Source organism: Roseivirga echinicomitans, from assembly GCF_001592935.1.
Lineage (GTDB): Bacteria > Bacteroidota > Bacteroidia > Cytophagales > Cyclobacteriaceae > Roseivirga > Roseivirga echinicomitans.
This window is the reverse complement of sequence record NZ_LRDB01000014.1, coordinates 1-57,252: the sequence shown is the minus strand read 5'-3', so window position 1 is coordinate 57,252 and position 57,252 is coordinate 1. Positions and strand designations below refer to the sequence as shown.

Below are 57,252 nucleotides of genomic sequence, written 5' to 3'. Positions count from 1 at the left end.
AATGCAGGTAATATTGGAGCAAGTACTACTGATTCTGGAAACTTCACAATCGATACCAAAAGACCTACTGTTGCTATCACTATTGCAGATGCAGCTTTGAAGGTAGGGGAAACAACATTGGTAACCTTCACTTTCTCAGAAGTAGTGACCGGCTTTGCCAATGCTGATATTACCATTCCAAACGGGACGATGACCGCGGTAAGCTCAGCCGATGGAGGAACGACTTACACAGCTACCTTTACCCCAACCGCTGACTTGGAGGCTGCGACCAATGTGTTCACTGTAGCGAATACCGGAGTAACAGACAATGCAGGTAATATTGGAGCAGGTACTACTGATTCTGGAAACTTCACGATTGACACCAAGCGTCCAACGGTGGTTATTAGCACTATTGCTACAAGCCCAAACCCTGGAGCGTTTACAGCTACCTTTACCTTCTCTGATGCTGTTACAAATTTTGTGATCGGAGATATTACGGTGAGCAATGGTGCCGTTAGTAACTTTAATGCAGCCAGCGCCACAGTTTATACCGCTACTATCACGCCAGTAGGAGATGGTATAACTACAGTCGATGTAGCAGCGGGAAAAGCTACTGATGCATCGAGTAATAGTAACACAGCGGCAACTCAGTTAAGCATAACGAATGATGAGACCAAGCCAACAATCAATATTTCTATAATTGCTATTGATGATGTGGTAGATCTTTTAGAGCGATCAGCTGATCAAATTATTTCAGGCACGACAACAGGAATAGAGGATGGTCAAATAGCGACCATAGGCTTGAACAACAAAACATATACCACTACTGTAGTAAATAATGAATGGAGTCTGACGGTACCAAAGACAGATATAGCTGTTATTAATACCACAGAAACCGTTACAGCAGATGTTAGCGATTTGGCTAATAATGCAGCAATTCAAGCAACTAGAATAATTACAAGGCTTGATGCAAGTATTGTAACAGCAGTAGCTGTGCCTTTAAACAAGGTTTATAACATAGGAGATCGATTAGACTTAACCGTAACTTTTAATTTGGCCATTAGTACTACAGGCACGCCAAGCATTCCAATTACGATTGGGGCAAGTATGAAGACAGCGAATCTAAAAGCTGCTGTAAGCAATAGTAACACGGCAATATTCAGCTATACAATTACGGAGGGAGATTTAGACAATGATGGGATAGCATTAGGGACAAGTATTGACCTTAATGGAGGAACAATCCAAGATTCATTTGGCACAGATGCTTTGTTAAACCTAAACCAAGTGGCCTCAACCGCTGCGGTATTGGTTGATGGTGTATCACCAACAGCAACTTTGACTACCGCTGTAGGCCCATTGACGAACATCAAATTTGAGGTGAATATTAGCTTTGAGGAAATAGTCACAGGCTTTGCAATTAGTGATATTCAAGTGACCAATGGTACGGCTAGTAATTTGGTGGAAACAATTTCAGGAAAAGCATGGACGGTGGAAATTACTCCAGGAGCAGATGGTACAGTGACGGTGGGTCTTCCAGCCAATAATGTCACTGATGCCCCTGGGAATGCCAATAAAGCAAGTAGTGTTTTAACTACAGCATTTGATGCTACAGCGCCAACAGGAGTTTCCATTACAAGGAAAGATAGCAATCCAGTACTAGGTGCATTGGTCAGTTTTAGAGCAACCTTCTCAGAAGATGTGACGGGTGTAGACCTCACTGACTTTGAAGTGATATTGACTGGCACCGCTACAGGAACATTAAACACCGTTACACAGGTAGATGCCAAAACCTATGACATAAGCCTCAATGGAATTTCTGGAGAAGGCACCATTGGCCTGAACCTGAAGAATGATCAATCTATTGTAGATACCGCCAATAATCCATTGTCAGCAACATTTACAGGTGAGGTGTACATGACGAACTTACCACCAACAGACATCACCATTAGTTCATCCAGTATTACGGAGAATAATCAAGTAGCAGCAGTGATTGGAAGTTTCACTACAATAGATGCAGATCAATCTACTGGGCATATTTATAGCTTGGTTACGGGAACGGGCAGTACGGACAATGCACAGTTCATCATTGATGGCCCAAGCTTAAAAACAGCATCAGTCTTCGATTTCGAAACCAAAACAAGTTATAGCATCCGAGTTAAAACTGACGATGGTAGAGGAGGTGCTTTCGAAAAAGTGTTTACCATTACGATTACCAATGTGGAAGAGCCAGAACTTCGAATTACTTCAAATATTGATATTCCAGTAACCGATTTAGGCCTAACAAGCAAATTTGATATTACCATCCATAATGATGGAGAAGCAGCATTAGTCGTCAACAGTGTGTTGTTTCCAGAAGGCTTTATTGGAACCGTTACAGGGATCATAATAAATCCAAGTGAAAGCAGAACCATCGACTTCGGCTTTAAACCAATGGAAGTGAAAATCTATGCAGGAACAATCCAGTTTATCACCAATGCAGGCACCATTTCGGTAGATGTATCTGGTGAAGGGGCGATAATCACGGGAGTAGATGATGGTGAAATCAAACCAGAATCGATCAACGTATTCCCTAACCCGGCAAATAGAATAATCAATATTGACTTATCAGAACTAGGAGCAATAAAGCTTGATGTCGAAGTGGTAGATATATCGGGTACACCAATGTTTAGTAGGAAAGCATTTACAGAGAGAAATTTGCAATTGGATGTTTCTGAGTATAACAGCGGTATTTATGTTGTTCAGTTTAGCGATGGTAGGTCAGTTGTAAGGAAAAAGGTCATGATCAAAAAATGAGAGTTATGAAAATTAATAGAACCAAAACCCTGAGTGCCTTAGTATTAATCGTTATGATCATTATAGGATGTGGAACAGTAGACCCTAATGGGCTAATAAATCAAGAATTGGCTTTTGAGAAATTAGCTGGGGACTGGATCTATGGTGTCAATGGGCAAATCACTTTGGATGGTCAAGATGTGAGCTTGAATTATCCAGACTTTTCAATTTCATTCGCTGATGGTACCTATACTACAATCAATGGGGGTAATCTATTCAGAGCTACAGGCACCTGGACTTGGGTAAGTGAGGTTGCTGGGAGTATTAATTTAGACACAGGTGAGGAAGTGACTATTCTAGATTTGAGTGTGACTAGGTTTAAATTCAGTTTTACACATTCTGGCGGTGGAGTGGTAGCTGGAACTTCCGGGAACTATACGGTGAGCCTAGAGAAATAACAAGGAAATTAATTTATAAAAGACACTTTGTGTTGAGGGGAGGACTTGGAAACTTTTTGTTTTCAAGTCTTATAAAGAGCCTATGGGGATAGGCTCTTTTATTCTTCTTTCCCTTATATGTTCCTAATGGGACGATAGAAATCGATAAAAGTTTCATTGTGACACTATCGAACAAATGTGTACGGTTGTGAACGGAAATGAGTCTGTTTCCTTAAGTAAAACACAATATAAATAGCTGATAATCAATTGTATATATTATTTGGCATAAGCGTTGTCATAAGGAGGTAGGTCAGCTGCTTTGGTCGGCAGCAATGTTAAACTCAAAAACAACAAGGTCATGAACTCAATAAACAACACAATCGACAATTTAAGGAGAAGAATTCCTTTAATGATTTGCCTTTTGATAGGCATAAGTACAATCTCAATGGCATCAGAAATTGCTGATGAAAAATTAACAAGAGCAGAAGCTATTGAATTGATTTCAGAAGTAAAACACGATTTGAATCTGAAAAATGATTGCGAATTGGATTTCGTAATTGATGACGAAGGTAACATTAAGCCTTCTCCGATTAAGGTCATCAAGATTTACGACAAGGATAACGAGTTGCTTTTAGAAGCTCCAATCCACACCGTAGAACAAATGAGCAACAAGGAGTTAAGAAGGTTAGTAAACTCAAGTGATTTCTTAATCGAATCATATAACACCTTCTATTATAGATTAGATTTATAGTCAGTAGAATTAGTAGTAAACAAAAGAGGCCACTTCATATGAAGTGGCCTCTTTTGTTTTTTATGAATTTCATGAAGAGTCATTGTGTACGTTATTGAACATAATTTAAGTTGATTTCCTAATAAATGTTAAATCAAGCAATTGTTAATCAGTAAGTTAAACTAGTTGATGTATGGGTTGTCAAAAAGGGGTAGGTCAACTGCTTTTGTTAGCAGTAATGTTAAACTTAAAAACACAAGGTCATGAACTCAATAAACAACACAATCGACAATTTAGGGAGAAGAATCCCTTTAATGATTTGCCTTTTTTTAGGCATAAGTACAATGTCAATGGCACAAAATATTGACAATGAAAGATTAACGAAAGAAGAAGCCTTTCAATTAATCTCTGAAGTAAAACATGAGTTGAACTTGATGGATTACGAATTAGATTTCGTTGTTGATGATCAGGGTAACGTCAAGCCTGAGCTGATCAAAATGATCATGATTTATGACGGAAGTAATAATTTACTTTTGGAGGCGCCAATTCACACTTTGGAACAAATGGCAAATAAGCAATTGAGAACGATTGTAAATGCTTGCGATTTCTTAGCAGAGTTAAACAATGTTTTCATTTATCGATTGGATCTATAACCCAACTGATACAACAACAAAAAGGGTCGATTTCGTAAGAAATCGACCCTTTTTTATGGAATATAAAGTACTAGCAGTACTCTTCGAAAACGTCAGCCAAATGGCCACCAATCATATCTGCTGTTCTGCCTTCAATGTGATGCCTTTCAACAAAATGCACCAATACACCATCTTTGAAAAGAGCAACTGATGGAGAAGAAGGAGGATAAGGCATATGGAACTCTCTTACTTTAGCAGTTGCCTCGATGTCGCCACCAGCAAAAACAGTAGTAAGATGGTCAGGCTTTTTGTCTGATAGCTTTAAAGCCATCTTAACACCTGGTCTTGCTGTTCCAGCAGCGCAACCACAAACCGAGTTGATCACTACCAAAGAAGTGCCTTTTTGATTTTTCAAATGATCTTCAACAGCCTCAGCTGTTTTCAGCTCTGTAAAACCCGCTTCAGTTAATTCTTGTCTGAATGGGACGAGTAAATGTTCAGGATACATATTTCTTAATTTTATTTCGTTTCTAAATCTTAAAAGCCGTTTTGGCTATTCTTACATAAAACCAAGTTCTAGCTTGGCTGCTTCCGACATCATGTCTTGTGTAAATGGTGGGTCGAAAGTCAATTCAACTTCTACATCATTTACACTTTCAAGTGCCATGATTTTTTGTTTTACCTCTTCTGGTATCACTTCTGCCGCAGGGCAAGAAGGAGATGTCAATGTCATCAGAACATAAACGTTGTTTACTGGGAAAACATTGATTTCATAAATCAAACCCAATTCATAAACATCTACAGGTATTTCGGGGTCGTACACTGTCTTAATTGCAGCTACAACTTGGTCTCTTAAGTTATCTTCCATAATTCAACTTCAAAATCTCAAATAACAAGAACTAAATCTAATGTCAATGATCTTATAAATTTCCTAACGTCTTTGGCGAACTGTTCTGTTCTTTGCTCAAGGTCATAATTGCTCGCCACCGTTTTGAATTTTGAGTTTTGTTTTTATTGTTATTTATTCCGCCTTAGCAGAATAAGCTAACCCGTATATTTTTATTTGCTTCATCATAGCGCCCAATCCGTTTGATCTTTGCGTTCCGATGAATCTATTTAAACCAATTTTGTCTACAAAGTAAAGGTCTGCATTAAGGATTTCTTGAGGTGTGTGTCCATTAAGGATTCTCACTAGAATACTTACCAAGCCTTTGGTAATCGCAGTATTGCTGTCAGCTTCGAGGTACATTTTACCATCTTTCGTTTCGGCATTTAGCCAAACTTTAGATTGACAGCCTTTAACAATGTTATCTTCGTTTTTGAGTGCCTCAGCCATTTCTGGCAGTTGCTGTCCCAATTCCATAACATATTCAATGGTCATTTCCATGTCGGAATCTAACATTGAAAACTCTTCGATGATCTCGTTTTGAATATCGTTTATGGTTTCGCTCATTTCTTGAATTTGCTGATTGTGCTTTTTAAGGCTTCAATAAAGGCGTCTATTTCTTCAACTGTGTTGTAAACAGAAAATGACGCACGAACAGTTCCTTCGATACAGTAATGGTCCATTAATGGCTGAGTGCAATGATGGCCAGTTCTAACAGCAACTCCCTTAGCATCGAGCCACATACCTAAATCAAAGTGATGAATTCCTTCTACTTCGAAGGAAAGTACACTCACTTTTTCTTTGGCTGTACCAATAAGTCTCACGCCTTCTATTTGGGCGATTTTATCGGTAGCATAAGCCAAAAGTTCGTTCTCGTAAGCGGCAATGTTCTCTTTACCCAATTCATTAATAAAAAGAATGGCTTCGTTGAAAGCGATTACATTGGCAATATCTGGAGTGCCTGCTTCAAATTTGTAAGGAATATCGTTGTAAGTGGTTTTATCAAAACTCACTTCTTTAATCATTTCTCCACCGCCTTGATAAGGAGGGGTTTTTTCGAGAATATCTCGTTTTCCGTATAGCACACCCAAACCTGTTGGACCGTACATTTTGTGGGCAGAAAAAGCATAGAAATCTGCATTCAATGCTTGAACATCAACAGTGAGGTGAGATGAGGCTTGTGCGCCATCCACCAACACTTTGGCACCCACTGCGTGCGCTTTGTCGATGATGTATTTTACCGGGTTGATGGTGCCCAAAGAATTGGAGGCATGGTTGAATGCTACCATTTTGGTTTTCTCCGTAATCAACTCGTCAAGTGCTTCTATAATAATTTCACCAGCCTCGTTGATGGGCATTACTTTGAGTTCAGCTCCGCGCTCTTCACAAATCATTTGCCAAGGCACAATGTTGGAGTGATGCTCTAGGGTCGAAATCAAAACTTCGTCTCCTGGGTTCAAGAACTTTCTCCCCCAGCTTGAAGCGACTAGGTTTATGCTTTCAGAAGTGCCTTTTGTGAAAATGATCTCTTCTGGCTCGTTGGCATTAATAAACTTCTGTACGGAAACACGTGTGTTTTCAAATGCTTCTGTAGCACGAGCGGCCAAGGCATGTGCTCCTCTGTGGATGTTCGCATTGTCATGTTCGTAATACTTCACCAAAGCATCAATCACCCTTTTAGGTTTTTGATTTGTGGCGGCATTATCGAAGTAAATCAAAGGCTTACCGTTAACCTCTTGATGAAGCACTGGGAATTGCGCCCTGATTTTTTGAATGTCCAATGTGTGTTTTTCCAAAGTCTGAGCCATGGTTTATTTTTCCAACCTTGTTTCTATAATCGCAGCGAGGTATTCTTTGATCGCTTCGTTTTCAACGGTTTCTAATACATCGTTCGCGAAAGCCTTCAATAGAATTGCCAATGCTTTATCTCTTGGGATTCCTCTCGCTCGTAGGTAGAAGAGGGCATCCATATCCAACTGGCCAGTAGTACAACCATGCGAACAAGAAACATCGTCTGCCCAAATCTCTAATTGAGGTTTGGTGTTTACGGTAGCCCTGTCAGAAATCAGAATATTCTTATTCGACTGGAATGCATTGGTTTTTTGTGCGTCAGGACGAACAAATATTTTTCCATTGAAAACTCCTTTCGAACTGCCATCCATTATGCCTTTATACAATTCGTTTGAATAGCAATTTGGCATCATATGATCAGCAACGGTATGGTTGTCTACATGCGTTTTTCCATCCAATAAATAGAGGCCATTCATGTAGGTTTCAATTCCTTCGGCCTGAAGTTTTACATTCAGATTATTACGAATCATCGCTCCATTGAGCGAGAAGGTAAATACCTTGAAATTGCTGTTTGCTCCTTGTGAAGCATGAATATTTGAAATGTGATAAGCTTGCTCAGTATCGTTTTCAATTTTGAAAAAACGAAGATGCGCGCTTTCGCTCACACTGATTTCGTTTACAGAAGTTGTAAAACTCTTGTGTTCACCAACGGTATCGAATTTCTCAATGATAGTGGCTTGAGAGAACTTCCCTGCTACAACAATATTTCGGATGTGGTATGAAAGCTCTGCTTTTGAACTGTCGCCAATAAAGTAAAGTACAATTGGTTTTTCGATTACCGCTTTATCAGCGATTTCAATCGTTACACCATGCTGACTGAAAGCAGTATTCAAGGCTACAAAAGCATCTTCTGCGAACTTGGCTTTGGTGCCAAAATTCTCCTGAGATAATGCTGAATTGGATTTGAAACCTTCAGCAAGTGATTCTACTTTTAAACCTTCTACTTGAATATTGTCAGAAAGATCGCTTGAGTAAACCCCGTTCAAGAACACGATTTTATGCGCGTCCAACCCTTGGATTTGGGTGCCTGAAACCTGAGTGTTACTTAAACCAAAATCAGCATTTGCTGCATTCAACTCAAAGTTCTTTTCAACGGCTTTGGTAAAGTTGGTGAACTTGTATTCCTCGCTTTTAGGGCCAGGAAAGCCAGAGTTCATCAAGCTTGTAAAAGCTTCTTTTCTAACAGCATGTGCTGCCGATTGACTTTGCCCATTCAAGCCTTTTTCAAACGCCTCAAATTGAGTTTCAAGCGAATTTAAGATCGATTGTCCTGCAATTTTTTCCATAAAATATCTGCTTAAGCGGTTGCGTCTGCTTCTTCCTTAATCCAATCGTAACCTCTGGCCTCTAGCTCTAAGGCTAATTCTTTAGTGCCTGACTTCACTATTCTTCCATTATAAAGAACGTGTACAAAATCAGGAACAATGTAATCCAAAAGTCTTTGGTAGTGAGTTACCACGATAGTGGCGTTATCTTTGTTTTTCAGGGTGTTAACACCGTGCGCCACAACTTTAAGTGCATCGATATCAAGGCCTGAATCGGTTTCGTCAAGAATGGCGAGCTTTGGCTCAAGCATCGCCATTTGGAAGATCTCATTCCTTTTCTTTTCTCCACCAGAGAAACCTTCATTTAAAGAACGGCTCAATAAAGCTTGGTCGATTTCAACCAACTTCATTTTCTCTTTCATCAGTTTCAAGAAAGAAACTGCATCGAGTGCTTTTTCTCCATGATGCTCTCTGATTTGATTGACAGCCGTTTTCATAAAGTTGGTCGTGCTTACACCAGGTATCTCGATTGGATACTGGAAAGCCAAGAAAAGACCTTCTCTTGCCCGAAAATCAGCTTCCATTTCAAGTAAATCTTTGCCTAAAAACTCTACTGACCCTTCAGTCACTTCGTAATCCTCTCGCCCAGCAAGCACAGAAGCCAAAGTACTTTTTCCAGAACCGTTAGGGCCCATGATCGCGTGTACTTCACCTGGTTTGATCTCTAGGTTGATCCCTCTAAGGATTTCCTTTTCTTCAATTCTGGCGTGTAAATTCTTTATTGATAACATCTTAACTCTTTAATGTTTAGTGTTTAGTGTTTAATGTTCAAAGTTTAATGCTCAAGGTTTGTCGAAGTATATTCTGCTATAGGCTCTTCGATGATGAATTTTGTGCCTTTAAACTCTGTTCGATTTAGGTACTTTATAAAACCGGTAAGCATTTTTGATATGTTTTCATTTCTCTTAATGAATTCGTCAAAATCCTTTTGGTTGATATAGCACCTATAGAGACTTCTATATTGAGATTTTACTTCTCCGTTTGAACCGAAAGCAATTGCTAAAAACTGCTTAAACTCTTTATTTCCTTTTCTATCATAGCCTTCGGCAATGTTATCCATTACTGAACCTGATGAACCGTTTATCTGATTTTTCAGTGGGTAATCCTGAATGTTTTGATTGTTAATTATTTGAGCATAAATACCTTGTGCCTGAATTCTTGCTTCTTTCCAAATATTCAAATCTTCAAACCTAGTAATTGTTGCCATAAACAATAAACTCAAAACATTGAACAGTTAGCCTACAGATCCCTCAAGCGTCAAAGCAAGAAGTTTTTGTGCCTCTACGGCAAACTCCATTGGCAATTGCTTAAGTACTTCTTTGGCGTATCCGTTTACGATAAGTGCTACGGCAGCCTCCGGATTAATCCCTCTTTGTTGGCAATAGAAGATTTGATCTTCTCCAATTTTAGAGGTGGTGGCTTCGTGTTCTACATGAGCCGATTGATTTTCGATGTCGATATAAGGGAAAGTATGTGCTCCACATTTATCACCCATCAAAAGTGAATCGCACTGAGAGAAGTTTCGGGCGTTGGTCGCACGCTTCATTACGTGCACTTGGCCTCGGTAACTGTTTTGCGATTTGCCAGCAGAAATACCTTTTGATACGATTCTCGACTTGGTGTTTTTGCCAATGTGAATCATTTTGGTCCCTGTATCGGCTTGTTGGTAATTATTGGTTACGGCTACTGAATAGAATTCACCAATTGAATAATCACCTTTCAGAATACATGAAGGGTATTTCCAAGTAACAGCCGAACCAGTTTCTACCTGAGTCCATGAGATTTTAGAATGGTCACCTTCGCAAATACCACGTTTGGTTACGAAGTTGTAAATACCACCTACACCTTCTTTATTTCCTGGATACCAGTTCTGAACCGTTGAGTATTTTACCTCTGCATTTTTTGCTGCTTTGATTTCTACAACCGCAGCGTGCAATTGGTTTTCATCACGCATAGGAGCGGTGCAACCTTCTAGGTAACTTACATAAGATCCTTCTTCAGCTACAATCAGGGTTCTTTCAAACTGACCTGTATTGGCGGCATTGATTCTAAAGTAAGTGGAAAGTTCCATTGGGCATCTTACGCCTTTTGGAATAAAGCAGAATGAACCGTCAGAGAATACCGCTGCGTTTAGTGCTGCATAGTAATTATCGTTGGCTGGTACTACTGAACCCATGTGCTTTTTGATCAGCTCTGGGTGTTCGCGCACGGCTTCTGAAAATGAACAGAAGATAATTCCTAGCTCGCCTAAAGTTTCTTTGAAAGTAGTAGCTACCGAAACCGAATCGATAACAGCATCTACAGCAACTCCCGTAAGTCTTTTTTGCTCTGTAAGCGAAATACCAAGCCTCTCGAAAGTAGCGATCATTTCCGGATCGATTTCATCTAGCGAGTTGACCTGCTTTTTCTTCTTTGGTGCAGAGTAATATATAAGGTCCTGAAAGTCTACTTTTGGATAGTGAACATTGGCCCACTCAGGTTCTTTCATTTTCTGCCAAGCATGAAAAGCCTCAAGCCTCCAGTCTAGCATCCATTGCGGTTCTTCCTTTTTTGCAGAAATAAACCGAATGATATCATCGTTCAAACCTTTTGGAGCCTCATCTGCCTCAAAGTCTACTGTCCATCCGAACTCGTATTCCTTAGAGGTGAACTCTTCTAATATCTGATCGTCTTTACCCATTCCTAGTTATTTAGAATCGTTTTAAATACAAAGGTACAACTTATAGATTAAAGGATTGGTTTGTTCAATTCCTTTTTTCAATAAACTATTACTAAAAGCTATTATGAGTTTAGAAACCCCTTTGGTCACCCTTCCAACTGAATACTTCGGGTTAAAGTTTCTTCAAGTATGATAAAGGTTTCTGTGCGCTCGATACCGTCTACTTTCTGAATTTTATCGTGGAGAATATCCTTCAAGTGATCTGTGCCTTTGGCATAAATGCGAACAAACATGGAGTAATTTCCTGTGGTGTAGTGAATGCTTGTAATCTCATGTATTTTCTTTAGCTGTGTAGCCACTTTTTCATACAACGAACTTTTGGAAAGGAATACCCCTAAAAAGGCAGAGACGTTATAACCCAGCTTTGCAAGGTTTAAATCTAGGGAAGCCCCTTTCACTACGCCCATCTTTTCAAGCTTACTCATTCTTACATGTACTGTTCCGCTAGAAACGTAAGCCAGTTTGGCTACTTCGGTGTAAGGTTTTTTGGCATTATGCTGAAGAAGCGAAAGGATTTTCAAATCCACATTATCGATTTCGTAATTATCGGCCATAATTTTTGTTGAAATTATTGATTCAGCAATAAAAATAGTTTATAATTATTTTATCTCTAAATATTTAATCAATATGTTGTTGATATTTTAATGAACCAACTGTTTGTATTACCTTTGAAACAGTTTCAAAAGAGAAACTTTATACTGTAGGGTGATGAAACAGGCAGCCATGCCCTCCTTTCTCGAGGGTGGAGAAAAAGAAATAAATCTGAACTACCTGACGACTAATCTCTCCGTGAAGGTTCGACTCCTTCCCCTACAGCCATCATTTTGAATATTAGTTTGGAAACGTATTCAGTTTGTTTTTCTTAGATTGAAAGGAGGCTTGTTTGTTAGCCTCCTTTTTTTTTGGTAATTCATCTTTATATTTGATGATAGCCAAATTTTAATTCATGAGTACTTTCCCCTGGATTGCGCATTACCCAAAGGGTGTTCCCGCAGAAATTGAAGATCAACGCCCTAAAAACCTTCTAGAACTTTATCAGAATGCCTTCAATCAGTTTGGTAGCCGCGAGGCTTTCGAGAACATGGGCGGTATACTTACTTTTCAAGAAGTAGACCAACTTTCGACCAACTTTGCTGCCTATTTGCAAAATGAATTGGGCATGGTAAAAGGGGATAGAATCGCCATCCAGATGCCAAACTGTTTGCAATACCCTGTGGTGCTTATTGGCGCGGTAAAAGCTGGTTGTATTGTGGTCAACACGAATCCGCTGTATACCCATCGCGAAATGGAGCATCAGTTCAATGACGCAGGTGTAAAAACCATTGTGATCATGGCCAATTTCGCCAAGAGCTTAGAGGAGGCAATGCCAAACCTTTCTGTTGAAAACATCATCGTTACCGAACTGGGCGACATGCTTGGTGGCCTGAAAGGGAAGGTTGTCAACTTTGTGGTGAAGCACATTAAAAAGATGGTGCCTGCTTACAAAGTACCCAATCCAATTTCGCTAAAAAGCGCCATGGCCAAAGGCGCACGAATGAAATACACCAAGCCAGAAATAAAAGGGGAGGACACTGCCTTTCTTCAGTATACCGGTGGAACCACTGGTGTTTCGAAAGGAGCTATACTTTCGCATAATAATGTGGTAGCCCATACACTTATTATTACCCAGGTTTTTAAGCCGCTTTTAAAAGAAGGGCAAAAAGACATTATGATTACGGCCATTCCGCTCTATCATATTTTTGCTTTAAATGTGAACTGCACATTTATGATGCACATTGGTGCTAAAAACGTGCTGATCACCAATCCGCGTGATATGCCGGGCTTTGTGAAAGAACTAAAGAAACATTCATTTACCTTATTTACGGGAGTAAATACCCTTTTCAACGGACTGCTGAACCAACCTAATTTTAAAGAAATCGATTTCTCTCATTTCAAAGTCTCTATTGGGGGAGGAATGGCGGTGCAAGATTTTGTGGCTAAAAAATGGCAACAAGACACGGGTACTCCTTTAGTGCAAGGCTATGGTTTGAGCGAAACTTCTCCTGTTGTTTGTTGTAATCCATTGGATGGGACACATAAAATAGGAACGATTGGTTTGCCTGTGCCTTCAACCGAATTGGCCATTTACGATGATGATGGAAACCGCTTGGCACAAGGCGAAACAGGAGAGATTTGCGTGAAAGGGCCGCAAGTAATGTCTGGCTATTGGAATAAGAAGAATGAAGGAGTATTCTTTGAAGGAGGTTATTTCAGAACAGGAGATATCGGTGTGATGGATGAGGAAGGCTTCTTCAAAATTGTAGACCGTAAAAAGGACATGATCAACGTTTCTGGTTTCAATGTATACCCTAACGATGTTGAAAATGTAATTGCTGACCACCCAAAAGTGTTAGAAGTAGCAGTTATCGGAGTTCCTGACCCGCATTCAACCGAATGTGTAAAGGCTTTTATCGTAAAATCTGATCCATCACTCACCGAAGAGGAGATACGCGACTATTGCCATGAAAACCTAACTGGCTACAAACGTCCGAAACATTATGAGTTCAGAACCGAACTGCCTAAAACCAATGTGGGCAAAATTTTAAGGAGGAAGTTGAAGGAGGAAGAGGCTAAGGGTTGATTATCAGAAGTATACTGATATTGGCGTTGGAGAAAATACAGAAATGTACAACCTCTTTCTGTTGGCTTTACGTACATTTGTATTAACAGTACTCGCCACGCTACCCATTCGAACAGCGTCCCAGGGCGAGTTTTTTGCTTTTATAGTCCCCATGTTTGTGAAGATTACGATTTCTCATTGGGCACGGATTGATCTATCTATTGAGTTCTTAGAGTTATTTGCTAAAGCCTCCATTACCTTGGCGAGGTCACCACCGATGATTTATTGGCGAATATTTTTAGTAAGTTCTGTATCGGGAAGTGATAGAGTTCAAAATTTAGGAATATCCAATTTGGACATATATATCTTTTCTATGGATAGATAAACCAATATTACTTTATCTCCATCAACAAAGCCTTTGGTTGGCACTAGATACTCTGTCAACGATTCATCCGCCAATTTAATAAGTCCTAATGATTTAAGAGATGGGTATTCAAAGACCTCAATAGACGAATAATCCTTTATTGCGAAGATTTTAGACCCGTCATCATTTAAGAAATAGTTCCTAAAATCGCCATTCAAACTACCTAGTAGATCCGTAGTTTTCTTATCGAAGATATTGCCTCTTTCTCCAGTAACAAAGTAATCCGCATCCTCACTAGTGGCTAATATATCTCGTGACATTTTATTCACAGCTACAGCCTTAAAACTATTACTTACTACATCCCCCGATTTATCAAATAAGTCTGAAATAAGCCATGGGCTTGAGGTTTGAAATCCTACTCCAAACACACCTATTTCGTCATTAACCAACCCATTCTTGAAAGTCTTTATTCTCACGCAATTATCTCCGTACTGAGATCTCGCGATCCTTTGGCCGCTACTCCTATCAATAGTTAGAGTACCCTTATTTTTGTTCGAGTTACTAGTGTTACAAGCACCAATAAAAAGAAGGTTAGGCTCTCTAAATTCCAAACTAGAAACGTATTGACTGTCTCCATCTTCAAGTGCTCTAAGCTTTTCCTTATGCTCTAGGGTTTTTCCATCATATACGTTGACATATTTACCACTACCAATATAGAGCTCCTTACTATCATTGAATTGACCAATGGCCACGGGGTAATCCAGAATTTTATCCGATTTAACCCCCTCGGCTACAACCGAATACGATTCATAGTTATAAATAATCATTTTGCCATTCTCTTCTCGGCTAAAAAGATAGACAATGTTTTCATCTGTGCTAAATAAGGCTTCTCTCCACGGTTCTTTAATATCTGCTACATAAAAGAAGGACTCATCAACCTTTACAATAGGGAGCTCAGGTTCTTCAGGGAGTTCATCCACTTCTACGCCTTTTTCACAACCTTGAACCACATAAAAAAAGGTCAAGATTGAACACACCAACATACACTTAAACAAACGACTCTGTGAAGTTCTCATACTTCAAAAATAGACTATTCAGCTAATAAACAAATATTTTAAAATTTTTGTAATCATACTAAGCCATAATAGGTCTATTAGCAAGGCACACGTAACAAAGGCTGGCGTTTAGTGGAAAGAACGAGCTAAAGCTTCTTTAAAGAAACTGATCTTTAAATGTACTAATACCTTTTTCCATCCCTGAGTGAAGCGAAGGGTCTAACACCGAAGCAGTCGCTTGCCTGTGGCTAGTGACTTATTTTATGAAGAGGCTTATCTCGTCCATTCAGGACTTATTAATATGTAGATCTGTTTCCGAAGGGTTGCATCCTTCGTTTTCATATAAAGCCCTTTCAGGGCTATGTGAGTTAAATATTTCTGCGACTTAGCCCCAACGGGGCGAAATATCATAAGGATGGGTGCAGCCCATCCGTAATTCAGCATAAACTTAATTAAGCCCTGAAGGGGCGTAACACCTTTGGTTTCTTCCTCCGAGAAGTTCGGGGTCAGGATAAAAAGAAAGTTATAGCAAGCCCCTCAATTTGTTGGTAAAAACACGCAACAAAGGCGAGCTTTGGTACCAAATCAGTGAAATCCCGTAATCCATCAAATCTGTGATGCAGACAAAAAAAGTGGAAGCATAGATGATAAGGATTTGTATCGTCCTGAAACTTCGGGAGAGCTAAGGGCCTATTTTGTTGAGTATATACTTGCGCTGTATCTAATCCCTTAAAAAACAAAAACCCCACTGAAATTATCAGAGGGGTTTAAAAGTGATCCCTTCAGGAATCGAACCTAATTTTTGAGGTTACAATAAATAGCTATCTGAAGCCTTGTTTGGTGATGTGAAATAAATATGTGGGGCATATTGTATGTTATTTTGTGCTCTTATAGTATATTACACTTGCCAATAGCTTGCCAAAAACAATGACAACCAAAGTAATATTTAAGAAAGACGCATTGAAAAACCCGAGGCTCAGTGCCAAAGGTGAGACTACATTATACGTCAGATATCAACACAATAGTAAAACAGCAGATTTTCAGGCATGTAAGGTTAATCCGGAAGTATTAGAGATTGTTGAAAGAAGTGGTAGGCTGGAGTTGATTGCGCCTTTCATAAAACAGAGATCAAAAGGTAGGCTGGAAGCCATTGACAGCATTGAACTAGTTATTGCTTCTGTGAAGTCAGCAGCTAATAGATTATTGGCGAAGGGCATTGATCCAACTCCAAATTTTGTCAAGAAAGAGTTTGAGTCTGGTTTCAATCAATCAATCGAAGAATATGAAATACCCTTGATCGAGGAGGTATATGAAGATTACTTGACCTCTAGGCAAACATCTGGAATTTCAAGTAATACGATTAGGCAGTATAAGAGTACTTTGAATCATATTAAAAACTTTCACAAAGCGGTAGGGCACCAATTCGCTATAAATCAAGTAGATCTTAATTACTATGATGATTTCATTTCTTTTTTAAGAAATACGCACAAAGGAATTAAAAAGGATAGCACAATTGGCAAGAATGTAAAGACGCTGAAAGGAGTGCTTAATTGGGCGAGAAGTAGAGGGTTTTCAGTTCATTCGGATATTGATACGAAAGAGTTCAAGGTTTTTAAATCGCAGAAAAAAGTGTTTTATCTTACTGAAGAAGAAGTGAATAGCCTTATAGATTATGACTTATCAAAACATGAGAAGTTAGCTAGAATCAGAGATAGGTTTGTTTTCAATTGCTTCGTAGGGTTGAGGGTAGGTGATTTGAATCGATTAAACCAAAAGCATATCAGCAAGGTGAATAAAGGTGATGTAGAGGTGAAAGTGATTGAGCTGAAAACCGAGAAGCAGAGAAAACGAGCCCTTATTCCATTAAAGCCAATTCCGCTAATAATTTTGGAAAAGTACGACTATCAGTTGCCAAGAATATCCGATCAAAAATACAATGAGTACCTCAAAGACCTTTTTGAGCTTGTAGGAATAAACAGAGAAATAGAGGTTGAACCAGGTGATTTTCAGTCGTTAAGCTCGCTTGTAACTTCTCACTTGGCGATAAAGACGTTTATCACGCTTTGTCACAAATGGGGTGTCTCTACAAAGCATGTGGCAGTGATTACCGGAAAGACAGAGAAAGTAATTAATGATCACTATTACTCAGTAAGTGATCAAGATTTGATAGACGTAATGTTATTTTAAATATGTACGAAGAACGAGGTTATAATAGAGAATGGTCTGAAAACGAAATTGAAAGACTAATTGGGGATTCGCTTAATACTTTTTGGGAGAAGCGGGTTGAGGAACAGTTTTTCAATGTTGCAGTGAAGTTTGATGAACTGGAAGCAGAAAATATTAAACTTCAAGACGAAATTAGTTTTATAAAAGATGAATTGGATTACTCGGTTACCTCTTTATCTGACACCATAAAAGAAGTATCCGAAAGCCAAGAAAAAAGGATTAAAAACAAGATAGGCACAGGGATTAATTCATCATTGACGCTTGGTCAGTTAGCTATTTTAATCAAAGAACTAAAAGGTTTGGATGTTTTTAGAAACACGAATGAAAAAATTGGAGAAGGATCAAACTTAATAACCAATGTAGGGGCTGAATCTATGAGGATAGCCTTAGGCATGGAAAGGCCTTCAAGTGATCGTGAAGTAAAGTTGAGTGATGAAGATTATTATGAAAACCTCAACCAAGTTCGAGTGACAATACAAAAGGTGGTTGACTCATTAATTAAAGACATGAAGGAGCTAGAGAATAAAATACCTCTCGAAAAGAAAGTAAAGATTTAAGCCCCTCACATTCTCACCCTCACAAGTGATCTTGTGAGGGTTTATGGAACATATTGGTGCTTATAACCCCCTATTTCGTCTCATTATAATATTTATTATGAGACATTTAAATTCAATTATCATTGCCGAAATCAGAAAGCAGGTTGAAGATTTAGTAGACCAGAAGCTTTCAAAAAGTCAGGAGCCACAACATTTTTTAACTAGAGAGGAGGCGGCTGAGTTTTGTCGTACTTCATTGACCAACTTCGACCGTTGGGTCGCCAAAGGATTAATTAGAGCCATTAAAGTCCACGGAAGAATACTGTTTTCTAGACACTGGGTAATTGCGGACTTGGAGGAAATGGTAAACAAAGATGGCGTTTGATTTCATTGTCATGAGGCCTGATACAGATTTGGGCCTATTTCAGTTAATGCGGAAAAAGCCTATTCAGTACATGAATAGGCTTTTTAAACCTTCTGAATCAATTCTCTCTCCTGGGTTTCCAAAATATTGGACGTATAACGTACCCAAAGAAGAAAGAGGTTTTTATCAGAAGGTAGATTTACTACATGGTAAGCATGTTTTGAAAAACTCTTTATGGAAATATTATCATGGAAATAATGCTTGCACCTTTAGTATTGAGGAGTGTTACGAAGCCTTTGAAAACCTGAGTATAGATTTAGGTCAGAATGCTTTAAATTTTGAGATCGATCATGTTGAGGTTGGTGTTTATTTCCATGAGGATTTCGATTTAATTCCTCGACTAAAGGCAGCGTATAAGAATAGCTTATTTGACGCTATGAAGAAGAGTAAGTCACGAGAGATTTACGGTTGGCATCTCCAATTAACTCAGTTTGAGATTAAAATTTATGATGTGGCAAAGAAGAACATCTTAGCCAAAGATGTAAGCTATGTTCGGCCTGGGTCATACCGGTTTGAAATTAAGTATTTTGATAGAAACTTCTTAAGAAAGCATGGCGTAAAAAAAGGGGCAGACTTGTTCGATATGGAGTCTCCTATTTACAGTCATTGGCGTCAGGTGACAGGTGGTATTAATTTTCGGCTATTTCCTCAATTGTCGCCAGATATGAAAACCAGCGACATCAAGAATATCATGTTATATTATTCAGATGCTTATTCAGAGTTCAATAGAGTACTGAAACAGAAAGGTGGAGGGAAAACTGACCTTGCTAGGGTTAATGAAAGTGTGAAAAAATCAAGGGCATTATTAAATCCAAAAATCAACCTAAATGAACTCCTGCTCAAAGAGCTCAATCTGAACTTGTTATTAAGTGAAAAAAAGGGTACATAATGTGTTTATGTTTTGACTAGACTTGTTTTAAATAGAGAAAGGGAAATGTTGAGTAATGCTAACATCTGAACATCTACCTTTCTAGAGTATATTGAAGAATGAATAAGGAAACAAGAATAAAAAACTCGGCTTTCTTTTTAGTGAAAGAGTCTATTGAAATCGAAATTCGTGAGACTTATGATCCTGAGCTAAACGCAAGATTATATAAAGAGTATTTACAGGGTAAAGCTGAAGTGATTGAGGTTATAAAATCATGTTATTGAATACGAATTTGACGCTGTGAATTGACGAATAATGACAACCTTTTAAACTGTTTCAGCATCTTCTCAAACTTCTAAAAAAAATGTTCTCAATTGCTTTTATTCTAATAACCTTTCGGACAACACTTTGAAAATTAATTATCAGATTATCAGGTGATTAAATTTTTGAAAATGTTAATCAATGTTAATGTTAAAAAAGTAATAAATCACCGTTTTTAAAGGATGAAAATCCTCTCATTTACCAATGAGTAATTTAAGAGAAGTGATACGCCTTACGAATCGAATTTTCCTTGCTTAATGTCATTCAAAAGTCTCTTAACAAAGTGCCTAAACCTCAGACTTTCGCCTATACCTGGCAATAGAATAAATACTAATCTGTATAAAGCGATGAAATTAAAGGACTTGAATTCGAATGTATGATTTCCGAATTCGGTTTTGATTGTTATTACAGTCCTTTTGAATTCTAGGTCCTTTCTATTGGTGGTAAGCTTCTTAATAAATTTGAATTCATTTAACTCTTGGCTAGAATCTTCGGTAAATAGAACCGGATTATTATCATCAATAAGAAAGTATTTCTTTCTGTTTTTGACATAAATCCAAAGGAAGTGTACTGTTTTAGAGAACCCACCCTTTTTCTCTACAATGTAAAAGCCCTCTTCTCGAATCATACCTCAAAACTAATTTATTTAGCTGTACTAATATAATTAGTAACTAACTAAAGATTGAAAATTAATTACAATCCATGAATGGAGTCTTGATTAATAGTAATTGCAAAGCAGCGATAAGGTGTTTAATTTGTATTGCTTACAAAGAGAAAAGTATTACATCCTATTGTTTTTTAAAATGAGATCTACACGTAAAGCAGAAAATAATGAATCGCCTTCTAATATGTTTGAGTTTATCGAAGCGAAATCTATTGAAGAGAATGCGAGGCCTACAATAAACCCGACCGATAAGAACCAGAAGTTTTTACAAGGGCCTTTGATTCTGGAAGATGAAGATATGTCACCAACACTGCATAACAGCTAATTCAATGTTGAGAAAAGCTAGTAGTGGAATTTACGGCTCACATTTCATATGGTCTGCATGATAAATTGCTAACAAAATCTCATTTTCTCTTCTGATCATGTTAATTCAATTGCTTATTGAAGACCTTTCGAGTAGTTTGATGTTTGATATCTACAAAACTACTTTTGCTCGAATATTGCGACATTATCTTCGGTTTGTTCGAAGGAAAGTTTTACTTCATGATCGATTTTTTTATCCGACCAGTTTTTTTGAATTTTCATTTCTTTTCTAAGCTTTTCGCTTGCTTTTAAGCCAAAGCTTTGAACCGTTTCAGGAAGATTTTTTAAGAGTTTATAGTCAATGATGTAGTGGTTTATTTTGCCGTCACTCATTTCATCTTTCCACATTTTTTGACCTTTGTACCAAAATGAATTATAGTATAAAAGTGCTACTTCGTGTATTGAAAGCTGTGACCTAAAGAGTCTTATGAAATCATAATTTTGTAAAAAGGTTTGTTCCTCATTTACCACAAATCTTATGGTGTGGTATAAATGACGGTAGTAATGGCTTAATCTGGAGATGTGACCATTAACAGGCTTGTAACCAAACTTTACTTCAAAGTGTCCAGCTCGATAAGCTTTATCATCTTTGTGTGGTCGAGTAAGCTCCTTCAGTTTATTGTTTATTTTTATGTACAGAACATTCACCGGTCCTGGTTTGCCCATTGCTTCATAATATTCATCTGTACTTGGTCCTACGCCATTCATGAAGAAATCAAATGCGAATCGATGTGACATTTGTTTTAGTTCGAAATCACCTAGTTGATAAGTCTTAAGGTGTTGTGTTACCTCTTCTTCCACGATCAAATAGATGAATTTATATTCTCGATACATCAGAATAAATGCATCTCTACCCTTAAACGCTCCATGATTAATATTGACCTCATTCACATTCTCTTTGTGAAGCCTCAAAAGCTCATAAAATTTATTCTCAAATCGTTCTCGCTTAATATCATTTCTTTGCTGTTCATAAGCCTCTCTCTGTCGCTCGTTGGCTATATACTGTACCCAAAAGGCTAGAAATGTCAATAAAACCCCAGCAGTACCAACAAAAGGTGCTGCAACTCCACCAAAAGCATCACCAATGGCGCCAGATGTTGTGGCATCGGCTTGATTGAAATTAAGGGTAAGTAAGCATATGTAAGCGACCAATAATAGTCCACCAAATGCTAAAATGATGAAATAAACTTTGGATGGATTAAAATGTGTCTTATCACTCATTATTGCGCGGTTGAAGGTTCAATATAATTCATTTCTTATTTAATTGAAGTTGCTTAATAATTTTCAATGCCGTAGATTAATTGCTTTTCCATAATGCACAATGTCTGTGGACTAAAAATAGTCAGCGATAATAACTCTGGAATATTGCCATTGAGTACTTAAATGAATATGAATGATTGAAAACGAGAATTGGTCTTCATGGCGAAAAATGCCAAGGCCCGAAGATTGTAGAAATATAGAAGGGCCTCAAGGGTCTGGAGTTTATCAAATTCGAGAAGTAGGAACAAAGCGCAAAATACTTTTTGGTATTGGCGTGGAATGTCAGAAAAGAATGAAATCTCTATACCCAAAGCCTTACGGAGTCGGTACTAGAAATAATGAGGATAAGCGAAAATTTATTTTGAAAAATTGGTCGAACTTGGAGTTTCGTACATTGGCGACTAAAACAAGAGATCATGCTAAAAATGTTGAGGATATCATTAAGGATAATAGTGATCACCTCTTCAATACTTAATTTGTTAATTATAGCTTGAAGCCATCTAATTTAAATTATGTCTGACGACCAAAAAAAACAACTACAACAACAACTCTGGAATATTGCCAATGAGCTAAGAGGCAAAATGGATGCGGATGAATTCCGTGACTATATCCTTGGCTTTATTTTCTATAAATACCTTTCTGAGAAAATGTACCTCTTCGCCAATGAGCAATTGCAAGAAGATGGTTTACAATATGAAGAACTGATAGAAGGCACCCCCGATGGAAATGAAATGCTCAGCTTTTTGCAAGCTGAGGCTTTAGAAGAGCTCGGTTACTTCCTTAAACCAGCACAGCTATTTAGTGCCATTGCCAATAAAGGAGCCAGCAGGGCAGAAGAAGGCGATAGCAGCTTTATCCTAGAAGACCTCACCAATATTCTCAACTACATTGAGCAGAGTACCATGGGCACGGAATCGGAAGATGATTTCAATAAGCTCTTTGAAGACCTCGACTTGACATCTACCAAACTCGGTAGAACAGAAAAAGCCAAAAACGACCTGATTGTAAAAGTACTTGGCCACTTAGACAAAATTGATTTTAAGCTAGAAGACGCTAATTCCGATGTGCTAGGCGATGCCTATGAATACCTCATCGGACAGTTTGCTTCTGGCGCAGGGAAGAAAGCAGGGGAGTTCTATACTCCGCAAGAGGTTTCTACCATTTTGGCCCGATTGGTCACTGTGGGTAAAACCCGACTTAAATCTGTGTATGATCCTACCTGTGGTAGTGGTTCGCTCTTATTGCGTGTAGCCAAAGAGGTGGAGGAAGTAGGCCATTTCTACGGTCAAGAGTTGAACCGTACCACCTATAATTTAGCTCGCATGAACATGATTTTGCATGGGGTGCACTTTGCTAAATTCGATATTCGGCAAGAAGATACTTTAGAACATCCGCAGCATTTAGAACATCAGTTTGAGGCCGTGGTGGCCAATCCTCCATTCTCTGCTAATTGGAGTGCCAGCAGCTTGCATATGACAGACGACCGTTTTAGCCAATACGGTAAGTTGGCGCCAAGCTCTAAGGCCGACTTTGCCTTTGTGCAGCACATGCTTTACCATTTACATGAGAATGGCACTATGGCTTGCGTATTGCCTCATGGGGTTTTGTTTAGAGGCGCAGCCGAAGGCCATATTAGAAAGTATTTAATTGAAGATAGAAATTGGCTCGATGCTGTGATCGGTTTGCCTGCCAATATCTTCTATGGTACTTCAATCCCCACCAGTATTTTGGTGTTTAAAAAGTGTAAGGAACATCCCGATCAGGTATTATTTATTGATGCCAGCCAACATTTCGAAAAGTCTAAAAACCAGAATAACCTTCGCTTAAAAGACCTTGATAAGATTATTGAGACTTACCGCAATTATGTAGTGGAAGGAGTGCCAAGTGGTGAGCTAGAAGAAAAGTACAGTTATGTAGCCAGCCTTGAAGAGATCAAAGAAAACGACTATAACCTCAATATCCCTCGCTATGTAGACACCTTTGAAGAAGAGGAGACTATTGACTTACAAACAGTAAGTAAAGACTTGGCTGATTTAGAAGGACAAATGACTGCTATCGACCAAAAGATAGCCGACTACTGTTCAGAATTAGGGATTGATTCACCTGTGAAAGTGTAAGTATGATTGTTCCTAAATTAAGGTTTAAAGGGTATAGTGAGCCTTGGAAGGAAGCTAGGTTAGATTCTGAGGTAAGTGTTATAGAATCAGGTTGGAGTCCCCAATGTGAAGAAAGAAGTGCTACGAATAATGAATGGGGAGTATTAAAAACTACCTCGGTGGTTTGGGGAGGTTTTGATGAAAAAGAAAATAAGAAGTTACCAGAGAAATTAGAGGCGAGAAAGGAGATCGAAGTAGTTGAAAATGATATTCTAATTACAAGAGCAGGTCCAACCAATCGGGTTGGTGTTGTTGCCTATGTGGGCCTAGTTAGAAATAAATTAATGTTATCTGATAAGATAATTAGAGTTCGAGTTGGAGGTAATAATCACAAGTTCTTTGCAATTTTATTAGGTACAAGGAAGGCTCAAAAACAATTGATGAGTAAGTATAGTGGGTTGGCTACATCACAAACAAATATTTCCCAGAAGTTCATTCTTAATACTAAACTCAATTATCCTAAAATTGAAGAACAGGATAAAATTGCTGATTTTTTAAGTGCGGTAGATGAGAAGATCCGTTTGCTCACCGCCAAAAAAGAAAAGCTCGAAACCTACAAAAAAGGGGTAATGCAAAAGCTCTTTCCAAAAGCAGGCCAAACCAACCCAGAGCTCCGCTTTAAACGCCCAGATGGTACAAGCTTTCCAGGTTGGGAGGAGAAGAGGTTGGGGGGGGTGATTGAGTTTTTTGGTACAAATTCCTTCTCTAGAAGTCTGCTTAACTACGAATCGGGATCGATTAAGAACATTCATTATGGCGATATACATACCAAGTTCAGGTCTAACTTTAAGTTAAATGATGAGGAGGTTCCATTCATTAATGAAGAAGTGGATACGTCAAAGATAAAGGCTGAGCAATTTTGCCAAGAAGGTGATTTGATAATCGCAGATGCCAGTGAAGACTACAAGGATATTGGTAAAGCGATCGAATTAATTGACCTCAATAATGAGTTTGTTGTTGCGGGCTTACATACCTACATAGGAAGGGACATTGATAAGAACTTCACTTTGGGGTTTAAAGGCTACCTATTTCAAACGGTAGATATAAGGAGGCAAATTATGAGATTAGCAACTGGAGTGTCCGTATTAGGCATATCTAAAACTCACCTTGTCAAAATGGAACTATCATTGCCAATTAAGGAGGAGCAAGTTAAAATAGTCGATTTTCTGACTTCAATAGATACAAAACTTCAAGGATTTGATAAGGAAATCAATCAAATGAAGGGCTTTAAAAAAGGGCTATTGCAGCAGATGTTTGTATAAATGAATGATAAGTAATATTTATTGAATAATGAGTAATTGGGTTAAATACCGTGTTTTAATTGCGCTGCTGATTTTTGTGTTTTCTCTATTTTTGGCTTATCTGCTGTATGCTAACCAAATCCCTGAAGACAAAGAGTTTAGGTATCCTTTGGTCTTGGCTTTGATTGGTTTAGGGTTTACGCTTAGTCAGTTTGCTTTTAAAGTTTGGGATGAGAAGGCAGTAGAATTAAAGAAAATTAGACTTCAATTATCTGAAGGACTTATAAAAAAATCAAATGTGCTTATCAATTTAGTGCACGTCTCTCTCGGTGAAAAGAAACCTGACTTAATACAACTAGATACTAACTTCCAAATTCACCTCAATGAATTTAAGTCAAGTATAGAATATGCTTCATTCTTTTTTGAAGAAAAGTTGGTAGGTAAAGCAGAAACGAGAGCTTTCTTAAAAATTCTCAATGAACTTCGAGATCATATCAATGATGGAAGCTTAAATGTTCAAAGAACAGAGAAAAGTGAAAAAAAGGCTTCACCACAGAAAATTTTGAAAGCTATCGGAGATCTGTTTGTTTACGGTACAACAAATGTTAACTCCAAGGAACTGCTTGAAAAAGTATTGGAGTCTAAACAGAATTTTATTCTTAGTATTCATAAAATGATAGGCTAACGGCTCAAATTTAAATCGATCAAATGAAGGACTTTAAAAAAGGGCTGTTGCAGCAGATGTTTGTGTGATATGGAAAAAGAGAAATTACTAATTGTTGACCATGAGGATGTATTCGCCCTTTGTGATGCTGTGGACTTTAAAAAGTACCGGGCTATTAATTTTTTTGAAAACTATGAGTTCTCATTTGAAGAAGGGCAAAGCCTCCGACCAAATTCATTTTGCAATAGACGTTACCCAACACCTGCTGACCTCAATGAGGTTGTCTTTAAAAACTGCCATTTTAAATCTTACGTGAAGGTCACAACTTCAAACAGAAATGTAACCTTTGAAGGTTGTGACTTTTTTGAAGATGTTTCTTTGCAAAACTCGAGGTTCACAGGTAAAGTAAGATTCAGGGGTTGTCGATTCCACAAGAAGACCAACTTCAGAAATACAAAATTTGAGGGGTTAGTAGATTTCTGGAGAACTCATTTTTTTCAAGAAACAATCTTCTACAAGACTGACTTTTTAAAAGTAGCAGTTTTTTCAGCTGCTATTTTCGAGAAGAATGTTCTATTCACTTATTCTCTAATTAATCACTTAATACTTTTTAGAGGCACTGTTTTTAGAAAGGGGCTTGATTTGTCTTTAGCAATAATTCCCGGTCAGATAGGAGCGTTTGACCTTCGGGTTAGTGACTTCAAATCTCTAAAGAGAAAGTTAAATGATGATGAGTTCGAAGACGCAGTCAGCAAGAATGGAGATATTCCGATAAAGAATAAGAGAGAAACACTCAGGCTCTTTAAAGAGCAATATGAAAAAACAAGCAATACTGTTGAATCAATACCATTTAAGGTACTTGAGAAGAAAACACTTCTTGTAGAACAAAGAATCAATTTATACCGGTTACGAAAAAAGGATATCAAAGGGAAGAAAGAGCCTTGGTTTAGGTTTTTAATCGAGAAATGGAAAAGTATTTTTAATATCGGTATTCTCCGTTTAAACTGGATGTCAAATTACTATGGTGCGGCCTATGTCCAAGGAGTGCTGTTTACTTTACTAGTTGGGGCGCTTTTTTTCTACTTAAGTCTTCTTGGTACCTCGAAATACGAATTTGCTTGGAATTTTGACCCAAATATTGTGCGAAGTGAAATAGCTAACTACGCATACTTTTTATTGCCAATACATAGGTTTGATTACCTAGGACAAGAGTTCTGTGAAAAATTTGAGCTCTATAACGGGTTCTATCTCTTTGACCTGCTAGGGCGAGTTTTTATCGGGTATGGTATTTATCAGACTGCTCAAGCATTTAGGAAATTCAAATAAGCAGTAATGAACTATACCACACAATACGATGAACTACTAATTAATCAATTTGATCACCTTAAAAGGCATCCACAGTTACTTCCCTTTATTGGAGCAGAGTGGAATGAAAGTCCTCATAAAGCCTTGTTGATTGCAGAGTCGCATTATATACCTGCAAAGTATAATCATCAGATTGGTTATTCTGAATGGAATGATGTAGAATATCTAAAGTCATTGAATGACGGCCACATTTTTAATTGGACCAATACCAGAGCAAATGTTGAAGGAGTAATGGAAAAATGGGGGCACTCGATTCATACTAATATTGCACAGAGCATCCAAAATGTATTTGGCTATGAAACAAAGATAAAGGCCTATAAAGAAGTTAGTTATTACAACTATTTTCAAAGGCCAGCTGAAGAAGAAAGAGAAACTATTAAATATGATTTAACTTCAGAAGATCATAAGCTAGCTTATGAATTTTATAAATATCTAGTTCAAATTCTGAATCCAGTACTTGTGATTTTCCTTAGTAAGGTTGCTCATGATTCTTATGGTAAAGAAAATGGATGGACCATTGAAGGAAATGTAAAAAGGGTAGGGCATCCCACATTTCGAAGTTGGTATAGAAGAGCCAAGATTTATGAAGGAAGAAACAGCAAAGAAGAGTTTGAAAAGATATTGAGTATGGAGTTTAAAAATTTTAATGTATGACCATACAACCAGAGCAGGCATTAGAGAATAAACTGATTGAGCAATTACAAGGGCTCAAGTATCAATTCGTCACCATTAAGGACGAGGGTGATCTTTTGGCTAACCTTAAAACTCAATTAGAGAAGCACAATGGTGTTTCCTTAACTCAAAAGGAGTTTGCTCAGGTCATTAATCAATTGAGCAAAGGTTCAGTTTTCGATAAAGCCAAAACCCTTCGAGATAAATTCCAGCTCACCAAAGAGAACGGAGAAAGTATTTACCTAGAGTTTATTCAGCAAGAGCATTGGTGCCAGAATATCTTCCAAGTTACCAATCAGGTCGCTATGGAAGGCAAGTACAAAAACCGCTACGATGTTACTCTGCTTATGAATGGTATTCCCATTGCTCAAATTGAACTCAAGCGGAGGGGGATAGAACTGAAAGAGGCATTCAACCAAGTAAAGCGTTACCAAAAGCATTCGTTTGGAGCTTCTTTAGGCTTGTTTCAGTACGTGCAGTTTTATGTGATCAGTAATGGCGTAAACACTAAGTACTTCTCTAATCAAAAACGTGAGAGCTTTAAAAACACCTTTTATTGGTCGGATAAAGAGAATAACATTATCACCAACCTAGAGGCCTTTACTCAAGAGTTTCTAGAGCCTTGCCACATGAGCAAGATGATTTGCAAGTATGTAGTCATCAATGAAACCATGAAGGCGCTGATGATCCTCAGGCCATACCAGTTTTATGCAGTGGAGGCCATCATTGATCGTGTTAAGAACTCTACCAAAAACGGTTATATCTGGCACACCACAGGCTCAGGCAAAACGCTTACCTCTTTCAAAGCAGCGCAGGTTTTAATGAAATTACCCAAGGTGCATAAAGTAGTGTTTGTAGTCGATAGAAAAGACCTTGATTTCCAAACGGCCAAAGAATACAATAGCTTTCAAAAAGACAGTGTCAGCTCAACAGATAATACAGAGATCTTAGTAAAACAGTTTTCTGATGATACGCCTTTGATTGTCACCACCATTCAAAAGCTCAATACTGCCATTTCTAAAAAGCGGTACACCACCAGAATGGAGCATCAGAAAGACAAAAAGATTGTCTTCATTTTTGATGAATGTCACCGTTCTCAGTTTGGCGATACACATGAGAAAATTAAGGATTGGTTTCAGGAAGCCCAGATGTTCGGTTTCACAGGCACACCGATATTTGCTGAAAACGCAGCAAAAAATGAGAAAGGCAAGAGAACCACCAAAGACCTCTTTGAAGAGTGTCTTCACAAATATGTAATCACCGATGCCATTAGAGATGAAAACGTACTCAAGTTTTCAATCGAGTATGTAGGCCGATACAGAGAGAAAGAAGGCAGCCGAAACGATATTGACATTGAGGTAGAGGACATCGACACCAAGGAGCTTTTGGAGAGCCCTGAACGTCTCAGAAAGATTGTTGACTATGTGGCGCTCAATCACGACCGAAAGACACATAGCAAGCGATTTACAGCTATGTTCTGTGTAAGTGGTGTAAAGAGTCTCATTCATTACTACGAGCTGTTCAAGGCAGCCAAAGCTGAGGGTAAGCATAATCTTAAAATCGCTACGATTTTCAGTTACAATCCCAATGAAGAAGATGCCAATGCTGATGGGCAAATAGGTGAGGAGGTTTCCGTAGCGGAAGACCCAAGAGTGCTTTATGGGCTCGATAAACATTCCCGTGAAAAGCTCGATGAATTCATAGATGACTATAACAAGATGTTTGGTGTCAAGTATTCGACCAGAGATAGTAAGTCATTCTATGACTATTACAATGACATTTCAAGTCGAGTAAAGAAAGGTGAAGTGGATATTTTGCTCGTGGTGAATATGTTCTTAACAGGTTTCGATAGCAAAAAACTGAACACCATTTTTGTAGATAAGAACCTCAAATATCACGGCCTTATTCAAGCCTTTTCACGAACCAACAGAACGCTTGATGAAACAAAGTCGCAGGGTAATATTGTCTGCTTCAGAAACCTTAAAAAAGCCACAGACGATGCCATAGCCCTATTCTCTAACAAAGATGCCCGAGAGGTGATTTTGATGGAGCCTTATGAGAACTACATCGACAAGTTCAAAGCTGCTTTAGAGAAGATGAAAGAGATTGCTCCAACAGTAGGCAGTGTCGATGCATTGCCTTCTGAGGAGGAGGAGTTTGAGTTTGTGAAGGCATTTAGAGAACTCTTGCGTTTGAAAAATGTACTCAGTGGTTTTGCAGATTTCGATGAGGAGGAAATAGGCATAGATTCGCAGGAGTTTGAAGACTACAAAAGCAAATACTTAGACATTCACGATAAAGTCCGCAATGACCGTCAGAAAGAGAAGGTTTCTATTCTCGATGATGTAGACTTTGAATTAGAGCTCATTCATAGAGATGAAATTAATGTAGCCTATATTCTTAAGCTATTGGCTCAATTGAAAGGAGCAAAAGCAGAGGATCATGAGAAGCGTAAAAAAGAGATTATCGATGCTATTGCCGGGGATGCTCAATTGAGGAGCAAAAAGGAGTTGATAGAAAAGTTCATTCATGAGAGTCTGCCTAATGTCGAAGACATGGATCAGATTGATGAGGTCTTCGAGTCTTTCTGGACAGAAGAGCGTAGCAAAGCACTTAGTCAGTTGGCAGATGAAGAACAACTAAACCCTGAACTTTTACAGGCCTCGATAGATCAATATCTATTCACAGAACGCAAGCCATTAGGTACAGACGTTCTCAACATGATTGAAGGAGCCAAGCCAAAGCTCGCTCAAAAACGAACTACCATAGAGCGCATCGTTGACAAAATGGTCGACTTCGTAGATACATTTATTGGAGGGATGGGGGAATGATATGAATTACTTAGAACAGCTTTTGCAACCCGAATGGAAATTAAAGCGCACCGAAGTACTTAAAAGAGATAATAATTGCTGTCAGATATGCTTCAATGAAAAAGTTATTCAGGAAACTATAATTGGATTAACAGAGGTAAAGGAATTTGAGGAAAAACTAGAATGTACGAAGCTTACCGTCATTGGTAAAGGAGTTAAAATTCTTAAGCATGAGATATTTAACTACCCTTTTGAATACTCAAACGCTGCGGTTTATTTGAAGGAGATTGAGAATAGACAAAAGGTCGTTGCGATAAGGGTATTAGATCATATGGTACGAACCACCAATCAAGTTTCTGCGCAAGAATTATTCGAAGATGGTAAAAGTCTAGAAGAACTAATTTATGATCAAGAGACAATTTTCGAACTAAATAAGAGCTTTAGTAAAAATTTTAAGTGGTTGTATGGATTTAACTTGCAGGTACATCATGAGTGCTACCGTCAAAGTCGTATGGCTTGGGAGTATGAAAATGAAGATCTATTAACCTTATGTTGGCAATGTCATGAGGATGAGCATAAAGAAAAGAAAATACCTGTTTATAGTACTAGAGGAGATGTGTTGGGAGAATATACACGTTGCAATCGTTGCTTTGGTGCAGGGAGATTTCCAGAATACAATCACGTGCAAAAAGGCATCTGTTTTAGATGTATTGGAAAAAGATTCGAGGAGTTAATTGATCAGGTGTAAGATGGGATCATCTAATAGTGAGGCTTGAGTTCCTTTCTTGTAATCAATTATAGATAATCTCTTGAGCATCCTTTAATGAGGTATTACGAAGGTTCATGGTTGTTTCAATAATTCGTGACTTCTCTTTATGAGGTTTTTTAGGCTCTACTAGGAATCTATATGGTCTAGAATGATAATCTTCATCATGAGCTTTATTTAAGCCAATTCTAGGGGCTTGAAAAAGGTCACTACTAAAAGGATTGTTATTTTTAATGAGTCCGAACTTTAACTCACGAATTTCTAGTTGCTTAATTGAACTGAGAATTCTCGAAACTGAGACAATAGGTCCAGAAAAATAATTATTCGTGTTCATTTCTTGAATTTCTCTTATTAGAATCCCACCAAAGGATTCGCCATTTCCGAAAGTAATATCGAGTCCAGACCCATGGAAGTACCATTCGTTAGAGGTCAATTGCTTTTGGTTTTTATGGCTATAAGGATCTTTGTGGAGTTCAGAATAATAGTAAAATTCGATATCCATAATTCTAAATGAATCTTCACTAACCTGTAAAAGACAATTATTCATTAAATCTGAAGCAATTCTCTTAAAGTCCTCGTATGGATTTGATGTGTTTTTGATGTTTAGATTAAGCATGATGTAATTTAATCAAAACACATTTTAGACGAACGAATTCTAGTTGATAAGGCCGTGTCGCTTGCCAATAGCTTGCCAAAAAAATAAAAAACCCCACTGATTTACTCAGATGGGGTTTTTAAGTGATCCCTTCAGGAATCGAACCTGAAACCTACTGCTTAGAAGGCAGTTGCTCTATCCAATTGAGCTAAGGGACCGTTATCCGCTTTTCAAAAGCGAGTGCAAATATATGAAAATCGATTTTCTTTTGGCAAGTTGAACCTTGAATTTATTTGCATCTATTGCTGTTTAGTTTTTTGTGATGAAATATAGAGCGCTAAAAAATACAGAACTACAAATCAGCGAAATCGCATTCGGCTGTATGTCAATGGATTTGAGCCGAAAGATCAATGATGAGTTGATCCACGCTGCCATTGATGGTGGAATAAATTATTTTGATACTGCCGACCTTTATGACCAAGGAAAGAACGAAGAAGCGCTTGGTCAGGCACTAAAAGGCAAAAGATCCGAGGTGATTGTGGCAACCAAAGTAGGCAATCAACTAAGAGCTGATGGCAGTGGTTGGGACTGGAACCCTTCGAAAGACTACATTCTCAAAGCAGTTGATCAGAGCTTGAAAAGACTGCAAACTGACTATATAGATATTTATCAATTACATGGTGGAACCATAGAAGACCCGATCAGCGAAGTGATCGAAGCTTTTGAGCAGTTAAAAGCTGAAGGTAAAATCAGGGGGTACGGCATCTCTTCCATTCGCCCCAATGTAATTCGGGAATATGTAGCCAACTCGAATATTGCTAGCGTAATGATGCAATACAGCTTGCTTGACAGAAGGCCCGAAGAAGAAATGCTGGACTTGTTGGAAAGTAATAAGGTGGGCGTCATGACACGTGGTGGTTTAGCCAAAGGATTATTGGCAGGTAAAAGCCCAGAAGCTTTCCTGAATTATAAGTCAAAAGAAATAGAATTGCTGGTCAACGAAATGAAGAAGCTCACGGATGACAAAACGAAACTGTCACATGTGGCTTTGCAATGGATATTGAGTCACTCCGCTGTCACCAGTGCTGTGGTAGGGATTCGAACCAAAGAACAACTCGATCAAGCTTTGGCCTATACCGAATCGACTGCTATGGAAAGGGATCAGCTTGATGATTTAGGGAAGGTATTGCCGCCTGCTCAATACCAAGTGCATCGATAAATATAAAATGTCCCAAATTCAGCAGGTCATTCGTTTAGTAAATGTTAGTTTTAGTTGAAATATCAAACCATCAAAGTCATGAACATCAGTTCCTCTAATTTTTCGTTTCTGAAAACCTTATCTGAAAACAATAACCGCGAATGGTTTACGGCCAATAAGAAGGAGTACGAACAAGCCCATGAAAATGCAATTTCAGTAGCCAATGCTTTGTTGGCGGGGCTGTCGGAACACGACCAAATCACCACCGCTACTGGAAAGAAGAGTTTGATGCGGATCTATAGAGATGTTCGTTTTTCGAAAGATAAGAGCCCTTATAATCCACGTTGGGCTGGAAGTTTCAATCGATCCAAACCAGCTTTGAGAGGCGGCTACTACTTCCATTTACAGCCAGGCGGAAATACGGTAGTGGGTGGAGGTTTTTATCAACCCAATGCCGATGATATCAAACTTATTCGTGATCACATTGCGATGGATGATGAACCCTTGAGGAAAGTAATTTCCGATCCTAAGTTCATAAAGACCTTTGGAGGCTTGCAAGGTGAGCAGTTGAAAACTGCGCCAAAGGGCTTTGAGAAAGATCATCCTTCCATTGATCTTTTAAGGTATAAATCCATGTACGTGTTCAAGAGCTTCTCCGATAAGGAGGTAACCTCACCCGATTTTGTCGAAAATGCCTTGTCGGTATTTTTGGCCTTGCGTCCTTTTTTCGATGTCATGACCGACTACCTCACTACTGATATGAATGGAATTTCCCTTATTGAAAATCAAGGGTAAACATTAAGGAGGAAAACAGGGGATAAAGACGATGGCAAGAAAAGTGATTTTTGAATTTCTGGAACAGCTTAGCAAAAACAACTCTAAAGAGTGGATGGATGCGAACAGGGCTTATTACGAAGAAGCCAAAAACGAATTAATCAATCTGTTCGAGCCTGTTTTAGCTTCGCTGAAGGAAATCGACCCAAGAATTGTGCAGCCAACGGCTAGAAAAGCCATTAGCCGTATCAATAACAACTTGATGTTTCACCCTGAAAGGCCAACCTATAAAGACCATTTTGGAGTGGTGTTTGGGCATGGGAAAGGCTTGGCCGATTTCTATGTACACTTGGGCACGGATGAAACTTTAATGGCGGGCGGAATTTGGCATCCAGACAGCGCAAGACTCAAGAAAATCAGAACTGAGATTGATTATGAAGGTCACAAGTTGATGAAAACCCTAAATGCCGAGCCCTTTAAAAGTTGGTTTCATTTTTATACCGAGGGCGCATTGAAAACTGCACCTAAAGGCTATTCGCAAGAGCATGAGTTTATTGAATTGCTGAGACTGAAAAGCATTGCGGCCATGCGTCCGATTACGCGGAAGGATATTCTTTCAGTTGGCTTTCATGATATGGTAATCGAATCTTATTCGGCCATTTTACCGATGATCGACTTTTTGAATGTTGCTTTATTGGATGATGACGGTAAGTATTAAGTAGGAATCTAAAAGAGAAGAATGAGTGAAGTCAACAAGTTAAAGACTGCTAAAATAATTTTCATATTAAGTATACTGACAGCCATTTTCTGGTGTTTGGGACAGTTTGTTGATGTTTACTATTTCGCGGTAGTAGGTGCGATTTTTGAAATTTTATGGCTTCCAATGATCGCAATGTTGTTTGTTCTGCCAATATTCTCTCTTGTGCTTTGGGCAAAAGAAAAATTCAACCCAAAATCACTTCACCTGTACTCCTTTCTAATTCTTCTCGCTACTGGTTTATTCCTGATGTTACGAAATTAGTATTGTTCCGTCCTGATCAAGCGATACGGTTTTTCTATTTTGGCCAGTGTAATTCCTTCTTTGTCGGTTAGCTGTGATTTGTTTTTTTTCATAGCTTCACCCTCTACAAATCAACCCTCATATGAAAAAGCAATTCATCACACTTTTAATGCTGGTTTCGGTAGGGATTTTTGCCCAAACTGCACCTAACTGGCTTCGGTATCCGGTTATTTCTCCGGATGGTACTACAATCGTATTTACCTACAAAGGCGACCTTTATAAGGTGAGCGCCAACGGTGGTGATGCCGCCCAACTTACTTTCCACGAATCGCATGATTTTATGCCTGTGTTTAGCAAAGATGGAAAAACCATCGCTTTTGCTTCAGACCGTTATGGCAATTTCGATGTGTTCACCATGGATATCCGTGGAGGAGAAGCCAACCGCATTACCTTCCATTCAAATGATGAGCAGCCTTTCTCTTTTTCTGCCGATAACAAATCGGTGTTGTTTGGGGCGCTAAGACAAGATTTGGCCGAAAACAGACAGTACCCACACGGTTCTCAGTCGGAATTATATTCCGTGCCTGCGGCTGGAGGTCGAGTAGACCAGCTTTTTTCTTTCCCAGCAGAGTATGTGCAGGTGAATAAAAGTGGAAGCCAGATGGTTTACCACGATAAAAAAGGAGGCGAAAACGAATTCCGTAAGCATCAAAACTCTGCCATTGCCCGTGATATTTGGGTGTATGATAAAAAGGCGGATTCGCACAAAATGATTACTACTTATGTAGGAGAAGACCGTCAGCCGATTTATAGCCAAGACGAGAAAAGCCTTTACTTTTTAAGCGAAGAAAGTGGCAATTTCAATGTGCATAAGCTTTCGCTTGACAATCCTGCTGCAAGAACTCAATTGACGAATTTCAAAACGCATCCAGTGCGTTTCCTCAGCATGGGTGCAGGTACTTTGAGCTTTGGCTACGATGGAGAACTATACACCATGAAAGAAGGGCAACAGCCTAAAAAGCTTTCGGTGAATATTGTGACACAAAGCAAAGCCAATAGTGATAAATTTGTTTCTATCAATGGTGGTGTTGGCGAAATGGCCATTTCGCCTAACGGAAAGGAAATTGCATTTACTGCCCGTGGCGAAGTGTTTGTGACCTCTGTAGACGGTTCTATCACCAAAAGAATTACCAACACGCCTGAGCAAGAAAACTTCGTGACTTTTTCACCTGATGGAAAATCAGTGGTATATGCCAGTGAAAGAGATGGCAGATGGAGCATTTTCAAAACCACTAGAGTTCGTGAAACCGAAGAGCCATTTTTCTTCGCTTCAACCTTGTTGAAAGAAGAGCCTTTGGTGCAAAATAAGCTTGATAATTACCTTCCCAACTTTTCACCCGATGGAAAAAAACTAGCCTTTATTGAAGGAAGAAGAACTTTGAAAGTAGTGGACTTGGCTTCCAACAATGCTACCGTTTTAATGACACCAGATGATTTGTTCCACATGGGTGATGGCGATCAGTCTTTCACTTGGAGCCCAGATAGTAAATGGATTCTTTTCGATTGGGGAAAAACATTGAGCAATAGCGAAATTTTGCTTTTGGCGGCAGATGGTTCTAAAAGAGTGAACCTTACCGAAAGTGGCTATGGTGACAGAAGTCCTAAATGGGTGAATGATGGCAAGCAAATGATTTGGTTTAGTAATCGTGATGGCTTGAAGAGTTACGCCACCAGCGGTTCGTCACAACGTGATGTGTATAGCATGTTCTTTGATCAAGATGCTTGGGATAAGTATAACCTGAGTAAAGAAGATTATGACTTGATGAAAGAAATCGAAAAGGCGACCAAAAAGGAGGATGTTGAAGACAAAGATGCGGATAAAGACAAAAAAGACGATAAGGATAAGGAGGTAGAAAAAGTGAAAGACCTCACTTTCGATTGGGATGACATGAAAGACCGAAGGGTGAAAATGACCATCCACTCTTCTAGTTTGGGCGATGCCGTGCTTTCTAAAGATGATGATAAGCTGTATTACTTGGCACGTTTCGAGAAAGGAATGAACCTTTGGAGTACCGATTTAAGAACCAGAGAAACCAAAATGGCTTTGAAACTCGATGCTGGTTTCGGTAGCCTAACTTGGGACAAAGAACGAAAGAACCTTTACTTATTGAGCGGAGGTAAAATCTCTAAAATTGATCCGGAAAGCGGAAAACGCGAAGGCGTGGATGTGAAAGGTGAGATGAATTATGATGCCGTTGCAGAGCGTCAGTATATGTTCGACCATGTTTACATTAGAACCAAGAATGTTTTCTACGAACCAACTTTCCATGGCATTGATTGGGAGTTAATGAGAAAAGAATACGCTAAGTATTTGCCTTCAATTGGTAACTCATATGAGTTCTCAGAAATGCTTTCAGAAATGCTGGGTGAACTGAATGTATCGCACTCTGGCGCTAGGTACAGCACAAGTATTCCTAACCCAGATGCCACTGCTTCGCTTGGTGTTTTTATGGATTATAAGCATAAGGGCGATGGTGTTTTAATTGCCGAAGTGATCAAAGGCGGGCCGCTAGACAAAGCCAACATCGATGTGAAAAAGGGAATGATCATCGAGAAAATTGATGGAGAAACCATTGCTCAGAATGTTGATGTAGCCAAGTACTTAAACCGCAAGGCAGACCAATTCACTTTGTTAGAAATCTATGATCCTGCTACTAAAAAGAGACAACAAATCACGATGAAGCCTATTTCTCTAGGTGCAGAAAGAGGTTTGTTATATGATCGTTGGGTGAAAATCAACGAGAAAGAAGTAGAAGAGAAGAGTAATGGTCAGTTGGGTTATGTGCACATTCCGGGCATGAGCGATGGGCCTTATCGTAGTATTTACGAAGATATGATGGGCAAATTTTCAGACCGTAAGGCCGTAGTCGTAGATACTCGATTTAATGGTGGAGGAGATTTGGTGGCCGATTTGGCCATGTTCTTCACAGGCGAGCCTTTTCTTACATATGCCACTGAAGCCAAAGTTGTAGGAGGCGAACCAACCTCGCGCTGGACAAAGCCGACTTTGGCCCTCTTCAACGAAAGTATGTACTCTGATGGCAGCTGTTTTGCCATTGGTTATGCTGAACTCGAAATTGGAAAAACAGTAGGAATGCCAGTGCCTGGTACTTGTAGTTTTGCTGGTTGGGAAGGTTTACCTGACGGAGGAAGATGGGGCGTTGTACCTGTAAGCGCTAAAAACAAAGCAGGTGAATGGATGGAAAACAACCAGACTGAACCTCAGTTTAAAGTGAAGTTGATGCCGGGTGTTGTAGACAAAGGAAGAGACCAACAGTTGGAAAAAGCCATTGAGGAATTGATGAAGGAAATCAGGTAAACTAATACTTGATTGTAAGCAAAGCCTCTGTGAGTTGAATTACTCATGGAGGCTTTTTTCATTTCATCTCGTTCTCTAAAACCTTTTGCTGGTTTAATCTACCTCTTACCTCAGGAGCACGACATTCTTTGAACATTTTGGGCGCTTTTCTCTATGATTTTGGTGTTCTTTGCGCCTCAAATTTTTCGACAGCATAATGTTTGAATTGCAAATAGGGGGAGTGCCAGAACATTTCAATATGCCATGGCAGCTATTACTTTCTTCAGGAACACTTGAGAAATCTGGTATTGCGCCACAATGGGCGGATTATCACGGTGGCACAGGTCTTTTGGCGCAAGCTTTACACGATGGCGATTTAGACATCGGAGTGCTACTTACGGAAGGTGCTGTTCAAGGAATTGATAGGGGGAAGAAATTTAAAATATTCAGCTTTTATGTTGATTCCTTTTTGACCTGGGGGATTCATGTGCCTGCCAATTCTGCTTCGCAAACTGTTTCGGACATTGAAGGCAAGCGTTATGCGATTAGCCGCTATGGTTCGGGCTCTCACTTGATGGCTATTATTGACGCAAAAGCGAGAGGCTGGTCTATCGAGGACATGAGATTCGAAGTGATCGATGATTTGGCAGGCGCCCGTGAATCATTTCAAAAGGGCGATTCAGGCATTTTTCTATGGGAGAAATTCACGACCAAATCTTTAGTGGACAGTGGAGAATTCAGAAGAGTAGGAGAGCGGAAAACGCCTTTCAGCTGCTTCGTGATCTGCGTGTCGGACAAGGCTTTCGAAGAAAAGAAAGAGGCAGTATTAAAAACTATAAACGCCTTGTTTCAACAGGTGACTCAATTCATTGCTAGTACAGATAAAGTGAAACTGATCAGTGACTTCTATCATTTAAAGCCAGAAGATGTAGAAGCATGGCTCAAAGATGTAAGCTGGACACCTCGTCCGCACCTTAATCCAGCAATGCTCCAAACGACAATCGATACTTTAGGGGTGCTCAATTTGGTGAGCGATAGTTTAACAGTAGATCATTTAGTTGGCCCAGTTGAAGCGTTGGAGAAATAGCGACCAAAGATTCGGGCTAACCTAAACCATTTTCTCCTTGGCGTGGAACCTCATTTTGTTCAATAGCTTGTTCATTACTATGGCTTCCGCTTCGGTAATATTGAACATCACATCATCAAGCTTGCCCATGTTCTGGTCGATTTCGCTCAAAAGTGCTTGGCCTTTTTCATGAATAAATGCCTGAATCAATCTGCCGTCATGAGTACAAGGTCTTTTCCAAGCTAAACCTTTGTCGCAAAGTCTATCTATTAAACGCGAAGTATCAGAATTGCTAATAATCATTCGTTCTCTGATCTGCTTGGTACTTATGGGTTCGGGATGTTGTTCACCCAAAATGGTCAATACATTGAACTGCTGCTGAGTTATATCGTATTGTTTTAAAAACTCGGTGGTCAAATCGCTGAGCCAATAGGCGGAGTACAATAGGTTTGCTCGCAATTGCTCCTTAATGCTTTTGGTGTTCTGAGCGTTTGTTTGCGTATCCATTTTAAAATATTGTCGGGTGGCTTACTAAATTAGACCTAATGTTATAACATTGACTGTGGAAATCAAAATCTGATTCGAGTTAATAGAAGAAGGCCTATAAACACATAGACCATCTAACGCACAAGGCTTTGACCCTGATTGCTAGATGGCTATGTTCAACAATCACCAAAAACTTTATCTATAATTATTGCAGTAATTATGCTTCTGCGGCTTCTTCAAGCGGTTTTGCCACTGGGAAATCTATGGCTATTTCTGTAACGTTGTTCACGTAGTTGGTTACAGTATTATCGGCTACCAAAAGCACCAAATCCATAAGCGCAGCATTGTCAAAACCCTGTGCAAAGAAGTTCTCTACAGTTTCGCTAGAGGGGCGTCCGTGTTTAAGGGTAAGCTCTCTTGCTAAAGCAACAATTACGTTTAAACGCTCATTTCCACTTTTTCCAGCCCTTAAATTCAAAGTCTCCTCTTCGCTAAAGCCATTCATTTTTCCAATGGCAGTATGCGCGGCTTGGCAATATGAACAGCCGTTGGCTTGTGCTACAGCAAGCGCTACAGCTTCTCTTTCTTTTGCATTAAATGACCCTTTGGCCTGTGCGCCTTGGAAGGCCAAGTATGAATCTAGCGCGTTTGCAGAATAGCCAATGGTCGCATAGATGTTCGGTACCATTCCGATTTTCTGTTTTACGTCATCAAAAATTGCTTGTGCCGCAGGGGCTACTTGTTCTCTTGTAGGTACTTCAAATTTTCTCATTGTATTTTTTGTTTTATAGTTTTTCAAATTCAAGTAGCTAACTAATGTTGTAACATTGAAGTTCAAACATTGAAATAAAAATATTTGAATATTTTTGAATAAACTATCTAACAGTCTGTGAATGAGTGATTAGTGAGGTGATTTATTTTTTAAAAAACCTTAGAGACGAGAGCTCCTCCTTTATGGAAATGAATTTTGAGAGGGAAACTGAAGTGATTTAACTTGGTTAGTCCTTACTTCCCAACCAAGCATGACCCAATTTGAAAGAGTAATACTCTGTTACTTCACCGTCATCTGATTTGCTGACTGTTTTCCGGTGTGGTTTTTTTATTTGGGCTTCGAGCCGACTTTTCTCTATGAGGTAATCTTCTTCATCAAAGTAATCTTCAGGCTGGCCTAGATCATTGCTGGTCAAATGCTTTTCGTCTAGGCGACATTCCCAATTAAAGCCAGCAGGAAGGTTTTTGATTTGAGGTTCAGTTTGTGCTGTGTATTCTTGGTCAGGCTTAAAGAATGTACGATCGTAAAAGTGGAGAAAATCACCAATCGCACAGACTACCTGAGATTGAGAGAAATAAGGATCGTTAAGCCACATTTTAAGATAGTAAGGCTCGCCCAGCTCATCTAGCTGCTTTTTCCATTCATTATAAATGTCAATCAAACCATTCATGATTTTTTGGCGGGTCTTACCTTTAGGTTGAGGGAATTCGCTGTTGAGCATGGTGTAGTCGCAATAGGGGCTGACCCAGATTTTTGTATGGTCGCGTTGGCTACTTTTTAAGGATTCAATATCTAGCTTAAGGTTTTCACTTCTCCACGTTTCAATGTCCTTCCAGATGCGATGGTGTCCTCTCAGTTTCTTAATTCTCATGCTCGATCTATTGCGGAATATTTTCTGATTTTTCCTCTGATAAAATTGGGTCGATAAGATAACTAGACTTTTTCTTAGGAGAGAATATAAAATTGAAAATCTACCGATACGTCAAAATTTGAATGATTTGGGCTTTTCTGAACCTTTCGAAAAATATATTTTCAACGGCCATGTTACTTTTTGAAAATGTTGCGTCTCATGATCAAAACTAAAACCATGTATGCCTTCGGGCATCAATCAACAATTAAAAAGAGAGAATAAACAATTATGAAAATTACAAACAAATTAATCGGTGCATTGATCATTGGTATGGTAGGCATGACTTCTTGTGCAGATGTACCACAAACTGAAATTGATGCTGCTACAGCTGCTATCGAAACCGCAAAAGTTGCTGGTGCCGAAGTGTATGTTACCGAGCAATACAATGCTTTGAATGACTCTATGGCGGTAGCTATGGCAAGCTTGGAAGAGCAAAAATCTAAGTTCTTCAAAAAGTACACTAAGACTGTTGAGAAATTAAACAACGTGACTGCAATGGCTAACGAAGTTTCTGCTAGCACTGAAGCCACTAAAGAAGCAGTGAAAGCTGAAATCTTGGCTTCTATGGAAGAAGTTCAGACTTTGGTTGCTCAAGGAAGACAGTTAATTACTGAGGCTCCTAAAGGCAAAGAAGGAACGACTGCATTAGAGGCGATCAAAACTGAATTAGATGTTGTTGAAGCTTCTATTACTGAATCAAACACAATGTTTCAAAATGGTGAGTTGAAGCCTTCGTTAGCGAAAGTGAAAGTTGCTAAAGAAAAAGCAAGCACAATCAATACTGAATTAACTGAAGTGATCAGCAAATACAAAGCTGCTCCAAGAAGAAAGTAATTTAGATAGAACGATAAAGGCAAAATCCCCTGAAGGTTTCAAAGCCTAAAGGGGATTTTCATTTTTGGAAAAGATATGAAAATCAAATGGCTAGCGATTGCTCTGCTCACTGTGCTAATTCTCATGGCATTACTATTTCCTTCCTTCATTTTCCCTCAGCCTCCGCTGGCTGAATTAACCGAGGCACGAGAAAAGCTTTCGGAAGCGGAAAAAAGTCAGGCGTCAGAATACGCACCAGATTTGTATAAAAAGGCAACTATTTTATACGACTCGGCCATGGTGGCTTGGGCCAAAGAAAACGATCGTTTCTTCTTTATGAAGGACTTTTTGATCACAAAACAGCTGGCTTCTAAAGCATCAGAAACGGCAATATTAGCCAAGAGTACAGCTCAAAATATGAGCAAGAAAATATGGTCGAACTACAGCAAACGACTCGATTTAATCGATGATCAGTTTGAGCGTTTCGACCTAAAGTATAAAAATATTCCGCTAAGTGAAAGCTCGGTAAAACGACTTGCACAATCGCGTATGCTTTATCATGAAGTGTCTGTTGCATTTGAAAGTGGAAATGCTGCACTTCTGAAAGAGAACTTAAGCAAGTTGGAAAAGGACATGGCTCAACTGATTGGGCAAGCCGAGGCTACCATGACCGAATTCTTTAAGGACTATCCACAATGGAAAAAGTGGGTGTCTGCAGGAATTGAAAAATCGCGCAAAGCGAATGAAACCGTTTTTGTCATCGATAAGATGGAGAGGCTTTGCTATGTATATGCCAAAGGTAAACTGACCCATACTTTCAATATGGAACTTGGTGCCAACTGGATGGGGGATAAGATGCTCTCTGGGGATAAAACCACTCCTGAAGGAGTGTATAAGGTAGTGAAGAAAAAGGGGAATGGGCAGACCAAATATTATAAAGCTTTACTGCTGAATTACCCGAATGCTGATGATCAGAAACGCTTTAAGGAGAATAAGGCCAAAGGCATTATTCCAAAGAATGCCACCATTGGCAACTTAATAGAAATACACGGTGATGGCGGGAAAGGTTTGGACTGGACCGATGGCTGTGTCGCTTTAAATAACAATGATATGGACAAGCTTTTTGGCTTGGCTTCAGAAAATACACAAGTAATTATCGTGGGGTCGCTTAAACCGCTCCCAACTAAATAATGGAGAAGAAAACGAACATAAGGAAATGGGTAGTGTTGGCGACAACCATGGTGTTGTTACTGCTGGTTTTGGTGAAAATTCAAACCATCATGATCAGCTTAACTGCTCAGGAAGATGTGGTGAAAGTAGACAAGGAAACCGAAGCCGCTTTACTGACCGACATGCAGAACCAATTGGCGGTTTTGGATAAGAAACTTTCGGCCAATATTCCTAAAAATAACTATTTGGTAGTGAACAGTACGGTCAATGAATTCTACTTGTACAAGGGAACGAATCTGATCAAAAGCGATATATGCTCAACTGGGAGTTATATCCTTCTAAAAGGCAACGACAGTAAAAAGCAATGGATGTTTAAGACGCCAAAAGGCGAATTTAGAATATTGAATAAGACCAAAGACCCGGTGTGGAAGAAACCTGATTGGGCTTTCGTAGAAGATGGTTTACCTGTGCCTTCTCCAAATCATTCGTCCCGTTTTGAATACGGGGTTTTGGGCGACTATTCGTTGAGCATTGGCGATGGATATTTGATTCATGGCACACTTTATCAGCGGTTTTTGGGATTACCTGTAACGCATGGTTGCATTCGTTTGGATGACGCCAACCTAGAGTTGGTGTATAAGTCGCTGCCCATTGGCTCTAAGGTTTTTATTTTCTAATTGAATGGAAGCGCAAGAAAAAAACCTAAGCAAAAGCGGGAAGACAATTTTCTTATATATCGCTTTAGCGATGATACTGATCATAATAATTTTTGGGCTGGTAAAGTATGCCATGGCTCCAGTAAACAAATTGGCAGAATGGAAGAAAAATCAAGAAACAATAGCGGTTTATAATGACGCTAAATTAGATTCGATTCAACGTTTGATCGCTTATAGAGATGCTTTATTAAGCCTTTCAAAGAAGGATTCTATCCATTTAATCATCAATGTGCCAGACAGCACCTTAGGGTTATTTATCAATGGCGTAGTGATTTACAATGTGAAAATGACCTCAATGAAGCTTGATCCAATGCTCAGAAAATTACCTCAGGGCATGTACATACAAACATTTTCAAAACCTCTGTCTGTAACGCTGTCTGAAGCCAGTATTATAAAGGAGCCTATTATTGAAAAGATAGCGCCCAAAAACCCAGAAGAATTACTGACTTCGGTTACGACACCCGACACTTTGGTGCACCAACCTGTTTTCATCAAGTTGATTACCGACAACGGAATCCACTTTCTTATTACGCAAGATGAGGACCTCACTTCGGTAGATAAAAAAGCCAACCGTAGTTTTTGGTCGGGGAGAAGAATGGAAAGGACAAAGTCTTTTTTAACTGCTATGGTCAATTTTCAACCTTATGAATATCAGCCTTCGGTAATTTTAGAAGCCAACGATAAAGCGTTAACGGCCATTTATAGGGCATTACCCGAACAGCCTAAAGTGGTGGTGTATTATGAGTAGGTGGCTGATGGTTGATTGACCGCTAGCCACCTACTTGATTTCTTTTGACTAGCCTATTTAGTCAATTTAATCATTCCAGAAAGTGGGGCTTCTAAGCGGTTGAGGCCTGCTTTTAAAGTAACCGACTTGTTCAGTACCTCATTTCCTTCAGTATCGAAAACGGCAATATTGCCCTTCCAATCTTTTGCCAGTTCCAGCATAATGATTTTGCTGCCCTTGGCATTCACAATGTCCAAAGCAGAAAGATTGTCACTTTCTGGTCTTACCAAAAGCTCTTCGAAAAGGGTGGTGATCTGCTTTTTGCCATTGTGGGCGGTTAGCATGGGGTAATTGGCACTTGGGTTTGAAGGAATAAATTTAGAATCGAGAAGTATGTCGCGGTTCTCATTCCAATACTTGAACCAATAACGGATCATATTCAAATGATGCTCAGGGATTTCTTCCAAACGAACGGAAAGCTGAGGTACACTGTACAGAATATTTAAGATTTGAAGCGCAGCCGACTCAACAGACTCTTCTTTTCTCCAAATAAACATATCGGCATGAACGGCTGTATTTCCAGCCATAATGCGCAAAGTGGTGGTCTCTACTCGGTTGGCCACTGCATTGTTCGGGACATCGGTGCCTCGCAACATATTTCCAAATTTCCGCATCAATGGGCCAATGTATGGCTGACGGAATTCGATCATAATGTCTGGTTTTTTGGCCTTAAGTCGGTTCATGACTTCCGTCATTAAATGATCCGTGGCTTCGTTGACCGAGGCGAAATCTCGTCCATTTCTGGCCGTCAAATCTGTATCGGCTTGTGCCGAAAAACGACCGATGAAATCGAGCTTGAAACCATCAAGTCCCCAGTCGTCTAGTGCTTTTTCATAAGTATTGATGATGTACTCCCTTACTTCAGGATAACGCGGGTCCATAATCCAGGTGCCTTGTCCGTTCCAGTAGAAAAGGTATTTGCCTTTGAATCGCTCAAAATTCTTGGCGTTCTCCCCCATAAACGGAAGCGAGTACCAAAGAATGAATTTCATGCCAGTGGCATGCACACCATCTACAAAACCCTTCATGTCAGGAATTCTATCGGGCTCCCAGTCGCCAGTGTAGGCGTAACCTCGGTTGCCATCAAGCGTTTGCCAACCATCGTCAACAATTACGGCATCGGTGCCCAATGATTTAGCAATCGCAGATTCCTTAATAATTTCTTCGGCAGTAATGCCCTGATGATAGCTGTACCAAGTAGAATACATTGGTCGCTTTGCGATATCCGGAACAGCAAGCGGAGTGTATTCTGGTTTAGAAGCCCACCATGCGCTCACTTTTTCAACAGCTTCGTAATAAGGAAGTGGTCGAGTGTCAATTCTCAGTTCAATTTCATAAGAAGTGGTTTTAGGCATACGCTCTGTAAAGAGCCTGATGTTGGGGTAAAACTTCACATCTTCCTCACGCAAATAGCTGCTGATGTCCACTTTGTTTAACGCGTCTGAAAGGGCAAATGTAATTCTGTTCTGAAGCCTGTTATTGTAGAGGGTGAGGACAGGCGCCCATTGCGATGCTTTTGAGCTTAGTGGACTTCTGTAATAATTCGTTCTATCATTATTGGTCGGGTTCCAATAGCCATTAATATCCACTGAAGGAAAATTGAAAGACAAAGACACGGGCTTTAGCTCACTTGGTTTTTCTGCTTCGAATTTGAAAGTGATGATTTGTAAACCTTCTTCAATCTGCTTTTGGCTTTTGGTTACTTTAAAATCGCCAAGGTCTCCACTCACCTGAATGCTGTCCATTTCTACCAAAATTGGATCGAAATCGGGTTCGGTGGTGTTGATACTTAGGTTTTCAGTAGGAGAGCTGCAAGCGCAAAAAGCAAAGCTGAGCAGCAAGAGTGATTTGTAATAGGTTGGTTTGAAAAAATGCATAGCTAAATGGTTTCCTCAAAAATAACCTAATATATGAACCTTCCGAACTCCGATTTATAAATGGTGGAATTTAGGTGCGCCAAAATGATTAACGCTCCTAAAGTCATATTACTTATTCTTCAACACCCTTTTTACCAATGGGCCTATGGTTAAGCCTTGACCAATGATCGAGAAAACCACTATAATATAAGTGACGGTCAGGAAAAGCTCGCGCTCCATTTCTGGTTTCAGCGATAGCGCTAAGGCAATGGAGATTCCTCCTCGAATTCCACCCCAAGTCATAATGAGGTTGGTTTTTGGAATGAAATCTAATTTCTTTTTAAACAATGCTACCGGGCCAGCTAGGGCTAAATATCTGGCGATAAGCGCTACTGGAATGGCAATTAAACCAAAGGTGATGTATTCACCATTGATGGTGATCACAAGCAATTCTAAACCGATTAATACAAATAGAATGGCGTTGAGTAAAACATCGAGCAACTCCCAGAATTTATCTACATAATTCTGTGTGGTCGTTGACCAAGCAATTTTGGGGGATTTATTTCCTATGAAAATACCGGCAACCACAACCGCCAAAGGCCCTGAAACATGGAGTAAATGGGCTAAAGCCGAGAGCCCCATTACTAAGGCAAGCGTAATAATTACCTCGGTTTCATAATGGTCTATGGTTCTCATAAGCTGGAATACTAGCCATCCGCCAATAAGGCCGAGGGCAATTCCACCCACTACTTCTTCGAAGAAAAGAAAGCTTACTTCAGTAGCCTCAACCGAAGCCAAACCTTGTTCCGCAATTTTATAAATCACCAAGAATACAACTACGCCAACCCCATCATTAAACAGCGATTCTCCTACAATTTTGATTTCGAGTTTTTTGGGTGCGTTGGCATCTTTCAGAATCCCTAAAACTGCAATAGGGTCAGTAGGAGAAATTAAAGCGCCAAAGAGCAAACAATAGATGTAATTGATTTCATGCCCGATGAGAATGGCCACATAGTACATCAGCGTTCCAATAATAAAGGTAGAAACCACCACGCCCATGGTAGCAAATAGCGCAATGGGAACTCTATGTTTTTTAAGAGCATCGAGTTTAGTATGAAGCGCTCCTGCAAATAGCAAAAAGCTCAGCATAATGTCGAGCAAGGCAGTTTCGAAGTCGATGGATTCAATGAGTATTTTGGCTTCATCTAAGATGTAATGGTTGAAACTTCCTAGAATAGTGAGAACGAGGGTAAAGCAAATCGCAATGAGCATAAGCCCGATTGTGAAAGGCAGTTTCAGAAATTTGGTATTGATAAAGGCAAACACTGCCGAAAGAACAATAAGTATGGTAATGATGCTGAAAATGTCCATTGACTTCTATTAAGGTTTAAACCAGTAATGGCAAAATAAAACCTTTAATCGAATTGTGTGATAAAGAAGAGCAATAATCATTTCGATTATTACGGCATGATGAGGTTATATACCGATTCAGGAAGAATACTTAGTGCAAAACCTTCAATCAAACCTCCTGCATAAAGTGTGAGGTGGTCTTTGAAGGGTGGGCGCTCAAAAACGTATTCAATTGAATCTGCGAGTCCATTTTTGCTTCCTCTGTTGTTTCTCCTAGTAATTAGGTTGCCTAAACCAGACTGCAACCAACGTTCATTATTTTGATTGTCTGTTACTTTCAGTTTTAATCCTTCAAAGTCAGAGCGCATGGTTCCCCAGTTTGTTAACTGGTTTCCTCGGCCCTCAAAGTTGATGCTGTTGATTTTACCTTCCGCCAACTTGACCCTTGTGAGGTTAGCAATTAGTGGGTTGAGGCTAGTGAGTTTCATTGGGCCAATGTAGCCTTTGTAGGTATGATTATTAGGGTCGTTTAATGGAAGGTTAAATTCGAACTTAAAAGGGGCATCTTGCATGAAAACACCCTCAAAGTCCGCTTTAATACTGTTACGTTTTTCCTTTTCAGTATAAAGGTTAGCAATTGTAGCATTCAGCTGTGTCAGTATTAAGTTGCCAGGTTGAAGCTCTTTGTCGCTATAGATTTTATAATCAATGCTGCTATCTTTTAAATACAGAGTATCAACTTCAACAGGGATTGGGAGGTTGAGGAAGGACTGGTGAAATAGTTCTTTATAGAGCGTTTCATCCAGTGGAACGCTTTTGTTTCTCACAAGATTCATGTCCAATCCGATCAAATGTAAGGTCTTGCCTTTTATGGAAGAAAGGTCTTTCAGTTCTTTAAAATTTCCTGACTGATAAGTGAGGGTATCTAAAGTGATATTGAAAATGGTTTTTCGAAACTGACTCTCCAAGGTCATTTTATAAGGGTCTCTTTTTGCAGTTATTTCTACGCCAAAGCACTGGAGTAATTCGTCTCTATAGTTAAAGTTGATGCCGTCAATCAGGTATTTATAGTCTGAGTCTTTTGGGCTCAGTAGGATTTCGTTCAGCGAAAAAGCCACTTGTTCAACTTTGGAGGTTTTAATGATGTTTTCAGTAGAATTGAGATCAATTTTTAGATCTTCCATTTTTACATTTACCTGCTTTCCAGCGTAGAGCGTATCTGCTAAATTTCGATGAAAGACGAAAGAGGCATGTCCATCAGTGAGGTCGAAGTTGGCTACTTGGATACTCCCGATTGCACTCTTTTTCGAGTCTTCATTCTTAGAGTTGTTATTTCCTATTAAGCTCTCTTTTTCTGGAATGAAGAAGAGTAGTTCAGGCTTTTCAATGGCTACTTTGTTTACGTCAATTACAGAGCGAAACAAAAGGTCTGAAATGTTGATATTGACTACTTTGAACGAGTTGGTTTTAAAGAAAACTGCGGGGTAACGGATCATCATGAATTTGTTTGCAGTGTCTGTTTCGAACTCCACTTTTTCAAATTCTATATTGAAGCCATTCCATGATAAAGAGGTGTAGCTATTTTCAAACGATAGGGTATAAAAATCCCCAAATGTATCTTTAATTTCTTTTTTTAAACGATTGTTAATGATGTCTTTGAGAAAGAAGGTAACGAAGATTGAGAGCAATAAACCTACTGTCAATACAGTGATTCCCGTAATTTTGAATATTCTGAGCCAAGTTTTTGATGGTTTTTCCATAGCAGATACCCTTCTAAATTACACAAAGTGTTCCAGAATGTTTTTGAGTGTGGCAATGAGTTTCTTTCTATTCTGAAAAGGATGCTTACAGCATGACTTAACGTTGAGGTTTGTATCAATGCCGAGGCTTAACCAGATAAGCCAGATCTTGCAGTCATCCCGTAGGGATCTTTTCACGTATCACAGGTCCCACTGTTGCTTTTCTTGTTCTACTGAAAAGGATGCTTACAGCATGACTTAGCTTTAGATATTGTGCGAACGATTTTATGTAAGAGTTGACGCCAGCTTTACATTCATCCCTGTAGGGGTCTTTTCACGCAACGCAGTAGTTGGCTGCTCGCAACTCGTTTTCTTGTTGTACTGAAAATGATGCTAAGCCCTCCCCGTAACATCAGGTTCAGGTGGCCAAGGTGTTATTTCATCATTCAAAAACAGCCATTCTGAATTTATTGAGTTTATAAGTTCTTCTTTCTTAACTCTTGTCCAGCTTTTAATTTCCTTTTCCCTTTCTATAGCACCTACAGCAGAATGATGAAACTCGTAATAAAGTAGACAATAGCAGTAGTACCTGCCAGCGAAAGTCTTCTTATGCCCTCTGTTCAGATAATGTTCAATGATTCGATATTCTAAGTTGTTGGTCATGCCTGTATACAAAGAGTCTTTTAAGGGGTTAGTTGTAATGTAGACATGAAAACCTTTCATGTTTGAAAATACTGAATTCGGAAATAAAAAATGAGAATTACTTTCTGATTTTGGTTGCTCGAATGGACGGTTTCTTGTGTTACTGAAAAAGATGCTTACAGCATGACTTAACTTTGAAGTTTGTACGAAAGAGATTATTTAGCCAGACAAGCTAACTATTCAGTCATCCCGTAGGGCTTTTTTCAAAGGGCGTAGTAGTCTGCTACTCACAATTTGTTTTCTTGTGTTACTGAAAAAGATGCTTACAGCATGATTTAGCTTTGGGGTTTGTGAGGTGAGAAGTGGCTGGGTCAGGTAAGTCTGTAGACTATGCAACTGTTGAACTCAATACTTAAACACTAAAAAGAAACTGGCACCTTGGTCTTTCTCTGATTTGACGGTGAGGTCACCTTTGTGCTTTTTCATGATTTGCTTAGAAAGGCTCAGCCCAATTCCAGAACCCTGTTCTTTTGTAGAGAAGAAAGGAATGAAAATTTGATCAATCTTACTTTCTTCAATTCCCATTCCGTTGTCCGTCACTTCAATTACTTTTTCTGACTCTCGGAAATAAGTCCTTAAAGTGATTCGAGGGTTTTCAGTCTCCTTTAATGCATGCTTTGCATTCGTAATTAGGTTAATCAGCACCTGTTCAATTAATTTTCTGTCGATAGAAAGTTCGAAGGCACTTTTAAGGTGAAGTTCCAATGTGATGTTCTCTTTCTGAAGCTCTGGCTTCATGAGCTGCGCCATGTTTTCTAATAATTCAATGGCATCTGTGCGCTCTTTGTCCAGATTTTTAACTCGGGTGAGTTTACGATAATCGTCCACAAAATGGAGAAGGCCTTCACTTCGCCTTTGAATGGTTTCCAATGAAAAACGGATGTCGGCCAAATCTTCTTCAGAAATTTCGTCAATGGACTTCTCAAGGTTTTCGCCTTTGTGTAGCATCATCTGCATGGTTTCCGTAAGTGAAGTAATAGGCGTGACCGAGTTCATGATTTCGTGCGTAAGAATACGAATAAGCTTATGCCAAGCCTCAATTTCCTTCTGTTCAATCTCCGACTTAATGTTCTGAAAAGTGATGATCGAGTACCTGAAGTTTAAAATTTTCAGTCGGGTAACATGGGCGGAAATTTGAAGTTTATCACCTTTAACGTTCAGTTCAATTAACTTTCTTTCGTTGTCGTCCATCTCAGAAAATTCACGAGAAAATTGAGGGGAAAGCTGTTGTAGTTGCTTCCAATAATTGGGTACGCCAACCCCTAAAAGAGTTTGGGCGGTTTTATTCATGAGCTCAATTTGATGCTCTTCCTTTATGGCAATGATCCCCACGTTCACATTGTCTACAATCACTTTTAGAAACCTGAACTGGGCTTCCTTTTCAACGGATACTTTTTTAAAGGCTTCTATAATTTCCACAAAAGCATCTTGTAATTCCTGAAAGGATTTGCCGTGCTTCTTGCCTTTAAATGAAATCGAAAAATCTGAATAGCGAATGGCCAAGAGAAGTTTTGCCAGTTCTCTGTTGGTGAAGGTGATAAAGCGTATCAACTCAGCCACCTGAATAATAACAATAGAAAGCAGAATGATTTGATTGAAGAACAACTCAGTTTTGGCGAAAATAAAAGCCAAGCCCGTTAGCGTTAACATCAATAACGTTATCCGAATTATTACAAGAAGGCTGAATCGCTTTGAAACCATTTTTGGTTAGTTAATAGTTAAGGGTTATGAGTGTATTGGTTAAGAGGTTAATGTTCATGGGTTCTTTTATTTGGAGCATATTTCTTCTAGACCGATCCATTCGTGGGAGATGTTCTTCATTAATAATGCGTTGTCAAACTTCACAGACCCTTTTGGGAATACTTGTTCGTTGTCGAAAAAACTAGATTCAACCTTTAAAACCTCGAGAGGTGTTACTTTCCAGTTTGTGGTTTTTAATTCTAATCCGTCAAATGTCTTTTTGTTATTAGGTGAATAGCCAACAGCGCCTTGTTCAAAAAATGATGAGGCCTCATTGATGTTTTGGAATATACTATTGTCGCCCCATTTTTCGGTCACTTTAGCCAAAATTAAAAGCTTTGTTTGATCATTGCTTTCAAACGATACTTCATAATTACCACTTAATTCACTCACTTTAAAATCGGCCAAATGATGTTCTCCTGGAAAGAGAGTGCCTCCTGCGAAAGCGTTGAGTCTAGATGAAGTATCTCTTCGAGGAATGTAGACTCCTTCTTTTGTGATTCCTTCTGACTCCCATTCTACTGCAATTCGGTGGGCTCCGTTTTCAGAGGAAATGCCTATGCTTTTTGGGAGGCCTTTTGGTCTGATTTCCTTTAATCGGATCAAGCAGATACCAGCTATCCCTTTGCCCTTCACTAATTTGGGCTTGAAAGGGTGTGGCAAGAAAGATTCAAGTACATCCTTATCAATTTGATAGTTAATAAGAATTCTTCGATCAATTACTCCTTGAATTACGGGTATTTTCATTCCTGATTTCTATTTTCGGATAACTGATAACTGATAACTTCTGCCTAATAACTCATTCCTATTAACCCTTAACTCAACTACAGTCCGTATTTCTGAAGTCTTCTATACAAAGCCAACCGATCAATGCCCAGATCTTTCGCGGCACGGGTTACGTTTCCGTTGTTCTTATCTAGCGCTTTTAAGATGAGGCGCTTTTCCATTTCTGAAAGGTCTAGAATATCTTCCTCCAAACGTTTGTTACTGCGGTTAGGTTGAAGTACAAAATCGTCAGCGGTAAGCTTATGGTCATCAGCCAAAATGATGGCACGTTCTATGGCATGTTGCAGTTCGCGAATATTCCCAGGCCAATGATACTTCTTGAGTTTGGCAATGGTATTTTGATCAATTCGCATTTTCGGTTTCTGATATTTCTTACCGTAGAGCTGCATAAAATGCTGCACGAGTAAATCGATATCCTCAGTTCTTTCGGCTAGTGCGGGCATTCTCAGTTCCACGGTATTAATTCTGTAGAGCAAATCTTGGCGGAAAGTGCCTTCCTTCACCATTTCGTACAATGGCATATTGGTGGCGCAGATCAAACGAATATCAACTGAGATTTCTTTTCCTGAACCCACTCGACTTACTTTTCTTTGTTGTAAAACGGTGAGGAGTTTGGCTTGTAAAGGAAGAGAGAGATTACCTATTTCATCTAAAAAAAGTGTGCCGCCAGAAGCCAGCTCAAACCTACCGGGTTTGTCTTCTTTGGCATCTGTAAAGGCGCCTCGTACATGGCCAAAGAGTTCGCTTTCAAAAAGGTTTTCGCTGATAGAGCCTAAATCTACATTGATGAAAACCTTGCCCTTTCGCTCCGACTGGCGATGTAAGGCACGAGCGGCCAACTCTTTTCCAGTTCCATTTTCACCCAAAACCAAGACATTGGCTTCGGTGGGGCCTACTTTTTCAATTAAAGAGAAGACCTTTTGTATGGGCAATGATTCACCAATGAAGTTCTCGAACTTTTGATCAATCTCGCTGGAGAGCGTTTTTTGAGTGCTTTTCAGTCGGTCGACTTCCAGCTTGCTTTGCCTTAGCTGTAGGGCGGATTGAATAGTGCCGAAGAGCTTTTCGTTTTTCCATGGTTTAGGCAGAAAGTCGGTAGCACCAGACTTTACAGCTTTCACCGCCAAGTCAAATTCACCATAGGCTGTAATCAGTATCACTATCGCGTTTGGATCGATGGTTAGAATTCGGTTGAGCCACTTCAAACCTTCTTCTCCTTCGTTGTCTCCTTTCTTGAAATTCATATCGAGCAACACTACATCGAAGGCTTCACGCTCTAAGTGATCGGGGATTTGCTCTGGGTCATTTTCAATTTGAACCAGTGTGAACTGCTGTTTCAAATACATCCGTGCGGTGTTAAGCACATCAATATCATCGTCAACCACTAAAATTTTTGCTTCTGTCTTACTCATGGAGATACTGTATCAAAACCAAACAGTTAAATGTATTGAAAACAAACGATATATAGACTATTTATTTTCCGAATTGGATGTAACTATCAGTAAATCAATTGTATATATGTTTGGCACTGCTATTGGTATGGCAGCTGTATCATAAAGGTCAAACTATGCTCAAAAACTATATCACAACAGCTTTCAGAAACCTTACCAGAAACAAGACTTACACGATTATTAATGTGTTTGGGCTGGCACTAGGAATTAGCGCAGCCATTGTTCTCTTTAAAATTGTGCTTTTCGAAAAGAGTTTCGATCAGTACCAAAGCAATTTTGATAACCTCTATAGGTTTACCAAACGAACTGAAAGCCCAAATCAGGTAGAGTTTGATGCGGGAATTCAGAATCCTTTTACACTTGCCTTTAAAACCGACTATCCTGACTATGGCGTGCCTGTTCGGACTTTTGGAATAGGGGAAAGTCAATTGAGTATTACCAATTCCATTGGTGATTTACAGCACTTTGCGCAAAGGGATGGTATTACTTTTGCCGACAAAGAGTACTTCAATCTTTTTGATTATGAGTTTGAATTGGGTAATCCTGAAACCGCTTTGGACAAGCCAAATTCCGCTGTTATTTCGGTTTCTTTGGTTGAAAAACTCTTCGGCATTACTGATGGCGGTTATGACAGAGTAATAGGTAAAGAGGTTAGGCTCAATGATAAACTTGACGTTTTTATAACGGCTGTGGTAAAAGACCCGCCAGTGAACAGTTCAGTGCCTTTTAGCTTTATAATTGAATATGAGGCTATCAAGTCAATTTTCGATTTCTATCAGCCAGAATCATGGAACTCAACTTCGTCAAATGCCAATGTCTTTTTTCTGAAGGCGAAAGGGGTGGAGGATATCCAAATAGAGGCTGCCTTGACAGAGATTGTAAAAAAATATATGCCAGAAGACCCGGAAAATACGGTGTATGGCTTTCAAGCAATGGCCGATATCCATTTTCAGCCTCAGTATAACACTTATAATGACGCAGGGGTTTCTTCTGATTTTCTGACCATACCAATAGCCATCGGAGTTTTCTTAATCTTGACTGCTTGTATCAATTTCGTGAATTTATCTACGGCTTTGGCCATAAAGCGGTCGAAGGAAGTTGGTATTCGTAAGGTTTTGGGCGGAAGAAAGGAGCAGTTGATGCAGCAATTTTTGGGTGAAACTTTTTTTATCACCATCATTTCAGTTTTGATATCGTTGGGCGCTGCTGAACTGATGATGAAAAACATGGAGCAGTTTGTTGGATATAATCTATCACTCAACCTACTTCAAGACCCTCAGCTTATTATGATTTTGCTGGGGATAACAGCAGGAGTCACTTTGATGGCTGGCTTATATCCCTCATTGATTTTATCCAGACTGGCACCTGTAATGGCATTGAAAAACAAAGGCCAATCGGCACTTTCTGGTAATGTGAATACTCGCAGGGGCTTGGTGGTTTTTCAATTTGTTATTTCACAACTATTGGTGGTTTGTACGCTGGTGGTTATCTCTCAAATGCAATTCTTCGAGGAGAAGGACTTGGGCTTTAGAAAAACATCCATTGTTACTTTTCCCCTACCAACTAATGCAAGCGAAAAACTCAATCCGTTGAGAAATGAGCTTTCAACATTCGCAGGAATAGAAAAGATAAGCTTCAATTTTTCATCACCATTATCTGATAACAATATAGGCTCGAGTTTCGGTTATGCCCCGCTCGAAATGGAAGGTTCTTACGATGCGGCCTATAAAGTTGCGGACGAAAATTACTTGGATTTGTATGGTATCGAGATTCTGGCCGGTAGAAACTTTAATGCCACTGATACGCTGGATGTTGCGATTATTTCTAAATCGGTCATGGATTTAATGGGGATTGAAAACCCCGAGGATGCCATAGGGGAACAAATAGAAAGCGGCTTTGCTGAGGCAAAAAGAGTAATTGCCGTGATAAATGACTTCCATACAAAATCACTGAAAGAGAAAATTGAACCTACTATTTTGGTTACATATCAAGGTTATTTCTATGAAGGAGCCCTTCGTTTTGAAGGAACCGATAAACAAATGGGGAATGTGATTTCTGCCCTTGAAGCCGCATGGACAAAGCAATATCCAAATGTGCTTTTCGATTACTCTCTATTTTCTGAAAGTATAATGGAGAATTATGAAGAGGAGGCCAATATGATGAACCTCTTCCAGATTTTTTCTGGCATTGCCATTCTCATTGGCTGTTTAGGACTGTATGGTTTGGTCGCCTTTTTGGCCAGTCAGAAAACTAAAGAGATAGGAATTAGGAAGGTATTGGGTGCTTCAGTAGGGCAAA

General features: G+C 39.3%; 53 protein-coding genes and 1 tRNA gene. 30 read left to right on the top strand and 24 right to left on the bottom strand.

Translation table 11 applies throughout. From position 1 onward, the window contains the following. The 4 genes from AWN68_RS10950 to AWN68_RS10935 form a co-directional block, all read left to right on the top strand. On the top strand, nucleotides 1-2,772 hold a 2,772-nt coding region (locus tag AWN68_RS10950; RefSeq protein ID WP_157716176.1), incomplete at its 5' end, for an Ig-like domain-containing protein. A 5-nt stretch (nucleotides 2,773-2,777) separates the two neighbouring features. Continuing rightward, nucleotides 2,778-3,209 (top strand): hypothetical protein, encoded by a 432-nt coding sequence (locus AWN68_RS10945; protein ID WP_157716175.1) that lies wholly within the window; start codon nucleotides 2,778-2,780, stop codon nucleotides 3,207-3,209. A 337-nt stretch (nucleotides 3,210-3,546) separates the two neighbouring features. Next, on the top strand, nucleotides 3,547-3,939 hold the full coding sequence (locus AWN68_RS10940) for a hypothetical protein (RefSeq protein WP_157716174.1): 393 nt from the start codon (nucleotides 3,547-3,549) through the stop codon (nucleotides 3,937-3,939). 242 nt (nucleotides 3,940-4,181) lie between these two features. Continuing rightward, nucleotides 4,182-4,571: a hypothetical protein gene (locus tag AWN68_RS10935; RefSeq protein WP_157716173.1), complete on the top strand. Its 390-nt coding sequence runs from the start codon at nucleotides 4,182-4,184 to the stop codon at nucleotides 4,569-4,571. A 70-nt stretch (nucleotides 4,572-4,641) separates the two neighbouring features. On the opposite strand, the gene AWN68_RS10930 is transcribed toward AWN68_RS10935, so the two are convergent. The 9 genes from AWN68_RS10930 to AWN68_RS10890 form a co-directional block, all read right to left on the bottom strand. Beyond that, nucleotides 4,642-5,058 (bottom strand): BrxA/BrxB family bacilliredoxin, encoded by a 417-nt coding sequence (locus tag AWN68_RS10930; protein WP_068415348.1) that lies wholly within the window; start codon nucleotides 5,056-5,058, stop codon nucleotides 4,642-4,644. A gap of 51 nt (nucleotides 5,059-5,109) precedes the next feature. Continuing rightward, nucleotides 5,110-5,418 carry a DUF59 domain-containing protein gene (locus tag AWN68_RS10925; RefSeq protein ID WP_068415345.1) on the bottom strand — a complete coding sequence of 103 codons (309 nt, stop codon included), beginning with the start codon at nucleotides 5,416-5,418 and terminating at the stop codon, nucleotides 5,110-5,112. A gap of 153 nt (nucleotides 5,419-5,571) precedes the next feature. Continuing rightward, nucleotides 5,572-6,003, bottom strand: a complete 432-nt coding sequence (locus tag AWN68_RS10920; RefSeq protein ID WP_068415342.1) for a SufE family protein — start codon at nucleotides 6,001-6,003, stop codon at nucleotides 5,572-5,574. Next, nucleotides 6,000-7,244: an aminotransferase class V-fold PLP-dependent enzyme gene (locus AWN68_RS10915; protein ID WP_068415339.1), complete on the bottom strand. Its 1,245-nt coding sequence runs from the start codon at nucleotides 7,242-7,244 to the stop codon at nucleotides 6,000-6,002. Before AWN68_RS10915 ends, AWN68_RS10920 begins: the two co-directional genes overlap by 4 nt. A 3-nt stretch (nucleotides 7,245-7,247) precedes the next feature. Then, nucleotides 7,248-8,573, bottom strand: coding sequence for a Fe-S cluster assembly protein SufD (sufD, locus tag AWN68_RS10910; RefSeq protein WP_068415337.1), 1,326 nt, complete (start codon nucleotides 8,571-8,573; stop codon nucleotides 7,248-7,250). Nucleotides 8,574-8,584: 11 nt separating this feature from the next. Next, nucleotides 8,585-9,343 carry a Fe-S cluster assembly ATPase SufC gene (sufC, locus tag AWN68_RS10905; RefSeq protein ID WP_068415336.1) on the bottom strand — a complete coding sequence of 253 codons (759 nt, stop codon included), beginning with the start codon at nucleotides 9,341-9,343 and terminating at the stop codon, nucleotides 8,585-8,587. Between the two features lie 44 nt (nucleotides 9,344-9,387). Continuing rightward, the gene (locus AWN68_RS10900) at nucleotides 9,388-9,819 is read right to left on the bottom strand and encodes a four helix bundle protein (protein ID WP_068415335.1); all 432 of its coding nucleotides are present in this window, start codon (nucleotides 9,817-9,819) and stop codon (nucleotides 9,388-9,390) included. Nucleotides 9,820-9,846: 27 nt separating this feature from the next. Then, nucleotides 9,847-11,292, bottom strand: coding sequence for a Fe-S cluster assembly protein SufB (sufB, locus tag AWN68_RS10895; protein WP_068415334.1), 1,446 nt, complete (start codon nucleotides 11,290-11,292; stop codon nucleotides 9,847-9,849). 125 nt (nucleotides 11,293-11,417) lie between these two features. Then, nucleotides 11,418-11,885: an Lrp/AsnC ligand binding domain-containing protein gene (locus AWN68_RS10890; protein WP_068415329.1), complete on the bottom strand. Its 468-nt coding sequence runs from the start codon at nucleotides 11,883-11,885 to the stop codon at nucleotides 11,418-11,420. Between the two features lie 392 nt (nucleotides 11,886-12,277). Between AWN68_RS10890 and AWN68_RS10885 the strand changes: the two genes are divergently transcribed. Then, nucleotides 12,278-13,951: an AMP-binding protein gene (locus AWN68_RS10885; RefSeq protein WP_068415327.1), complete on the top strand. Its 1,674-nt coding sequence runs from the start codon at nucleotides 12,278-12,280 to the stop codon at nucleotides 13,949-13,951. Between the two features lie 309 nt (nucleotides 13,952-14,260). On the opposite strand, the gene AWN68_RS10880 is transcribed toward AWN68_RS10885, so the two are convergent. After that, nucleotides 14,261-15,319, bottom strand: a complete 1,059-nt coding sequence (locus tag AWN68_RS10880; RefSeq protein ID WP_157716172.1) for a hypothetical protein — start codon at nucleotides 15,317-15,319, stop codon at nucleotides 14,261-14,263. 957 nt (nucleotides 15,320-16,276) lie between these two features. Here AWN68_RS10880 and AWN68_RS10875 point away from each other — a divergent pair. The 5 genes from AWN68_RS10875 (at nucleotide 16,277) to AWN68_RS18995 (ending at nucleotide 19,687) form a co-directional block, all read left to right on the top strand. Further along, a complete protein-coding gene (locus tag AWN68_RS10875) occupies nucleotides 16,277-17,536 on the top strand; it encodes a phage integrase SAM-like domain-containing protein (RefSeq protein WP_068415322.1) in 1,260 nt (419 codons plus the stop codon). A gap of 2 nt (nucleotides 17,537-17,538) precedes the next feature. Then, nucleotides 17,539-18,132, top strand: a complete 594-nt coding sequence (locus AWN68_RS10870; RefSeq protein WP_068415321.1) for a hypothetical protein — start codon at nucleotides 17,539-17,541, stop codon at nucleotides 18,130-18,132. A 97-nt stretch (nucleotides 18,133-18,229) separates the two neighbouring features. Next, complete coding sequence (locus tag AWN68_RS10865; protein WP_068415320.1) at nucleotides 18,230-18,496, top strand: helix-turn-helix domain-containing protein; 267 nt, start codon at nucleotides 18,230-18,232, stop codon at nucleotides 18,494-18,496. A gap of 10 nt (nucleotides 18,497-18,506) precedes the next feature. Continuing rightward, nucleotides 18,507-19,424, top strand: a complete 918-nt coding sequence (locus tag AWN68_RS10860) for a hypothetical protein (RefSeq protein ID WP_157716171.1) — start codon at nucleotides 18,507-18,509, stop codon at nucleotides 19,422-19,424. A 98-nt stretch (nucleotides 19,425-19,522) separates the two neighbouring features. Beyond that, complete coding sequence (locus tag AWN68_RS18995) at nucleotides 19,523-19,687, top strand: hypothetical protein (RefSeq protein ID WP_157716170.1); 165 nt, start codon at nucleotides 19,523-19,525, stop codon at nucleotides 19,685-19,687. 269 nt (nucleotides 19,688-19,956) lie between these two features. Here the strand turns inward: AWN68_RS18995 and AWN68_RS10855 are convergent, their stop codons facing one another. Then, on the bottom strand, nucleotides 19,957-20,352 hold the full coding sequence (locus AWN68_RS10855; RefSeq protein WP_068415316.1) for a hypothetical protein: 396 nt from the start codon (nucleotides 20,350-20,352) through the stop codon (nucleotides 19,957-19,959). Nucleotides 20,353-20,527: 175 nt separating this feature from the next. Between AWN68_RS10855 and AWN68_RS10850 the strand changes: the two genes are divergently transcribed. Then, complete coding sequence (locus AWN68_RS10850; protein WP_068415313.1) at nucleotides 20,528-20,713, top strand: hypothetical protein; 186 nt, start codon at nucleotides 20,528-20,530, stop codon at nucleotides 20,711-20,713. 158 nt (nucleotides 20,714-20,871) lie between these two features. On the opposite strand, the gene AWN68_RS10845 is transcribed toward AWN68_RS10850, so the two are convergent. Beyond that, nucleotides 20,872-21,972, bottom strand: a complete 1,101-nt coding sequence (locus tag AWN68_RS10845; protein WP_068415310.1) for a putative phage abortive infection protein — start codon at nucleotides 21,970-21,972, stop codon at nucleotides 20,872-20,874. 172 nt (nucleotides 21,973-22,144) lie between these two features. Here AWN68_RS10845 and AWN68_RS10840 point away from each other — a divergent pair, with 172 nt between their 5' ends. The 8 genes from AWN68_RS10840 (at nucleotide 22,145) to AWN68_RS10805 (ending at nucleotide 31,667) form a co-directional block, all read left to right on the top strand. Then, nucleotides 22,145-22,486 (top strand): hypothetical protein, encoded by a 342-nt coding sequence (locus AWN68_RS10840; protein WP_068415307.1) that lies wholly within the window; start codon nucleotides 22,145-22,147, stop codon nucleotides 22,484-22,486. Between the two features lie 37 nt (nucleotides 22,487-22,523). Beyond that, entirely contained in the window at nucleotides 22,524-24,128 is a 1,605-nt protein-coding gene (locus tag AWN68_RS10835) for a type I restriction-modification system subunit M (RefSeq protein WP_068415304.1), read from the top strand. A 2-nt stretch (nucleotides 24,129-24,130) separates the two neighbouring features. Continuing rightward, nucleotides 24,131-25,429 (top strand): restriction endonuclease subunit S, encoded by a 1,299-nt coding sequence (locus AWN68_RS10830; protein WP_068415301.1) that lies wholly within the window; start codon nucleotides 24,131-24,133, stop codon nucleotides 25,427-25,429. Between the two features lie 28 nt (nucleotides 25,430-25,457). Next, on the top strand, nucleotides 25,458-26,093 hold the full coding sequence (locus AWN68_RS10825; RefSeq protein WP_068415298.1) for a hypothetical protein: 636 nt from the start codon (nucleotides 25,458-25,460) through the stop codon (nucleotides 26,091-26,093). 69 nt (nucleotides 26,094-26,162) lie between these two features. Next, nucleotides 26,163-27,398 (top strand): pentapeptide repeat-containing protein, encoded by a 1,236-nt coding sequence (locus tag AWN68_RS10820; RefSeq protein ID WP_068415296.1) that lies wholly within the window; start codon nucleotides 26,163-26,165, stop codon nucleotides 27,396-27,398. Between the two features lie 6 nt (nucleotides 27,399-27,404). Further along, on the top strand, nucleotides 27,405-28,091 hold the full coding sequence (locus AWN68_RS10815) for a hypothetical protein (protein ID WP_068415293.1): 687 nt from the start codon (nucleotides 27,405-27,407) through the stop codon (nucleotides 28,089-28,091). Then, on the top strand, nucleotides 28,088-30,940 hold the full coding sequence (locus tag AWN68_RS10810; RefSeq protein WP_068415291.1) for a type I restriction endonuclease subunit R: 2,853 nt from the start codon (nucleotides 28,088-28,090) through the stop codon (nucleotides 30,938-30,940). Before AWN68_RS10815 ends, AWN68_RS10810 begins: the two co-directional genes overlap by 4 nt. 1 nt (nucleotide 30,941) lies before the next feature. Further along, a complete protein-coding gene (locus AWN68_RS10805) occupies nucleotides 30,942-31,667 on the top strand; it encodes a hypothetical protein (protein ID WP_068415289.1) in 726 nt (241 codons plus the stop codon). A gap of 43 nt (nucleotides 31,668-31,710) precedes the next feature. Here the strand turns inward: AWN68_RS10805 and AWN68_RS10800 are convergent, their stop codons facing one another. Both AWN68_RS10800 and AWN68_RS10795 read right to left on the bottom strand, forming a co-directional pair. Then, on the bottom strand, nucleotides 31,711-32,301 hold the full coding sequence (locus AWN68_RS10800) for a hypothetical protein (RefSeq protein WP_068415285.1): 591 nt from the start codon (nucleotides 32,299-32,301) through the stop codon (nucleotides 31,711-31,713). Between the two features lie 123 nt (nucleotides 32,302-32,424). Continuing rightward, nucleotides 32,425-32,498, bottom strand: a tRNA-Arg gene (locus tag AWN68_RS10795). Nucleotides 32,499-32,602: 104 nt separating this feature from the next. Here AWN68_RS10795 and AWN68_RS10790 point away from each other — a divergent pair. From AWN68_RS10790 to AWN68_RS10765, 6 genes are all read left to right on the top strand, one after another. Continuing rightward, complete coding sequence (locus AWN68_RS10790) at nucleotides 32,603-33,499, top strand: aldo/keto reductase (RefSeq protein ID WP_068415281.1); 897 nt, start codon at nucleotides 32,603-32,605, stop codon at nucleotides 33,497-33,499. 78 nt (nucleotides 33,500-33,577) lie between these two features. Beyond that, complete coding sequence (locus tag AWN68_RS10785; protein ID WP_068415279.1) at nucleotides 33,578-34,273, top strand: DUF2461 domain-containing protein; 696 nt, start codon at nucleotides 33,578-33,580, stop codon at nucleotides 34,271-34,273. A gap of 31 nt (nucleotides 34,274-34,304) precedes the next feature. Next, entirely contained in the window at nucleotides 34,305-34,970 is a 666-nt protein-coding gene (locus AWN68_RS10780) for a DUF2461 domain-containing protein (protein ID WP_068415276.1), read from the top strand. Between the two features lie 21 nt (nucleotides 34,971-34,991). Then, a complete protein-coding gene (locus AWN68_RS10775; protein WP_068415275.1) occupies nucleotides 34,992-35,273 on the top strand; it encodes a hypothetical protein in 282 nt (93 codons plus the stop codon). A 121-nt stretch (nucleotides 35,274-35,394) separates the two neighbouring features. Beyond that, nucleotides 35,395-38,631 (top strand): S41 family peptidase, encoded by a 3,237-nt coding sequence (locus AWN68_RS10770; RefSeq protein ID WP_068415272.1) that lies wholly within the window; start codon nucleotides 35,395-35,397, stop codon nucleotides 38,629-38,631. 196 nt (nucleotides 38,632-38,827) lie between these two features. Next, a complete protein-coding gene (locus tag AWN68_RS10765) occupies nucleotides 38,828-39,697 on the top strand; it encodes a type 2 periplasmic-binding domain-containing protein (protein ID WP_068415269.1) in 870 nt (289 codons plus the stop codon). Between the two features lie 21 nt (nucleotides 39,698-39,718). On the opposite strand, the gene AWN68_RS10760 is transcribed toward AWN68_RS10765, so the two are convergent. The 3 genes from AWN68_RS10760 to AWN68_RS10750 all read right to left on the bottom strand — a co-directional run bounded on the left by AWN68_RS10760 (nucleotide 39,719) and on the right by AWN68_RS10750 (nucleotide 41,805). Continuing rightward, nucleotides 39,719-40,183, bottom strand: a complete 465-nt coding sequence (locus AWN68_RS10760; protein WP_068415267.1) for a MarR family winged helix-turn-helix transcriptional regulator — start codon at nucleotides 40,181-40,183, stop codon at nucleotides 39,719-39,721. Nucleotides 40,184-40,379: 196 nt separating this feature from the next. Continuing rightward, on the bottom strand, nucleotides 40,380-40,934 hold the full coding sequence (locus tag AWN68_RS10755) for a carboxymuconolactone decarboxylase family protein (protein WP_068415265.1): 555 nt from the start codon (nucleotides 40,932-40,934) through the stop codon (nucleotides 40,380-40,382). 226 nt (nucleotides 40,935-41,160) lie between these two features. Further along, on the bottom strand, nucleotides 41,161-41,805 hold the full coding sequence (locus AWN68_RS10750) for a hypothetical protein (RefSeq protein WP_068415263.1): 645 nt from the start codon (nucleotides 41,803-41,805) through the stop codon (nucleotides 41,161-41,163). 267 nt (nucleotides 41,806-42,072) lie between these two features. On the opposite strand from AWN68_RS10750, the gene AWN68_RS10745 reads away from it, so the two are divergent. From AWN68_RS10745 to AWN68_RS10730, 4 genes are all read left to right on the top strand, one after another. Further along, the gene (locus AWN68_RS10745; RefSeq protein ID WP_068415260.1) at nucleotides 42,073-42,678 is read left to right on the top strand and encodes a hypothetical protein; all 606 of its coding nucleotides are present in this window, start codon (nucleotides 42,073-42,075) and stop codon (nucleotides 42,676-42,678) included. 123 nt (nucleotides 42,679-42,801) lie between these two features. Beyond that, nucleotides 42,802-43,848, top strand: a complete 1,047-nt coding sequence (locus tag AWN68_RS10740) for a L,D-transpeptidase family protein (protein ID WP_157716169.1) — start codon at nucleotides 42,802-42,804, stop codon at nucleotides 43,846-43,848. Beyond that, nucleotides 43,848-44,504 (top strand): L,D-transpeptidase, encoded by a 657-nt coding sequence (locus AWN68_RS10735; protein WP_068415255.1) that lies wholly within the window; start codon nucleotides 43,848-43,850, stop codon nucleotides 44,502-44,504. Before AWN68_RS10740 ends, AWN68_RS10735 begins: the two co-directional genes overlap by 1 nt. Nucleotides 44,505-44,508: 4 nt before the next feature. Continuing rightward, entirely contained in the window at nucleotides 44,509-45,291 is a 783-nt protein-coding gene (locus AWN68_RS10730; protein WP_068415253.1) for a hypothetical protein, read from the top strand. Between the two features lie 53 nt (nucleotides 45,292-45,344). Here AWN68_RS10730 and AWN68_RS10725 read toward each other — a convergent pair whose 3' ends face one another. From AWN68_RS10725 to AWN68_RS10695, 7 genes are all read right to left on the bottom strand, one after another. Continuing rightward, a complete protein-coding gene (locus tag AWN68_RS10725) occupies nucleotides 45,345-47,207 on the bottom strand; it encodes a glycoside hydrolase family 36 protein (protein WP_068415250.1) in 1,863 nt (620 codons plus the stop codon). A 108-nt stretch (nucleotides 47,208-47,315) separates the two neighbouring features. Next, entirely contained in the window at nucleotides 47,316-48,557 is a 1,242-nt protein-coding gene (locus tag AWN68_RS10720) for a cation:proton antiporter (protein WP_068415249.1), read from the bottom strand. 89 nt (nucleotides 48,558-48,646) lie between these two features. Beyond that, complete coding sequence (locus AWN68_RS10715) at nucleotides 48,647-50,296, bottom strand: hypothetical protein (protein ID WP_068415248.1); 1,650 nt, start codon at nucleotides 50,294-50,296, stop codon at nucleotides 48,647-48,649. A gap of 372 nt (nucleotides 50,297-50,668) precedes the next feature. Continuing rightward, a complete protein-coding gene (locus AWN68_RS10710) occupies nucleotides 50,669-50,998 on the bottom strand; it encodes a GIY-YIG nuclease family protein (protein WP_068415247.1) in 330 nt (109 codons plus the stop codon). 324 nt (nucleotides 50,999-51,322) lie between these two features. Then, complete coding sequence (locus AWN68_RS10705) at nucleotides 51,323-52,627, bottom strand: sensor histidine kinase (RefSeq protein WP_245657997.1); 1,305 nt, start codon at nucleotides 52,625-52,627, stop codon at nucleotides 51,323-51,325. 117 nt (nucleotides 52,628-52,744) lie between these two features. Further along, nucleotides 52,745-53,464, bottom strand: a complete 720-nt coding sequence (locus tag AWN68_RS10700) for a DUF2071 domain-containing protein (RefSeq protein ID WP_068415243.1) — start codon at nucleotides 53,462-53,464, stop codon at nucleotides 52,745-52,747. Between the two features lie 77 nt (nucleotides 53,465-53,541). Further along, nucleotides 53,542-54,915, bottom strand: coding sequence for a sigma-54-dependent transcriptional regulator (locus AWN68_RS10695; RefSeq protein WP_068415241.1), 1,374 nt, complete (start codon nucleotides 54,913-54,915; stop codon nucleotides 53,542-53,544). Between the two features lie 155 nt (nucleotides 54,916-55,070). On the opposite strand from AWN68_RS10695, the gene AWN68_RS10690 reads away from it, so the two are divergent. Beyond that, a partial coding sequence (locus AWN68_RS10690) for an ABC transporter permease (RefSeq protein WP_068415238.1) occupies nucleotides 55,071-57,252 on the top strand: 2,182 nt, incomplete at its 3' end.

Excerpts from the sequence above, each read along its gene's own strand:
- AWN68_RS10695 (WP_068415241.1), bottom strand. The coding sequence starts at position 54,915 with ATGAGTAAGACAGAAGCAAAAATTTTAGTGGTTGACGATGATATTGAT.
- AWN68_RS10740 (WP_157716169.1), top strand. The coding sequence starts at position 42,802 with ATGGCATTACTATTTCCTTCCTTCATTTTCCCTCAGCCTCCGCTGGCT.
- AWN68_RS10815 (WP_068415293.1), top strand. The coding sequence starts at position 27,405 with ATGAACTATACCACACAATACGATGAACTACTAATTAATCAATTTGAT.
- AWN68_RS10785 (WP_068415279.1), top strand. The coding sequence starts at position 33,578 with ATGAACATCAGTTCCTCTAATTTTTCGTTTCTGAAAACCTTATCTGAA.
- AWN68_RS10865 (WP_068415320.1), top strand. The coding sequence starts at position 18,230 with ATGAGACATTTAAATTCAATTATCATTGCCGAAATCAGAAAGCAGGTT.
- AWN68_RS10775 (WP_068415275.1), top strand. The coding sequence starts at position 34,992 with ATGAGTGAAGTCAACAAGTTAAAGACTGCTAAAATAATTTTCATATTA.
- AWN68_RS10870 (WP_068415321.1), top strand. The coding sequence starts at position 17,539 with ATGTACGAAGAACGAGGTTATAATAGAGAATGGTCTGAAAACGAAATT.
- AWN68_RS10825 (WP_068415298.1), top strand. The coding sequence starts at position 25,458 with ATGAGTAATTGGGTTAAATACCGTGTTTTAATTGCGCTGCTGATTTTT.
- AWN68_RS10770 (WP_068415272.1), top strand. The coding sequence starts at position 35,395 with ATGAAAAAGCAATTCATCACACTTTTAATGCTGGTTTCGGTAGGGATT.
- sufB (WP_068415334.1), bottom strand. The coding sequence starts at position 11,292 with ATGGGTAAAGACGATCAGATATTAGAAGAGTTCACCTCTAAGGAATAC.
- AWN68_RS10860 (WP_157716171.1), top strand. The coding sequence starts at position 18,507 with ATGAGGCCTGATACAGATTTGGGCCTATTTCAGTTAATGCGGAAAAAG.
- AWN68_RS10915 (WP_068415339.1), bottom strand. The coding sequence starts at position 7,244 with ATGGCTCAGACTTTGGAAAAACACACATTGGACATTCAAAAAATCAGG.
- AWN68_RS10935 (WP_157716173.1), top strand. The coding sequence starts at position 4,182 with ATGAACTCAATAAACAACACAATCGACAATTTAGGGAGAAGAATCCCT.
- AWN68_RS10730 (WP_068415253.1), top strand. The coding sequence starts at position 44,509 with ATGGAAGCGCAAGAAAAAAACCTAAGCAAAAGCGGGAAGACAATTTTC.
- AWN68_RS10780 (WP_068415276.1), top strand. The coding sequence starts at position 34,305 with ATGGCAAGAAAAGTGATTTTTGAATTTCTGGAACAGCTTAGCAAAAAC.
- AWN68_RS10805 (WP_068415289.1), top strand. The coding sequence starts at position 30,942 with ATGAATTACTTAGAACAGCTTTTGCAACCCGAATGGAAATTAAAGCGC.
- AWN68_RS10725 (WP_068415250.1), bottom strand. The coding sequence starts at position 47,207 with ATGCATTTTTTCAAACCAACCTATTACAAATCACTCTTGCTGCTCAGC.
- AWN68_RS10835 (WP_068415304.1), top strand. The coding sequence starts at position 22,524 with ATGTCTGACGACCAAAAAAAACAACTACAACAACAACTCTGGAATATT.
- AWN68_RS10885 (WP_068415327.1), top strand. The coding sequence starts at position 12,278 with ATGAGTACTTTCCCCTGGATTGCGCATTACCCAAAGGGTGTTCCCGCA.
- AWN68_RS10840 (WP_068415307.1), top strand. The coding sequence starts at position 22,145 with ATGATTGAAAACGAGAATTGGTCTTCATGGCGAAAAATGCCAAGGCCC.
- AWN68_RS10920 (WP_068415342.1), bottom strand. The coding sequence starts at position 6,003 with ATGAGCGAAACCATAAACGATATTCAAAACGAGATCATCGAAGAGTTT.
- AWN68_RS10855 (WP_068415316.1), bottom strand. The coding sequence starts at position 20,352 with ATGATTCGAGAAGAGGGCTTTTACATTGTAGAGAAAAAGGGTGGGTTC.
- AWN68_RS10735 (WP_068415255.1), top strand. The coding sequence starts at position 43,848 with ATGGAGAAGAAAACGAACATAAGGAAATGGGTAGTGTTGGCGACAACC.
- AWN68_RS10760 (WP_068415267.1), bottom strand. The coding sequence starts at position 40,183 with ATGGATACGCAAACAAACGCTCAGAACACCAAAAGCATTAAGGAGCAA.
- AWN68_RS10755 (WP_068415265.1), bottom strand. The coding sequence starts at position 40,934 with ATGAGAAAATTTGAAGTACCTACAAGAGAACAAGTAGCCCCTGCGGCA.
- AWN68_RS10830 (WP_068415301.1), top strand. The coding sequence starts at position 24,131 with ATGATTGTTCCTAAATTAAGGTTTAAAGGGTATAGTGAGCCTTGGAAG.
- AWN68_RS10765 (WP_068415269.1), top strand. The coding sequence starts at position 38,828 with ATGTTTGAATTGCAAATAGGGGGAGTGCCAGAACATTTCAATATGCCA.
- AWN68_RS10820 (WP_068415296.1), top strand. The coding sequence starts at position 26,163 with ATGGAAAAAGAGAAATTACTAATTGTTGACCATGAGGATGTATTCGCC.
- AWN68_RS10710 (WP_068415247.1), bottom strand. The coding sequence starts at position 50,998 with ATGAAAGGTTTTCATGTCTACATTACAACTAACCCCTTAAAAGACTCT.
- sufC (WP_068415336.1), bottom strand. The coding sequence starts at position 9,343 with ATGTTATCAATAAAGAATTTACACGCCAGAATTGAAGAAAAGGAAATC.
- AWN68_RS10790 (WP_068415281.1), top strand. The coding sequence starts at position 32,603 with ATGAAATATAGAGCGCTAAAAAATACAGAACTACAAATCAGCGAAATC.
- AWN68_RS10845 (WP_068415310.1), bottom strand. The coding sequence starts at position 21,972 with ATGAGTGATAAGACACATTTTAATCCATCCAAAGTTTATTTCATCATT.
- AWN68_RS10720 (WP_068415249.1), bottom strand. The coding sequence starts at position 48,557 with ATGGACATTTTCAGCATCATTACCATACTTATTGTTCTTTCGGCAGTG.
- AWN68_RS10705 (WP_245657997.1), bottom strand. The coding sequence starts at position 52,627 with ATGTTAACGCTAACGGGCTTGGCTTTTATTTTCGCCAAAACTGAGTTG.
- AWN68_RS10900 (WP_068415335.1), bottom strand. The coding sequence starts at position 9,819 with ATGGCAACAATTACTAGGTTTGAAGATTTGAATATTTGGAAAGAAGCA.
- AWN68_RS10940 (WP_157716174.1), top strand. The coding sequence starts at position 3,547 with ATGAACTCAATAAACAACACAATCGACAATTTAAGGAGAAGAATTCCT.
- AWN68_RS18995 (WP_157716170.1), top strand. The coding sequence starts at position 19,523 with ATGAATAAGGAAACAAGAATAAAAAACTCGGCTTTCTTTTTAGTGAAA.
- AWN68_RS10850 (WP_068415313.1), top strand. The coding sequence starts at position 20,528 with ATGAGATCTACACGTAAAGCAGAAAATAATGAATCGCCTTCTAATATG.
- AWN68_RS10715 (WP_068415248.1), bottom strand. The coding sequence starts at position 50,296 with ATGGAAAAACCATCAAAAACTTGGCTCAGAATATTCAAAATTACGGGA.
- AWN68_RS10810 (WP_068415291.1), top strand. The coding sequence starts at position 28,088 with ATGACCATACAACCAGAGCAGGCATTAGAGAATAAACTGATTGAGCAA.
- AWN68_RS10925 (WP_068415345.1), bottom strand. The coding sequence starts at position 5,418 with ATGGAAGATAACTTAAGAGACCAAGTTGTAGCTGCAATTAAGACAGTG.
- AWN68_RS10945 (WP_157716175.1), top strand. The coding sequence starts at position 2,778 with ATGAAAATTAATAGAACCAAAACCCTGAGTGCCTTAGTATTAATCGTT.
- AWN68_RS10700 (WP_068415243.1), bottom strand. The coding sequence starts at position 53,464 with ATGAAAATACCCGTAATTCAAGGAGTAATTGATCGAAGAATTCTTATT.
- AWN68_RS10890 (WP_068415329.1), bottom strand. The coding sequence starts at position 11,885 with ATGGCCGATAATTACGAAATCGATAATGTGGATTTGAAAATCCTTTCG.
- AWN68_RS10745 (WP_068415260.1), top strand. The coding sequence starts at position 42,073 with ATGAAAATTACAAACAAATTAATCGGTGCATTGATCATTGGTATGGTA.
- AWN68_RS10800 (WP_068415285.1), bottom strand. The coding sequence starts at position 32,301 with ATGCTTAATCTAAACATCAAAAACACATCAAATCCATACGAGGACTTT.
- AWN68_RS10875 (WP_068415322.1), top strand. The coding sequence starts at position 16,277 with ATGACAACCAAAGTAATATTTAAGAAAGACGCATTGAAAAACCCGAGG.
- AWN68_RS10750 (WP_068415263.1), bottom strand. The coding sequence starts at position 41,805 with ATGAGAATTAAGAAACTGAGAGGACACCATCGCATCTGGAAGGACATT.
- sufD (WP_068415337.1), bottom strand. The coding sequence starts at position 8,573 with ATGGAAAAAATTGCAGGACAATCGATCTTAAATTCGCTTGAAACTCAA.
- AWN68_RS10930 (WP_068415348.1), bottom strand. The coding sequence starts at position 5,058 with ATGTATCCTGAACATTTACTCGTCCCATTCAGACAAGAATTAACTGAA.